Source organism: Halarchaeum acidiphilum MH1-52-1 (assembly GCF_000474235.1).
In the GTDB taxonomy this organism is placed as follows: Archaea; Halobacteriota; Halobacteria; order Halobacteriales; family Halobacteriaceae; genus Halarchaeum; species Halarchaeum acidiphilum.
Genome location: NZ_BATA01000010.1, coordinates 1 through 49,968, shown reverse-complemented (window position 1 = coordinate 49,968; position 49,968 = coordinate 1). Strand labels below are relative to the sequence as shown.

45 protein-coding genes, 3 tRNA genes and 3 pseudogenes are annotated in these 49,968 nt (G+C 70.4%); 31 read left to right on the top strand and 20 right to left on the bottom strand.

Annotated features, from left to right (window positions below; genetic code table 11):
* Positions 1-114 precede the first annotated feature (114 nt).
* Genes AOZ13_RS03225 through AOZ13_RS03205 form a run of 5 tightly spaced genes read left to right on the top strand, consistent with a single transcriptional unit; the run spans position 115 to position 3,622 of the window.
* Positions 115-942, top strand: a complete 828-nt coding sequence (locus AOZ13_RS03225; RefSeq protein WP_021779801.1) for a cytochrome c oxidase subunit 3 — start codon at positions 115-117, stop codon at positions 940-942.
* Positions 939-2,384 carry a heme o synthase gene (gene cyoE / locus AOZ13_RS03220; RefSeq protein WP_049933774.1) on the top strand — a complete coding sequence of 482 codons (1,446 nt, stop codon included), beginning with the start codon at positions 939-941 and terminating at the stop codon, positions 2,382-2,384. Before AOZ13_RS03225 ends, cyoE begins: the two co-directional genes overlap by 4 nt.
* 1 nt (position 2,385) lies before the next feature.
* Positions 2,386-3,090 (top strand): DUF7546 family protein, encoded by a 705-nt coding sequence (locus AOZ13_RS03215; RefSeq protein ID WP_021779799.1) that lies wholly within the window; start codon positions 2,386-2,388, stop codon positions 3,088-3,090.
* Positions 3,087-3,368 (top strand): hypothetical protein, encoded by a 282-nt coding sequence (locus tag AOZ13_RS03210; protein WP_020222239.1) that lies wholly within the window; start codon positions 3,087-3,089, stop codon positions 3,366-3,368. Before AOZ13_RS03215 ends, AOZ13_RS03210 begins: the two co-directional genes overlap by 4 nt.
* Positions 3,365-3,622 carry a hypothetical protein gene (locus tag AOZ13_RS03205; protein WP_020222240.1) on the top strand — a complete coding sequence of 86 codons (258 nt, stop codon included), beginning with the start codon at positions 3,365-3,367 and terminating at the stop codon, positions 3,620-3,622. The genes AOZ13_RS03210 and AOZ13_RS03205 overlap by 4 nt, the downstream gene beginning before the upstream one ends.
* Here the strand turns inward: AOZ13_RS03205 and AOZ13_RS03200 are convergent.
* Positions 3,616-4,764 carry a methionine synthase II (Cobalamin-independent) gene (locus tag AOZ13_RS03200; RefSeq protein WP_021779798.1) on the bottom strand — a complete coding sequence of 383 codons (1,149 nt, stop codon included), beginning with the start codon at positions 4,762-4,764 and terminating at the stop codon, positions 3,616-3,618. The two genes, AOZ13_RS03205 and AOZ13_RS03200, sit on opposite strands and share 7 nt — an antisense overlap.
* Before the next feature lie 111 nt (positions 4,765-4,875).
* Between AOZ13_RS03200 and AOZ13_RS03195 the strand changes: the two genes are divergently transcribed.
* The 6 genes from AOZ13_RS03195 (at position 4,876) to AOZ13_RS03170 (ending at position 10,111) form a co-directional block, all read left to right on the top strand.
* Positions 4,876-5,646 (top strand): GAF domain-containing protein, encoded by a 771-nt coding sequence (locus tag AOZ13_RS03195; RefSeq protein ID WP_020222242.1) that lies wholly within the window; start codon positions 4,876-4,878, stop codon positions 5,644-5,646.
* 276 nt (positions 5,647-5,922) lie between these two features.
* Positions 5,923-6,315, top strand: coding sequence for an ArsR/SmtB family transcription factor (locus AOZ13_RS03190; RefSeq protein WP_020222243.1), 393 nt, complete (start codon positions 5,923-5,925; stop codon positions 6,313-6,315).
* A 163-nt stretch (positions 6,316-6,478) separates the two neighbouring features.
* Positions 6,479-7,534, top strand: coding sequence for an ACR3 family arsenite efflux transporter (arsB, locus tag AOZ13_RS03185; RefSeq protein WP_020222312.1), 1,056 nt, complete (start codon positions 6,479-6,481; stop codon positions 7,532-7,534).
* Positions 7,535-7,780: 246 nt separating this feature from the next.
* On the top strand, positions 7,781-8,203 hold the full coding sequence (locus tag AOZ13_RS03180; protein WP_020222313.1) for an arsenate-mycothiol transferase ArsC: 423 nt from the start codon (positions 7,781-7,783) through the stop codon (positions 8,201-8,203).
* Between the two features lie 113 nt (positions 8,204-8,316).
* Positions 8,317-9,225: a serine/threonine-protein kinase RIO2 gene (locus tag AOZ13_RS03175; protein WP_020222314.1), complete on the top strand. Its 909-nt coding sequence runs from the start codon at positions 8,317-8,319 to the stop codon at positions 9,223-9,225.
* Positions 9,226-9,520: 295 nt separating this feature from the next.
* Entirely contained in the window at positions 9,521-10,111 is a 591-nt protein-coding gene (locus AOZ13_RS03170; protein WP_020222315.1) for a 50S ribosomal protein L15e, read from the top strand.
* A gap of 106 nt (positions 10,112-10,217) precedes the next feature.
* Here AOZ13_RS03170 and AOZ13_RS14155 read toward each other — a convergent pair whose 3' ends face one another.
* From AOZ13_RS14155 to AOZ13_RS03150, 4 genes are all read right to left on the bottom strand, one after another.
* Positions 10,218-11,945 (bottom strand): DNA mismatch repair protein, encoded by a 1,728-nt coding sequence (locus tag AOZ13_RS14155; protein WP_021779796.1) that lies wholly within the window; start codon positions 11,943-11,945, stop codon positions 10,218-10,220.
* A gap of 37 nt (positions 11,946-11,982) precedes the next feature.
* Positions 11,983-12,435: a GtrA family protein gene (locus tag AOZ13_RS03160; protein ID WP_021779795.1), complete on the bottom strand. Its 453-nt coding sequence runs from the start codon at positions 12,433-12,435 to the stop codon at positions 11,983-11,985.
* 147 nt (positions 12,436-12,582) lie between these two features.
* On the bottom strand, positions 12,583-14,733 hold the full coding sequence (gene katG / locus AOZ13_RS03155) for a catalase/peroxidase HPI (protein WP_021779794.1): 2,151 nt from the start codon (positions 14,731-14,733) through the stop codon (positions 12,583-12,585).
* Positions 14,734-14,965: 232 nt separating this feature from the next.
* The gene (locus AOZ13_RS03150) at positions 14,966-15,586 is read right to left on the bottom strand and encodes a DsbA family oxidoreductase (protein ID WP_020222020.1); all 621 of its coding nucleotides are present in this window, start codon (positions 15,584-15,586) and stop codon (positions 14,966-14,968) included.
* Between the two features lie 176 nt (positions 15,587-15,762).
* Between AOZ13_RS03150 and mutS (AOZ13_RS03145) the strand changes: the two are divergent.
* Positions 15,763-18,391 (top strand): annotated as a pseudogene (gene mutS, locus AOZ13_RS03145) (DNA mismatch repair protein MutS).
* Between the two features lie 133 nt (positions 18,392-18,524).
* Here the strand turns inward: mutS (AOZ13_RS03145) and nucS are convergent.
* On the bottom strand, positions 18,525-19,256 hold the full coding sequence (gene nucS / locus AOZ13_RS03140) for an endonuclease NucS (protein WP_021779790.1): 732 nt from the start codon (positions 19,254-19,256) through the stop codon (positions 18,525-18,527).
* 263 nt (positions 19,257-19,519) lie between these two features.
* Here nucS and nasA point away from each other — a divergent pair.
* The 10 genes and pseudogenes from nasA (at position 19,520) to AOZ13_RS03095 (ending at position 33,386) form a co-directional block, all read left to right on the top strand.
* Positions 19,520-21,578 (top strand): annotated as a pseudogene (nasA, locus tag AOZ13_RS03135) (assimilatory nitrate reductase NasA).
* A complete protein-coding gene (gene mobA, locus AOZ13_RS03130; protein ID WP_021779787.1) occupies positions 21,578-22,195 on the top strand; it encodes a molybdenum cofactor guanylyltransferase in 618 nt (205 codons plus the stop codon). The pseudogene nasA and the gene mobA overlap by 1 nt, the downstream one beginning before the upstream one ends.
* 51 nt (positions 22,196-22,246) lie before the next feature.
* Positions 22,247-22,366, top strand: coding sequence for a hypothetical protein (locus tag AOZ13_RS15610; RefSeq protein ID WP_020222414.1), 120 nt, complete (start codon positions 22,247-22,249; stop codon positions 22,364-22,366).
* Positions 22,363-23,253: an acetylglutamate/acetylaminoadipate kinase gene (locus AOZ13_RS03125; RefSeq protein ID WP_021779786.1), complete on the top strand. Its 891-nt coding sequence runs from the start codon at positions 22,363-22,365 to the stop codon at positions 23,251-23,253. Before AOZ13_RS15610 ends, AOZ13_RS03125 begins: the two co-directional genes overlap by 4 nt.
* A gap of 135 nt (positions 23,254-23,388) precedes the next feature.
* Positions 23,389-24,429 (top strand): AIR synthase family protein, encoded by a 1,041-nt coding sequence (locus AOZ13_RS03120; RefSeq protein ID WP_020222412.1) that lies wholly within the window; start codon positions 23,389-23,391, stop codon positions 24,427-24,429.
* Positions 24,430-24,888: 459 nt separating this feature from the next.
* Positions 24,889-27,564 carry a DNA mismatch repair protein MutS gene (gene mutS, locus AOZ13_RS03115; RefSeq protein WP_049933771.1) on the top strand — a complete coding sequence of 892 codons (2,676 nt, stop codon included), beginning with the start codon at positions 24,889-24,891 and terminating at the stop codon, positions 27,562-27,564.
* A gap of 58 nt (positions 27,565-27,622) precedes the next feature.
* Positions 27,623-29,590 carry a DNA mismatch repair endonuclease MutL gene (gene mutL, locus AOZ13_RS03110; RefSeq protein WP_021779783.1) on the top strand — a complete coding sequence of 656 codons (1,968 nt, stop codon included), beginning with the start codon at positions 27,623-27,625 and terminating at the stop codon, positions 29,588-29,590.
* 90 nt (positions 29,591-29,680) lie between these two features.
* Positions 29,681-30,634 carry a bifunctional 2-dehydro-3-deoxygluconokinase/2-dehydro-3-deoxygalactonokinase gene (gene kdgK1 / locus AOZ13_RS03105; protein ID WP_020222026.1) on the top strand — a complete coding sequence of 318 codons (954 nt, stop codon included), beginning with the start codon at positions 29,681-29,683 and terminating at the stop codon, positions 30,632-30,634.
* A gap of 113 nt (positions 30,635-30,747) precedes the next feature.
* Positions 30,748-31,953, top strand: coding sequence for a hypothetical protein (locus tag AOZ13_RS03100; RefSeq protein ID WP_044957848.1), 1,206 nt, complete (start codon positions 30,748-30,750; stop codon positions 31,951-31,953).
* Between the two features lie 38 nt (positions 31,954-31,991).
* Complete coding sequence (locus tag AOZ13_RS03095; RefSeq protein ID WP_020222028.1) at positions 31,992-33,386, top strand: dihydrolipoyl dehydrogenase family protein; 1,395 nt, start codon at positions 31,992-31,994, stop codon at positions 33,384-33,386.
* Between the two features lie 134 nt (positions 33,387-33,520).
* Here the strand turns inward: AOZ13_RS03095 and ubaA are convergent, their stop codons facing one another.
* The 4 genes from ubaA to AOZ13_RS03075 form a co-directional block, all read right to left on the bottom strand.
* Complete coding sequence (ubaA, locus tag AOZ13_RS03090) at positions 33,521-34,333, bottom strand: SAMP-activating enzyme E1 (RefSeq protein ID WP_020222029.1); 813 nt, start codon at positions 34,331-34,333, stop codon at positions 33,521-33,523.
* Positions 34,334-34,486: 153 nt separating this feature from the next.
* A complete protein-coding gene (locus AOZ13_RS03085) occupies positions 34,487-35,485 on the bottom strand; it encodes a PLP-dependent cysteine synthase family protein (RefSeq protein WP_021779782.1) in 999 nt (332 codons plus the stop codon).
* A gap of 52 nt (positions 35,486-35,537) precedes the next feature.
* Positions 35,538-35,646 (bottom strand) — tRNA-Ile (locus tag AOZ13_RS03080).
* A gap of 236 nt (positions 35,647-35,882) precedes the next feature.
* Positions 35,883-35,955: transfer RNA gene (locus AOZ13_RS03075), tRNA-Asn, on the bottom strand.
* Positions 35,956-36,056: 101 nt separating this feature from the next.
* On the opposite strand from AOZ13_RS03075, the gene cca reads away from it, so the two are divergent.
* Positions 36,057-37,421, top strand: a complete 1,365-nt coding sequence (cca, locus tag AOZ13_RS03070) for a CCA tRNA nucleotidyltransferase (protein WP_021779781.1) — start codon at positions 36,057-36,059, stop codon at positions 37,419-37,421.
* Here the strand turns inward: cca and AOZ13_RS03065 are convergent.
* Positions 37,400-38,413 (bottom strand): histone deacetylase family protein, encoded by a 1,014-nt coding sequence (locus AOZ13_RS03065; RefSeq protein ID WP_021779780.1) that lies wholly within the window; start codon positions 38,411-38,413, stop codon positions 37,400-37,402. The two genes, cca and AOZ13_RS03065, sit on opposite strands and share 22 nt — an antisense overlap.
* Positions 38,410-38,847 (bottom strand): histone, encoded by a 438-nt coding sequence (locus tag AOZ13_RS15400; protein WP_020221967.1) that lies wholly within the window; start codon positions 38,845-38,847, stop codon positions 38,410-38,412. Before AOZ13_RS15400 ends, AOZ13_RS03065 begins: the two co-directional genes overlap by 4 nt.
* Before the next feature lie 106 nt (positions 38,848-38,953).
* Between AOZ13_RS15400 and AOZ13_RS03055 the strand changes: the two genes are divergently transcribed.
* Positions 38,954-39,181, top strand: a complete 228-nt coding sequence (locus AOZ13_RS03055) for a hypothetical protein (protein ID WP_020221966.1) — start codon at positions 38,954-38,956, stop codon at positions 39,179-39,181.
* On the opposite strand, the gene AOZ13_RS03050 is transcribed toward AOZ13_RS03055, so the two are convergent.
* Positions 39,178-40,593 (bottom strand): single-stranded DNA binding protein, encoded by a 1,416-nt coding sequence (locus AOZ13_RS03050; RefSeq protein WP_020221965.1) that lies wholly within the window; start codon positions 40,591-40,593, stop codon positions 39,178-39,180. The genes AOZ13_RS03055 and AOZ13_RS03050 overlap by 4 nt on opposite strands.
* A 173-nt stretch (positions 40,594-40,766) precedes the next feature.
* Here AOZ13_RS03050 and AOZ13_RS03045 point away from each other — a divergent pair, with 173 nt between their 5' ends.
* The 3 genes from AOZ13_RS03045 (at position 40,767) to AOZ13_RS03035 (ending at position 42,483) form a co-directional block, all read left to right on the top strand.
* Complete coding sequence (locus AOZ13_RS03045; protein ID WP_020221964.1) at positions 40,767-41,321, top strand: hypothetical protein; 555 nt, start codon at positions 40,767-40,769, stop codon at positions 41,319-41,321.
* A 73-nt stretch (positions 41,322-41,394) separates the two neighbouring features.
* Positions 41,395-41,467, top strand: a tRNA-Arg gene (locus AOZ13_RS03040).
* Between the two features lie 431 nt (positions 41,468-41,898).
* Entirely contained in the window at positions 41,899-42,483 is a 585-nt protein-coding gene (locus tag AOZ13_RS03035) for a hypothetical protein (RefSeq protein ID WP_021779778.1), read from the top strand.
* Here the strand turns inward: AOZ13_RS03035 and AOZ13_RS03030 are convergent.
* The 5 genes from AOZ13_RS03030 to AOZ13_RS03010 all read right to left on the bottom strand — a co-directional run bounded on the left by AOZ13_RS03030 (position 42,480) and on the right by AOZ13_RS03010 (position 46,205).
* On the bottom strand, positions 42,480-42,710 hold the full coding sequence (locus AOZ13_RS03030; protein ID WP_021779777.1) for a hypothetical protein: 231 nt from the start codon (positions 42,708-42,710) through the stop codon (positions 42,480-42,482). The genes AOZ13_RS03035 and AOZ13_RS03030 overlap by 4 nt on opposite strands.
* A gap of 1 nt (position 42,711) precedes the next feature.
* Positions 42,712-43,596: a M48 family metallopeptidase gene (locus AOZ13_RS03025; RefSeq protein WP_020221727.1), complete on the bottom strand. Its 885-nt coding sequence runs from the start codon at positions 43,594-43,596 to the stop codon at positions 42,712-42,714.
* 139 nt (positions 43,597-43,735) lie between these two features.
* Positions 43,736-44,503 (bottom strand): NAD-dependent glucose-6-phosphate dehydrogenase Azf, encoded by a 768-nt coding sequence (gene azf / locus AOZ13_RS03020; protein ID WP_020221728.1) that lies wholly within the window; start codon positions 44,501-44,503, stop codon positions 43,736-43,738.
* Positions 44,504-44,547: 44 nt separating this feature from the next.
* Positions 44,548-45,330, bottom strand: coding sequence for a hypothetical protein (locus tag AOZ13_RS03015; protein ID WP_148286727.1), 783 nt, complete (start codon positions 45,328-45,330; stop codon positions 44,548-44,550).
* 65 nt (positions 45,331-45,395) lie between these two features.
* Entirely contained in the window at positions 45,396-46,205 is an 810-nt protein-coding gene (locus tag AOZ13_RS03010; protein WP_148294554.1) for a hypothetical protein, read from the bottom strand.
* 87 nt (positions 46,206-46,292) lie between these two features.
* On the opposite strand from AOZ13_RS03010, the gene AOZ13_RS03005 reads away from it, so the two are divergent.
* The gene (locus tag AOZ13_RS03005) at positions 46,293-46,637 is read left to right on the top strand and encodes a dihydroneopterin aldolase family protein (RefSeq protein ID WP_020221731.1); all 345 of its coding nucleotides are present in this window, start codon (positions 46,293-46,295) and stop codon (positions 46,635-46,637) included.
* A gap of 92 nt (positions 46,638-46,729) precedes the next feature.
* A complete protein-coding gene (locus AOZ13_RS03000; protein ID WP_020221732.1) occupies positions 46,730-47,161 on the top strand; it encodes a DUF5790 family protein in 432 nt (143 codons plus the stop codon).
* Positions 47,162-47,200: 39 nt separating this feature from the next.
* Here AOZ13_RS03000 and AOZ13_RS02995 read toward each other — a convergent pair whose 3' ends face one another.
* The gene (locus tag AOZ13_RS02995; protein WP_049933776.1) at positions 47,201-47,977 is read right to left on the bottom strand and encodes a creatininase family protein; all 777 of its coding nucleotides are present in this window, start codon (positions 47,975-47,977) and stop codon (positions 47,201-47,203) included.
* Positions 47,978-48,118: 141 nt separating this feature from the next.
* On the opposite strand from AOZ13_RS02995, the gene AOZ13_RS14390 reads away from it, so the two are divergent.
* On the top strand, positions 48,119-48,277 hold the full coding sequence (locus AOZ13_RS14390) for a DUF7563 family protein (protein ID WP_020221734.1): 159 nt from the start codon (positions 48,119-48,121) through the stop codon (positions 48,275-48,277).
* A gap of 114 nt (positions 48,278-48,391) precedes the next feature.
* Here AOZ13_RS14390 and AOZ13_RS02990 read toward each other — a convergent pair whose 3' ends face one another.
* Positions 48,392-48,925 (bottom strand): redoxin domain-containing protein, encoded by a 534-nt coding sequence (locus tag AOZ13_RS02990; RefSeq protein WP_020221735.1) that lies wholly within the window; start codon positions 48,923-48,925, stop codon positions 48,392-48,394.
* Between the two features lie 105 nt (positions 48,926-49,030).
* Here AOZ13_RS02990 and AOZ13_RS02985 point away from each other — a divergent pair.
* Positions 49,031-49,908: pseudogene (locus AOZ13_RS02985) on the top strand (deoxyribonuclease IV).
* Positions 49,909-49,968: the final 60 nt, after the last annotated feature.

The window sequence follows — 49,968 nt, the reverse complement described above, 5'->3', positions numbered from 1 at the left end:
AAGCGAGGGGCGACGGAGAAGTGAGCGCGAGCGATCAGAGTGAGCGAGACGTGAGCAGCGTCGCGCCGAGCGCGACGCCGTCGCCGGCCGCGAACGACACGGAGGTGCACGCCGATGTCTGAACCCGATACCGACACGACGGTCGAGGCGCTGAACGCCGAGGAGACGACCCGTGGCGCGGGCAAGGAGGGGTTCCCGCACGGAAGCCCCGCGCCGTTCGTTCTCGGCGCCGGCATCTTCGGGATCTGCTTCGGGTTCATCTACCCGATCGAGTGGATCGTCGGCGTCCCGGTCTTCGTCGCCGGTCTCTACCTCTGGCTCCGCGAGTACAGCGTCGGGGAGTACGAGGGGGGCGTGATCCCCGAGCAGAAACGCCAGCTCCTCGGCGTCCCGAGCAGCTACCTCGCCGGCCTGCTCGCCATCGTCTCCGAGGCGCTCCTCTTCGGCGGGGCGTTCATCGCGTGGTTCTTCCTCGCGGCGCAGCGCGGGCCGTTCCCGACCGCCGGCAGTCCCGCGCTCCACCCGCTGTTCGGCGGGCTGGAGGCGCTCGCGCTCGTCGTCGGGAGCGCCGTCCTCTACTGGACGCGTACGGGCGTCGGGGCGGGCGACCGCGGGCGGCTCTCGACCGGTCTCCCGGTCGCGTTCCTCGCGGGGATCGCGTACCTCGCCCTGACGGCCGTCGACTGGTCGTCCCTGCTCGCGGCGGGACTGACGCCGACCGCGGGCGCGTACGGCGCCGGCTACTACTTCGTCGCCGGCCTGCACGCCGTCCACGTCCTCGTCGGTCTCACGCTCGTCTCCCTCGTCGCCTATCGCTACCGGGCGCGCGGGCACTTCGACCGGCATCGCTTCACGATGGTGCGCGTCGCGGAGGCCTACTGGCACTTCCTCGCGGGCATCTCCGTCGTGATACTGCTGCTGATCTACGTTCCGACGTCATGAGCGAACGAAACGGGGTGGCGACGACGCTCGCGGCGGCGACGCTCGTCGGACTGTACGGCGTCGTCGTCGCCGGGACCGCCGACGCGGTCGCGAACGCCGAGGCGACGTGCACGACGTGGCCGACCTGCACGGGTCGCCTCCTGCCGTCCCTCCATCGGGGGTGGCGGTCGCTCCTCGCGTGGAGCCACCGCGCGGCCGTCCTCCTCGTCGCCGTCCTCCTCGTCGCGACGACCGTCGCCGCGCTCCGCGAACGCCGGTCGTTCCGTGCGGTCGCCGCGCTCGCCGTCGCCGCCGTCCTCTACCCCGGCGAGGTGGTCGTCGGGCGCGTCGTCTTCCGGACCGGGAGCGACGCGACGCTCCACTTCGCCCTCGCGGCCGTCATCGTCTTCGACGTGCTCGCCGCGCTCGTCTGGCTCCTCGACGCCGAACGGGCGGCCGAGACGCCGAGTCCCGCGAGCGCGCTCGGGGGCGCACCCGCGGTCGGTGGGACGCAACCGGATGCCACATCGACGCCGACGGATGCCACACCGACGCCGACGGACGCCACACCGACGCCGACGGACGTCACACCGGCGCCGTCGTCGTTCCCGCGGCTCCGCGCGTACGGCTCGCTGATGAAGCTGAAGCTCTCGTGGCTGCTCTGCCTCGTCGCCCTCGCCGCGATGGTGCTCGCGAGGGGCGCGAGCCTCGATCCCGTGACGGCCGCCGGAACGCTCCTCGGCGGCGTGCTCGCGGTCGGCGCGAGCGGGACGTTCAATCACGTCCTCGAACGCGGCCGGGACGCCGAGATGGCGCGCACCGCGGACCGCCCGCTCGCCACGCGGTCCGTCCCGGTTCGGAACGCCGTCGCGTTCGGCGTCGCGCTGCTCGTCCTCTCGGTCGCGACGTTCGTCGCGTTCGGGAACGCGCTCGCCGCCGCGCTCGGCGTCGGCGCGATCGCGTTCTACACCGTCGGCTACACGGTCGTGCTGAAGCCGAACACGACGTGGAACACGTTCGTCGGCGGCGCCGTCGGCGCCTTCCCCGCGCTCATCGGCTGGGCGGCCGTCACCGGCGACGTGGGGACGCCGGCGCTCGCGCTCGGCGCGGTCGTCCTCTGCTGGACGCCCGCGCACTTCCACAACCTCGCGCTCGCCTACCGCGAGGACTACGCGAACGCCGGGTATCCGATGCTCTCCGTCGTCCGCGGGCCCGCCGTGACGCGCCGGCGCGTCGTCTGGTTCCTCGGGCTGACGCTCCTCGCGACCGTCGCGTTCGCGGCGCTCACCCACCCCGGGGTCGGGTTCGCGCTCGCGACCACCGCCGCGACGGGCGTCTTCGCCGTCACCGTCCTCCGCCTGCACCGCGAGCGGACGGACGCCGCCGCGATGCGGTCGTTCCACGCCTCGAACGTCTTCCTCGCGACCGTGCTCTGCGCGGTCGTCCTCGGCGGGGTGGTCTGACGTGGCGACGTCCACCCCGCGCCGCCCGATGCCGGACGCGCTCGATTCGCGCGCCGCCCGCGTGCTCGGCCTGCTCGTGCTCTACGAGCTCGTCGGGAGCTACCTCTACTTCCGATATACGCCCGCGCAACCGACGCGGCTGCGCTACCTCGTCTATCCGTTCGTCTGGGTCAACGTCGGGCTGCTCGCCGCGCTCACCGTCCGGACGACGGCGGGGTCGCGGCGCCATCGGGCGCTCGCGCTCGCCGTCGCCGTCCCCTACACGCTCGCGGTGCTCTACGTCCCCGGCGTCCTGCAAGTGACGCTCCCGGGGATTCGGACGCTCCCCCCGAGCGCGCCGCACTGGGACCTCGTCTGGGCGGCGCCCGGCTGGGGTCCGCTGCTCACGTACGAGTCGTCGCTCGTCGTCGCCAACCTCGTCCCGTACAAGGTCGTCGGCTATCTCGCGCTCGGCTCCCTCGTCTACGCGAACGTCCTCCGCGTCTCGCGGGCGTCGCTCGGCGGCCTGCTCGGCCTCGTGACGTGCGTGAGCTGCGCGGCACCGCTGTTCGCGTCCGGCGTCGCGCTCCTCGGCGGTGGCGCGGGACTCGTCGCCGTCGCGACGCGCTACTCCGTCGATCTCGGGACGCTCGCGTTCCTCGTGAGCGTCGTCTTCCTCTACCGCGGCGCGAACGGCGCGTGGCCGCTCGCGGGAGGTGCGGAATGACCGTCATCGAGCGACGCCTCGAACCCATGTCGGAGCCTCGACGGCTCGTCTACGGCGCGCTCGTGCTCGTCGCGAGCATCGTCGTCAACCGCGCGGTCGGTCTCCACCTCGTGCTCTCGACGCTGCGCTTCGGCTCGGCGACGAGCGACGTGCTCGTCCTCGTCTTCGGACTGAGCTTCGTCACCGCCGTCGGCGGGCCGATGTGGTTCTGGATCGTCAGGCCGCTGTACAGCGCCTCGAACGTCGTCGTGAAACGGGAGAGCGGAGGATCGGGATGAGAGGGCGCGCGCTCACCGACGAGACGGGGCACGGCGCGCTCGTCGTGGTCGCGCTCGTCGCGCTCGGCGTCGTCGTCGCGGTCACGGGCGCGCTGGCCGAGGAGTCGCTACGCATCGTCGCGCTCTCGGCGTGCTACGTCGGCGGCGTCGGCGCCTTCTGGATCGGCTACTGGGCGCTTCGGCGGCGGGCGGCCGGCCGTCGCGAACGACTGCTCGAACGGGGCGACGGCCGAAGCGAGCGACCCGATCAGTAGAGGCGCTCGGTCGCGATCTCGGCGCCCTCGGCGAGGGCTTCGAGCTTCGCCCACGCGATCTCGGGGGAGACCATTCCGAGACCGGCCTGCGTGCCGAAGCCGCAGTCGGGCGCGGCGACGAGCGGCGTGTCGTCGTCGACGGCGTTCGCGACGCGCTCCAGTCGGTCCGCGATCGTCTTCGGGTGGTCGATGATGTTCGTCTTCACGTCGACGACGCCGGGGATGAGCGTCCAACCGTCCGGGACCGGCTCCTCGGCGAACGCGCGGTACTCGTGCTGGTGGCGCGGGTTCGCCTGCTCGACGCTGAGACCGGTGATGTCGGCCTCGTAGATGACGGGGAGCATGTCGACGAGATCGATGTCGAGGTGGCCGGGACCCTCGTAGCTCCCCCAGCAGGTGTGGAGGCGGACCTGCTCTTCGGGGACGTTCTCGAGGGCGCCGTTGAGCGCCTCGACGTGGCGCCGCGTCGCCTGCTTGATGTCGGAGAGCGGCGCGTCCTCGAACGCCTCCGTCTGGCCGGCGGTGAGGAGTTCGGGCGCGTCGATCTGGAGGGTGAAACCGGCGTCGGCGATGAGTTCGTACTCCTCCTGCATCGCGTCGGCGGCGTCAGCGAGGTAGTCGTCGTACTCGTCGTAGTAGTCGTTGACGTGCGTGGACGTGACGATGCTCGGCGACGCGGAGGTCATGAACGTGTCCTCGAAGGCGACGTCGAGGTCGTCGATCGCGGACTGGAACTCACCGATCTCCGCCTCGGCCTCCTCGTGGCCGGTGTACTCGAGCGGGCCGGTGACGACCGGGTGTTCGGTGAGGTCGATGACGTCCGTCCGGAACGTCTCGTCGGCGTACTCCGGGTAGTCCTGCAGGTCGGACCAGAGTTCCGTCTCACGCGTCCCGTCGATACCGCTGAGACGGTTCTTGACGTACCAGTTGAACGAGACGCGGGACTGTTCGCCGTTGTTGGCGACGTCGATCCCGACGTCCGCCTGCCGTTCGACGACGGTCCGCGTCGCCTCGCTCGTCGCGCGCTCCCACTCCTCCTGATCGACGTCCTCGCCCTCTTGCTTCTGCGTCAGGAGATCGAGGAGTTCGGGCGGTCGCGGGAGGCTGCCGATGTGCGTCGTGCCGATCTCGTCGTCCGTCATGATGTACACGGAGAATAATACCCAGACATAATATAACCAGCGGTATTCAGACGGGGGAGAGAAGATCGATAGCCGACAGGTTCTCAAGGGACACGAACGCTGTGATCAGTAGTGAGCGATGAGGGGGCACTCTCGGTCGTCCACGTGACGGCCGACACGGACGATCAGTCCGGTCTCACGTTGGGGGACGTGGACGGACTCGACGTGACGCGGACGCCGATCGACGAGATCGACGGCGCGCTCGACGGCGTCGACGCCGTGTTCGCCGACGCGGCCGTCGCCCGGAGCGAAGCGCTCGCCGCGCTGGTCCGGGAGACGGGGACCGCCTGCGTGGTCGCCGACGACGAGACCGACCGCGACGCCGCGGTGGAGACGCTCCGGACCGCCGTCGAGTCCGAGTGGGTCGGCTATCCCGTACCCGCGAACGAGCCCGCGCGCCTCGACGCGCTCGCGGCGCACGACTTCGGCGATTCGACGCTCCGCGCGCACCTCGAAGGGATGACGGCGACGGCCCGCGAGTGCGTCGACGCCGAGGTGGGATTCATCGGACTCATCGGGGAGCGAACCGAGACCGTCGTCACCGCGCAGGGAGTCGAGATGGACGAGCGCGCGCGCGATCGCACCGTCTGTGCGCACGGGATCACCGGAACCGGAACGCTGGTCGTCGCCGACCTCGCGGCGGACGCGCGCGGCGCGAGCGTCGGGCCGGGAATCGAGTTCTACGCCGGCGCGCCGGTGACCGCGGCGAACGGCGAACGCATCGGGATGCTCTGCGTCGCCGACGGGGACGGCGGGGGCTTCGACGCCGCCGACGAGCGCGCGCTCGAACGGCTGGCCGAACACACCTCGGACTACATCGATCGCTACGGACGAACGGAGTGAGCGGCCGTCCCCCGTCTCGCATCGACGCGCGAGACCGATCGCGTCCTGCGACTCGCGGCCGACGGTCGTTTCGAACCGCTTCGCGCGCGTTTCGAACAGCCGCGCACACCCGTCCTCGTGAGGCCGCGATCGACGACCCCGGAGACGTTCACCGCGACTGCGCGGCCGATTGCACGGGTATCGAGCGGTGAGAACCGTTCTCCGTGGCAGGGCCACCCTATCTGAACACCAATTCATACCGGAACCACTATCTGATACGCAGTTCAAGTAGTGTCGATGGCAACGACGACCGACCGAATCCGCCGGCTCCTCGCGGACCGGCTGGAGGACTGCTGCGACGCCGACGTCGAGCGGCGACTCGGCGAACTCGGCACCCTCGCCGACGACGCCTTCGGTGACGACGACGCGCGACCGATCTTCGCCGTCCTCGGCAACGAGACGCGCTATCGGCTCGCGCGTGCGCTCACCGTCAGCGGCGACGAACTCTGCGTCTGCGAGCTCGAATCGTTCGTCGACGTCAGCGAGAGCGCGGTCAGCCACGCGCTCGCCGACCTCGTCGACGCCGGTCTCGCCGCCCGTCGCAAGGACGGGAACTGGCGCTACTACACCGCGACGCCGCTCGCGAACGACCTCCTCTCGACGGCAGACGAGGGGGTGGGCGCGGAGTGAATCGCGCCAGAGTCACTCCGGCTGACTCACACTCGACCGGGTGGTCTCGCGTGAATCGCGCCAGAGTCACTCCGGCTAACTCACACTCGACCGGGTGGTCTCGCGTGAATCGCGCCAGATCCGCCCGCTGGCTGACTCACACTCGCCACCGGAGGTGGCTCGCGTGAGCGACGACCTCGGCGTCCTCGATCGCTACCTCACCGTCTGGATCGGGCTGGCGATGGTGCTCGGCGTCGCGCTCGGGCAGTTCGTCCCCGGCGTCGCGGACGCCCTCAACGCCGTCACGTGGCACGGCACCAGCCTCCCCATCGCTATCGGCCTGTTCGTGATGATCTTCCCGATCATGGCCGAGATCGACTACGGGCGCATCCCGCGCGTCACCCGCACCGCCCGAAAGGAGATCGGGCTGACGCTCGCGTTCAACTGGCTCGTCGCCCCCTTCCTCATGTACGGACTCGCCACGTTCTTCCTCGGCGGCTCCCCCGACCTCGTCACCGGCCTCATCATCGTCGGCATCGCACCCTGCATCGCGATGGTGCTCGTCTGGAACGAACTCGCGGCCGGCAATCAGGAGATGTGCGCCGTCTGCGTCGGCGTCAACTCCCTGTTACAGATCGTCCTCTTCGTCCCCTACGCCTTCCTCTTCCTCACCGTCCTCCGCGGGACGAGCGTGGACGTCTCGATGGGGCTGATCGCCCAGATGGTGCTCGTCTTCCTCGGTCTCCCCCTCGCGCTCGGCTATCTCACCCAACGGGTCGCCTTCCGCACCGTCGGCCGCGAGACCTACTACGGCCGAGTCATCCCGCGAATCGGACCGCTCGGCCTCCTCGGCCTGCTCTTCACCGTCGTCGTGATGTTCGCGCTGAAGGGCGACTACATCGTCTCCAACCCCGAACAGATCGTCCGCATCGCGATCCCGCTCCTCGTCTTCTTCGTCGCGCTCTGGGGGATCGCCTACGGCGTCAGCGCCCTGATCGGCTTCGACTACACCGAGAGCGTCAGCCTCGCGTTCACCGCCGCCTCCAACAACTTCGAACTCGCCATCGCCGTCGCCGTCGCCGTCTTCGGCATCGGCAGCAACGTCGCGCTCGCGACCGTCGTCGGTCCCCTCATCGAAGTGCCGGTGATGCTCGCGCTCGTCCGCGTCGCCCTCGCGACGAAGGGCCGACTCTTCGACACCGACGGCGATCGAACCGCCTTCACACCGACCGACGACTGACAGCCGTGACGAATGTGACAGAGACTGAGACACTCACCGCGGAATCGACCGAGACCACCCTCGCGCTCGTCTGCGTGCAGAACTGGGCGTCCCGGTCGCCTCGTACCGCTCGACGCTGCGGGCCGCTGGCTCTGCACGCACGCTCGGGGGTCGTCCGATGACGACCACCCTCGCGCTCGTCTGCGTGCAGAACAGCGTGAGACCGGCGGCCTCACTGGCTCTGCACGCGCGCTCGGGGGTCGTCCGATGACGACCACCCTCGCGCTCGTCTGCGTGCAGAACGCGGGCCGCTCCCAAATCGCGTACGCCTTCGCCGAACGCGAGCGGGCCGCGCGCGGCCTCGCGGACGAAATCGAACTCGTCACGGGCGGCACCGACCCGGCCGATCACGTCCACGAGGAGGTCGTCGCGGCGATGCGGGAGGTCGGCATCGACATCGCCGACCGCACGCCCCGCGAGGTGACGTTCGCGGAGATCCGGAGCGCGGACTACGTCATCACGATGGGGTGCTCCGCCGAGGACGTCTGTCCCGCCGGCTGGGCGGGCGAGAATCGCGACTGGGACTTGGAGGACCCCGACGGACAGACCCCCGAGGCCGTCGCGCGCATCCGCGACGAAATCGAGGCGCGCGTCGCGGACCTCTTCGACGAACTGGAAGCCCCCCGGTGACGGGACGAGACCCGTTTCGTCTCCCCTGCCGGTCGCTCGTCTCGTGCGTCGCCCGTCTCGTTCGTCACCCGTCTCGCGGGGCTTTTATCGCGTGCGACCCAACGTTCCCGTAGATGGTACGGAACGTCGCCGAGGACGTCGCGGCCCTCGAACAGGAGGACTTCAACCTCCTCTCGGGGGTCGAACACGGGATGCGCTTCTCGGAGTGGGTGGCGCGCGAGAAGCTCCCGGATTTCGCCCGACTCACCGCGGAGGAGGTGGACTACCGCCTCGATCGGGTGGAAGACCGGGGACTGGTCGAGCGTCAGACCATCCAGTACGAGGGATTCCGGCTCACCTTCGAGGGCTACGACGTCCTCGCGCTGAAGGCGTTCGCGGAGCGCGAGACCGTCAGCGGCTTCGGCGCGCCGCTCGGCGTCGGCAAGGAGAGCGACGTCTTCGAGGTGGAGTCGTACAAGCCGATGGCGCTCAAGTTCCACCGCGAGGGGTACACGAACTTCCGCGAGGTGCAAAAGGAGCGCGACTACACGAGCGACAACGACCACGTCTCGTGGTTCTACACGGCCCGCAAGGCCGCCGAACGCGAGCACGAGGCGCTCCACGCGCTCTACCCGGACGTGAACGTCCCGCGCCCGATCGATCAGAACCGTCACGCGATCGTGATGGAGAAGGTCGACGGCGTCGAACTCAACCGCGCGAAACTCGAAGCGGGCCAAGTCGTCGGCGTCCTCGATCTGATCCTGCGGGAGATCGCGACGGCCTACCGCGAGGGGTACGTCCACGCCGACATCAGCGAGTACAACGTCTTCGTCCGCGAGGACGGAATCGTCCTCTTCGACTGGCCCCAGTCCGTCCCCACCGACCACGAGAACGCCCGCGAGTTCCTCGGGCGCGACGTCCGCAACATCGTCTCCTACTTCCGGCGGAAATACCCGAACCCGACGCCCGACACCGACGACGACGCCATCGCGGACGCCGTCGCGGACGACGCGTTCACGAGCGTCCGCGACTACCCGGCGTAGCGCGCCCGCGGAGAACGCGTCCGCGCTCGACCGACTCCGGGATCTGTTCACGTCGCTCCACTGACGTCCGAGTCCCGATCCCCGCTGCACGCTCCCCGCTCCTCCCCCGCACCCGTCGTCGCGAGCGGCGGGACCGTGGCCGCGCGCGTTCCGAAGCCGTTAAAGCCGCCACGACGGTAGATGGGATAACTCGTCGGTGCGGGCCCGACGGGCACCCGCCGCGACGATCCCGTCGTGACGGGACGACATGTGGTGCGCGTCGCGCACTGAATCGCAAGCGCCCGCGGAACACACTATGGCACGAAGCTTCTACTCCCACATCAAGGACGCGTGGAAGCAGCCCGGCGAGGGCAAACTCGCCGAGCTGCAGTGGCAACGAAAGCAGGAGTGGCGCGATCAGGGCGCCATCGAGCGCGTCGAGCGCCCGACGCGCCTCGACAAGGCGCGCGAACTCGGCTACAAGGCCAAGCAGGGCGTCGTCGTCGCGCGCGTCTCCGTCCGCAAGGGTACCGCGCGCCAGCAGCGCCACAAGGCCGGTCGCCGCACGAAGCGACAGGGCGTCAACCGCATCGGTCGCGCGAAGAACCTCCAGCGCATCTCCGAGGAGCGCTCCTCGCGCAAGTACCGCAACCTCCGCGTGCTCAACTCCTACTGGGTCGGTGAGGACGGCTCGCAGAAGTGGTTCGAAGTGATCCTCCTCGATCCGGAGCACCCGGCCATCGTCAACGACGACGACCTCGGGTGGATCGCGAACGAGAGTCAGACGAACCGCGCGTTCCGCGGGCTTACCTCCGCCGGCCGCAAGGGCCGCGGTCTCCGCAAGCGCGGCAAGGGCACCGAGCACACCCGCCCCTCGAAGAACGGCGGGAAGCGCCGTAAGAAGTAGATCCGGTTTCGATTCCGGTTCCGGTTCCGGTTCTGATTCCGGTTCCGGTTCTCACCGGCTTCGTCTTTTCACGCCACGTAGCGGCGGCGCCGCGAAGCGTCGCGCGTCAGTCGTCGTCCTCGGCCGGCGTCTCCCCGCCGACGTCGTCGCGGAGCGTCGCGAAGGCCGCGCGCTCGGCGCCGTCCGCGTTCGCGACGAGGCGCTCGACGATGAACTCCGGCGTGCTGCGCCCGACGACGCCGAAGCGGGGCTGGTAGTCGACTTCGAGCGCGAGTTCGTCGGAGAGCCCCTCGGCGAAGATGCCGTCGACGCGCGCGACGCCGGGGAGGGGATCGAGGTCGTCCGCGAGGTGGGTGACGTAGACGCCGAGCGCGTCGCTGTCGGCGGTGAGCGAGACCAATCCGTGGAGGAGGTCGGCGGCGCTCCCGGGTTCGGTGATTGCCTCGAACTCGTCGACGAGCATGAGCGTCCGGCCGTCGCTCGCGAGCGGCGGGACGACGGAGCGCAGCGTCGTCTCCAGCACGCCCGCGTTGAAGCTCGCGTGGCGGCGGTGGAAGACGAGGCGATCGAAGTCGCCGACGAGCGCGCGCTCGGCGGGGACGGGCAGTCCCAGCGAGGCGAGCGTCGCCACTTCGGCGAGCGTTTCGAGGAGCGTCGTCTTCCCGCCGGAGTTCGCGCCCGTGAGCACGCTCACGCGGTCGCCCGCGGGCGGCCCCGCGAACTCGTGGTCGCCGAGGGCGTACGTCACGGACTGGACGGCGACGCCGTCGGCGAGGAGTCCGAGATTGCGCGCGCCGACGACGGCGAGCGCCGCGTCGTCCGTGTATTCGGGCCGCGTCAGGTCGGACGCGATGGCGAAGCGCGCGAGCGAGCAGGCGAAGGCGGCGTCCGGGACGGCGTCCGCGGCCCGCTCGACGTCGTCTTCGGCCGCCTCGACGGCCGCGTCGAGATCGGCGCGGACGGTGGCCTCGCGCTCGGCGGCGGCCTCGCGGCGCGCGTCGGCGAGCGAGCGAAGCGTCGTGCTCACGAAGTCGGCGGCATCGGTCGCCTCCGTCGCGGCGTGCTCCCGGACGGCGGCCGCCTCGACGCCCGTCGCTTCCGTGACGTGCTCGACGACGGCCTCGCGGAAGGCGTCCGGGCCGCGGAGGTCGCCCGCTCGAACGTCGTCGAGGACGGCGACGGCGTCCGTCGCGAGGCGCTCGACGGCCACCGCCTGCTCGCGGAGCGCGTCGAGGCGGTCGTCGTACCCCTCGGCGACCCCGTCGTCACCCTCTCGGTAGCGGAGGGCGGCCGCGGCGTCTCGAAGCGCGTCGGCATCGAGATCGGCGAACGCGGCGAACGTCCCGGTGTCGAGACCGGTCTCGATGAGCGCGAGCGCGGTCTCGACGGCGGCCAGATCGCCGGCCTCGCGGCTCTCGTGCTCCTCGAAGGCGGCGACGGCCGCGTCGCGTTCGGCGTCGCTCAACTCGGTCCACGTGGTGACGGCGGCCTCGACCTCGTCGAGTCGACGCTCGGCGGCCGCGTGCGTGTCGAGCGGTGCGAGGACGCGAATGCGGTCGCGTGCGCGTTCGGTGAGGGCGTGCGACGTGGCGACGTCGAGGACGCGGTCGTAGACGTCGCGCGCGTCGTCGGTCGCGAAGACGTCGGCGTCGCCGGCGTCGCTCGCGCGTCGGAGGACGCGGGTGGCGCGCCCCGCGGGAACGCCCGCGTCCACGAGCGCGGTGACGTCCGCGGACTCGATGGCGCGGATCGCGTCCGCTTCGCCGAGCGCGTCCGTCAGGAGCGCGGCGGTCTTCGGGCCGACGCCCCAGTAGTCCTGTAGGTCGCTCTCCATACGCGTCCCGTGGCTCGCGGGGCGAAAAACCGTTGCCCTACGTCGCCATCGCGTAACACTCGCTCCCGAGGAAGTTGCAGACGCCGCCGCCGGTCACGGCCGAGAGCGACGCGAGCCAGTAGGGGAACGCCAGCCACCGGAGGCCGGCGATGAGGACGACGGTGTAGACGACGTACCCGAGCGTGCAGACGCCGAGATAGCGGACGAAACGCTGCACGAGACGGTCGGTCGCGTCGAAGGTGTATCGGCTGTTGAGCGCGAACGTCCACGTGGCGCCGCCGAAGAACGCGACGAACGCCGCGGCGACGTACGGCGTGTCGCCGAGCAGGACGTAGAGGAGGGCGACGTTCAGGATCGCCCCCGAGAGACCGACGGCACCGAACTCGGTCGCGCGGACGGCGCGCTCGGGGCGGCAGAGTCGACCGACGCCGGCGCGTCTGGCGAGCGTTTCGAGCGCCGCCTCGACGCGGGCGAATGAGAGATCGATCACGACCGATTCGGGACGACAGTATCGGCGAGAGACGGAAAAGTGTTACCGCGGGAAGCGAGTTCGAACCGCGCCGAGGACGGCACGATCGCGGGGGAATCGGGGGGTCGGAGCGGTCGTCGGGGTCGTGTGCGACCCCGGTGTGTGGCGTCAGTCGAGGTCGAAGCGGTCGAGCGTCATGACCTTGCTCCACGCCTCGACGAAGTCCTCGACGAGCTTCTCCTCGCCGTCCGCGGCGCCGTAGACCTCAGCGACGGCGCGGAGCCGGGCGTTCGCACCGAAGATGAGATCGAGGCGGGTCGCCTTCCAGTCGACGTCGCCCGTCTCGCGGTCGCGAAGCTCGAAGACCTCCTCGTCATCGTCGACGGCCTCCCACTCGTGATCCATGCCGAGCAGGGCCTCGAAGAAGTCGTTGGTCAGCGTCTCCGGCTCGTCGGTGAGGACGCCGAGATCGGAGTCGTCGTAGTTCGCATCGAGGACGCGCATGCCGCCGACGAGCACCGTCAGCTCGGACGGGGTCAGGCTCAGCAGTTCGGCTCGATCGATCATCTGCTCCTCGGGCTTGCCGTCGTACTCGTCGGTGTCCCCGAGGTAGTTGCGGAACGCGTCCGCTTCGGGTTCGAGGACCTCGAAGGAGTCGACGTCGGTCTGCTCCTGCGTGGCGTCACGCCGGCCGGGCTCGAAGGGGACGTCGATGTCGTGGCCGGCGGCCGCGGCCGCCTGCTCGACGGCGACGTTGCCGCTGAGGACGATGAGGTCCGCGATGGAGACCTGTACTTCGTCGTGCTCGGCGTTGAACTCGGACTGGATCTCCTCGTAGGTCTCCAGCACGGAGTCGAGTTGCTCGGGCGCGTTGACCTCCCAGTTCCGCTGGGGTTCGAGGCGGACGCGAGCGCCGTTCGCGCCGCCGCGCTTGTCGCTGTGGCGGAACGTCGACGCCGAGGCCCACGCGGTCTCGACGCGCTCGGAGATGGTGAGGTCGGAGTCGATGATGGCCTCCTCGAGTTCGGCGATCTCGTCGACGCCGACGATCTCGTAGTCGGCCTCCGGGATCGGGTCCTGCCAGATCTTCGCCTCCTCGGCGACCTCGGGACCGCGGAAGCGCTCGGGCGGGCCCATGTCGCGGTGGATGAGCTTGTACCACGCCTGCGCGAACGCCTCTTGGAACTCGTTCGGATCGTCGTGGAACTCCTCGAGGATCTCGCGGAAGTCGTCGTCGTGCTTGAGGGCGATGTCCGTGGTGAACATCAGCGGGGTGACGTTCTCGTCGCGCTCGTGCGCGTCCGGAACGGTCTCCTCCAGATCCTCGCCCTTCGGCTGCCACTGCCACGCGCCGCCGGGACCCTTGTGGGGCTCCCACTCGTGCTCGAGCAGGTTGTTGAGGTAGCCCATGTCCCAGCGCGTCGGCGCGCTGGTCCACGGCCCTTCGAGTCCGCTGGTGATGGTGTCCGGACCCTTGCCCTCGCCGTAGTCGCTCTCCCAGCCGAGACCCTGCTCTTCCATTGGCGCGGCCTCGGGCTCCGGACCGAGGTGGTCGCCGTCGTCGGCACCGTGCGCCTTCCCGAAGGTGTGGCCGCCGGCGATGAGCGCGACCGTCTCCTTGTCGTTCATCGCCATGTGCGAGAAGGTGTCTCGGATGTTCGTCGCCGACGCCTCGACGTCCGGCTCGCCGTACGGGCCCTCGGGATTCACGTAGATGAGACCCATCACGGTGTTGCCGAGCGGGTGTTCGAGGTGGCCCTCGGTGTCGAAGCGGTCGGGGGACGTCGTCTCCCACTCCTCCTCGGGACCCCAGCCGACGGCCTCGTCGCCCTTGAAGTCGTCCACGCGGCCGCCCGCGAAGCCGACCGTCTCGAAGCCCATCGATTCGAGCGCGACGTTCCCGGTGAGGACGATGAGGTCGCCCCACGAGAGCGCGTCGCCGTACTTCTGCTTGACCGGCCAGAGCAGGCGGCGGGACTTGTCGATGTTGACGTTGTCCGGCCAGCTGTTGATGGGCGGGAGACGCTGTCGGCCGCCGGCCGCGCCGCCGCGGCCGTCCTTCGTCCGATAGGTGCCGGCGCTGTGCCACGCCATCCGGATGAACTGCGGGCCGTAGTGGCCGTAGTCGGCCGGCCACCAGTCCTTCGAGGTCGTCATGACCTCCTCGATGTCCGACTTCACCTCCTCGAGGTCGAGCGACTCGAACGCCTCGCCGTAGTCGAAGTCCTCGTCGTACGGACTGACGTCCCCGGCGTGCTCGTCGAGGAGTTCGACCTTCAGGTGGTCCGGCCACCACTCGTGATTGTCTCTGACCGTCATGTGCGTACGCGAATCATCACGCGTTGTGGGCATAAACATACCGATCGCTTTTCCAAACGACCGATGTTATTCCCATACTGCCGTGTCTTACTTTCCCTACCGAAAAGATTTGTTTCCGTATGATGTGTGTTTGTTCCGGCCACGCGTCGCCTCGGCGGCGACGGGATCCGTTCGCGGTCTCGCGACGGGGGGCGAAAACCCCGCGTATATCGGGTCTCAGCCCCGTCTCCCGCTACTGGCCCTCGACGAGCCGTCGGAGCTGTTCGGGCGGGACCGCACCGCGCGCCGCGTACCCCTCGTAGGCGAACGTCGGGACGCCCGTGATCCCCATCTCGTGGGCCTCGCTGAACGACGCCGTCACCTCCTCCCGGAGGGTCTCGTCGCTCACCGCGTCGCGGACCTCGTCGGCGTCGATCCCGACCTCGTCAGCGATCGCGGCGAGGACGTCGACGTCACCGATGTCGCGCTCGTCCTCCCAGAGGGCCTCGAAAAGGGCCTCGTCGAAGTCGAGCCACGTCTCGTAGTCGTACGCCGCCTTCACGTGGTAGGAGGCGACCTGCGCGTCGAGGGAGTCCACGTCGTCGCCCGCGAACGTCGTCGCCATCTCGTCCGCGCCGTACTCCTCTCGTAGGCGCTCGACGTTCTCGCGGGCCTGCTCGTAGTAGTCGTCATCGTGTCCGCTCTCGCGGACGACCTCTCCCTCCTCGTTTCGCTGATTCGAGCGGAGGTCGAAGGGGTGCCAGTCGATCTCCAGTTCCTCCTCGCGCGACGCCTGATACTCGGCGAGCGAGCGGCGCCCGAGGTAGCAGAACGGACAGACGTAGTCCGAGAAGACGGTGATGGTCTCGGCCATGAGCGAGAAAGGCGACGCGGCCGCAAGAGTACCACGGCACCGGCACGGAGACCGGGTAGTCGAGCGCGGATGGGTTGATACGGCGGCCGCGAAACGTGACCGTTTCGCGGGCCAGTCGGGCGACGTCGTCGCCCGACGCGATGGGTATTTCCGGGCCGGCGCGCTGAACTGTGGGTATGGACGCGGCTCTGGGACCACCGGCGGCGATGGCCGAGCATCGCGAGGAGCTGACGCCGATGATGGCCCAGTACCACGACCTCTGCGCGGAGTACGACGACTCGCTCGTGCTCTTTCAGGTCGGGGACTTCTACGAGCTCTTCTGCGAGGCGGCGGAGACGGCGGCGCGGATCCTCGAGATCACGCTGACGAAGCGCGAGGACTCGACGGGGAGCTACCCGATGGCGGGCATCCCCATCGACAGCGCGGCCTCCTACATCGAGGGCCTGCTGGAGGCCGGGTATCGCGTCGCGGTCGCCGATCAGGTCGAGGACCCGGACGAGGCGAGCGGCATCGTCGAGCGCTCGGTGACGCGCGTCGTGACGCCCGGGACGCTCACGGAGTCCGAACTCCTGCGCTCGGACGACAACAACTTCGTCGCGTCGCTGACCCGGGGGGACGACGGATACGGCATCGCGTTCCTCGACGTCTCGACGGGCGACTTCGTCGCCACCGGAACGGACGCCGAGGCGACGGTGCGCGACGAGATCGCGCGCTTCGATCCCGCGGAGGCCATCGTCGGGCCGGACGCGTCGGACGAACCCTTCGCGGACGACTGCATGGTCACCGAGCACGATCCCGGTGCGTTCGCGTTCGACGCGGCGCGCGAGCGCGTCGCCGACTACTTCGGCGCGCCGGACGCACACCTCGGCGGCGACGCCGAAGTGCGGGCCTGCGGGGCCTTACTCGCCTACGCGGAGTACACCCGCGGGGGCGAGGGCGACGACGACCGCCTCGACTACCTCACGCACCTGACGCGCTACGATCCCCGCGAGTACATGGTGCTCGACGGCGTGGCGCTGCGCTCGCTCGAACTCTTCGAGCGCCGGAGCGTCCACGGGAGCGAGGGCACGGCGCTGGTAGACGTCCTCGACGAGACGGCGTGCGCGCTCGGCGGCCGTCGACTGAAGGACTGGCTCCGTCGCCCGCTCGTCGACGCGACCGGATCGAGGCGCGCCACGACGCCGTCGGCGAACTCTCCGAGGATCCGCTCACTCGCGACGCCCTGCGGAGCGCTCTCGCGGACGTCTACGATCTCGAACGCCTCATCTCGAAGGTGTCGCGCCGGCGCGCGGACGCCCGCGACCTGCGCTCGCTGAAGGCGACGCTCGACGTCGTGCCGGACGTCGCGGCCGAGCTGTCCGAAGCGGAGAGCGACTTACTCTGCGATCTCCGCGGGCGCCTCGACGGTCTCGACGACGTGCGCGACTTGATCGAGAGCGCGATCCGCGAGAATCCCGAGCGCGAACTGACGGAGGGCGGCATCATCGCTGACGGCTACGACGAGACGCTCGACGACCTGCGCGACACGCGCCGCGAGGGCGAGCAGTGGATCGACGACCTCGAAGAGCAGGAGCGCGAGCGCACCGGCGTCGACTCGCTGAAGGTCGGGCGCAACTCCGTGCACGGCTACTACATCGAGGTGACGAACCCGAACCTCGATCGCGTCCCGCAGAACTACGAGCGCCGCCAGACGCTGAAGAACTCGGAGCGCTTCGTCACGCCCGAGCTGAAGGAGCGCGAGGAGGAGATCCTGAACGCGTCGGCGCGCGCGGACGACCTCGAACTCGACCTCTTCCGGGACGTCCGACGAGAAGTCGGCGAGGCCGCCGAACGCGTCCAGCGGGTCGCGGACGCGCTCGCGGCCGTGGACGCGCTCTGCTCGCTCGCGGACGTCGCGGCGCGATACGACTACTGCCGGCCCGTGGTGGGCGCCGACGGCTTCGAGATCGAGGGCGGGCGTCACCCCGTCGTCGAGCGGACCGAGGAGTCGTTCGTGCCGAACGACCTCTCGCTCACCCGGGGGACACCGCTCGCGGTCGTGACGGGACCGAACATGAGCGGGAAGAGCACGTACATGCGCCAAGCGGCGCTCGCGGCGGTGCTCGCTCAACTCGGGAGCTTCGTGCCGGCGCGCTCGGCGCGCGTGCCGCTCGTCGATCGGGTGTTCACGCGCGTCGGCGCGAGCGACGACATCGCGGGCGGGCGTTCGACGTTCATGGTCGAGATGACCGAACTCGCGGACATCCTGCGCGACGCCACGGAGGACTCGCTCGTCGTCCTCGACGAGGTCGGCCGGGGGACGAGCACCGCGGACGGCTACGCGATCGCGCAGGCCGTCACCGAGCGCCTGCACGACGGCGTGGGCGCGTACACGCTGTTCGCGACGCACCACCACGACCTGACGGCCGTCGCTGACGACCTCTCGGGCGCGCGAAACCTCCACTTCCGCGCGGCGCGCGAGGGCGACGACGTGACGTTCGTCCACGAGGTGGCCGAGGGCGCCGCGAGCGCCTCCTACGGCATCGAAGTGGCGAAGCAGGCCGGTGTGCCGCCCGGCGTCGTCGATCGGGCGCGCGACGTCGTCGCCGAGCGCGCGGCGAACGCGGACGCGAGGACGCGATCGACATCGACACGAGCGCGAGTGGAGGCGAAGACACGCCGACGGACGCGAGCGCCACCGCGGACGGCGGGAGCGCCGAAGCGGGCGCGGACGTGCTCGGCGAGTTAGCGGATCTGAACCTCGCGGAGATGACGCCGATCGAGGCGCTGACGACGCTGAATCGCCTCCAGCGAGAGATCCACTAGTCGGGGAGCAGGGCGGGAACGACGCGTTCGAGGGCGAGCCGTCGATCCGCGACGAGCGTCCGCGTGACGACGGCCGCGTGACGGCGAGCGGCCTAGACGGCGATCTGCCGGCGCTGAAGCCACGCGGCCGCGGTCATTCTCGTGGGGGTTCGAGGCTCACGAACTCGTGGCCGTCGCGGGCGAGCACGCGGCGGGTCCGCGGGGTGCACGAGGGCGCGACGAGGACGCCGCGGACGTCGGCGTCGGCGTGCAGGTCGCGTTCGAGGGCGTCGACGTATCTGGCCAACTGGCTCGCGGCGTCGGGACCGGCGCGGCCCTTCTTCAGTTCGACGGCGACCGGGCGGCCGTCGCGGTCGCGTCCGAAGACGTCGATCGGGCCGGCGGACGTGTCGCGCTCCGTCGCGAGCGCGCGAAAGCCGTCCTCGACGAGCGCGGGATCGGCGAGGACGCGCTCTTTGAGGTCGGCTTCGGTCCCCGAGACCTCGACGTCCGCGTCGCGTTTCTCGACCGGCATGGCGCTCGCGCGAGCGATGGACTCGAAGGCCACGACGAGTTCCTCGTCGGGCGACTCGCGCGTCGCGACGAGCCGAACGGCCTCGTCGTCGCGCTCGATGTCGACGCCGTCGGCGGCGAGACGGTTCTGCGGCGTCGGGCCGTCGGCGGCGTGGACGAGGAGGGTCAGGTCGGGTTTGAGCGCGACGAGGCGGTCGGCGGGTCCGGCGTGCGAGCGCGTCCGGCCGTCGTAGGCGAGATGACAGCGGCCGAGGAGCGTGCAGAACGCCCGCCGATCGCGAGCGTCGCGGACGAACGCCGCGGCCTCGGCGAGCGCGGGATCGACGAGCGCATGACGGGCGGTATCGGACACGTCACCACTTCGGCGTCCGACTCACAAAAGCGTCGCGCGCCGCGCTGGAATGCCGCACGGAGGGGGATCACAGACCACCATTCACGACATCTCGTTCTCGACCTCCATTTTCCGAACGAACGTCAACGAGTAAATTGATATACGGAAAACCCTAGGGTACTACCAATGAGAAAGAGGACGAACGTTTCGATGAGCGGCGGGAGTTCGATCGATGCGGCGCTGGCGGGTGGGCGGCCGTGACGGGCTGGGTGCCGACGACGTGTATGCGGTGTGCGGTCGGGTGCGGACACCTCCAGCGCGGCGCGGACCTCGGCCACGGCGTCGATTCGGTCCGCGGGAACGCGGAGCACCCGACGAACCGCGGGCTGGCGTGTCAGCGCGGCGTGAGCGAGACGTCCGATCCGGAGGGGACATTCCTCACGCGCCCGCTCGTCCGCCGCGACGGCGAGCTCGTGCCGACGACGTGGGACGTCGCGCTCGGGAAGGTCACGGAGCGGCTGCGGACGGCGCGCGAGCGCGATCCCGATTCGGTCGCGGTGCTCGGGAGCGGCCAGCAGACCAACGAGGCGGCGTACGCGCTTGGGAAGGCCGCGCGCGGCGCCATCGGGACCCGCTACTACGACGCGAACACGACGCTCTGCATGGCCTCGGCGGTGACCGCGTACTACGACGCGTTCGGGAGCGACGCGCCCCCGTGCAGCTACGAGGACATCCCCGAGGCCGGGAGCCACGTCGTCTGGGGGGCGAACCCGGCGGTCGCGCACCCCGTGCTCTTCCGGTGGGTGACGGACAGCGCGCGCGACGGCGAGCTGATCGTCGTCGATCCCGTGGCGACGGAGAGCGCCGAGGCCGCGGACGTCCACGTCCAGCCCGATCCGGGCGCGGATCTGACGCTCGCCCGCGCGGTGCTCGCGCACGTCGTCGAGACCGGTCGCGTGGACGAGGCGTTCGTCGAGGCGCACACGGCGGGCTTCGACGACGCGTGCGACGACCTCCCGGGCGTCGATGCGGCCTGCGAGACGGCGGGCGTCGAGCGCGCGGACGTCGAGGCGCTCGCGTCCGCGCTCGACGCGAAGACTCTCCTCTACTGGGGGATGGGGGTCAATCAGAGCACGCGCGGGACGGCGACGTCGGGCGCCTGATCGATCTCTGCCTCGCGACCGGCAATCTGGGCGCGGGGTCGGGACCGTTCTCGCTGACGGGACAGGCGAACTCGATGGGTACGCGGGTCTGCTCGTCGAAGGGGGGATGGCCGGGCATGCGCGACTTCGGCGATCCGGCCGCCCGCTCGCGCGTCGCGGAGGCGTGGGGGATCGACGTCGATCGGCTCCCGGACGATTCGGGGCCGGGTCCGGTCGGACTGATCGAGGACGTCGGCGACCCCGTCGAGGTGCTGTGGTCGGTGGCGACGAATCCGGCCGCGGGGCTGCCGGACGCCGACGGGGCCGCGGAGAAGCTGGACGGGGTCTTCCTCGTCGCGCAGGACGCCTTCCACACGGAGACCGTCGAGTACGCGGACGTCGTCCTCCCGGCGGCGACGTGGGGCGAGAGCGAGGGGACGACGACGAACATGGAGCGCGCGGTCTCGCGGGTGCGCTCGGTGACGGATCTCCCACCGGGCGTCCGCACCGACCTCGATCTCATCGCGACGGTCGCCAACGGCGTCCGTCCGGACACCTTCGAGCGCCACCCCGACCCCGAGGACGTCTTCGACGAGATGGCGGCACTGACGGCCGGGACGCCCGCGGACCTCTCGGGACTCTCCTACGACCGCCTCGACGAGCGGGGCGCGGTGCGCTGGCCGGCGCCGGACCCCGAGACGTCGATCGACTACCGCTACGCGGACGGCGACGGGTGGACGTTCGAGACCGCGGACGGGCGGGCGCACTTCTCGGCGGGCGCGCCCGACGACGACCTCCCGGAGCGACGAGCGAGGCGTACCCGCTCACGCTCACCACGGGGCGGGAGAGCGACGGCTACAACACGGGCGTGCGCTCGCGCGGCGGCGAGATGGCCGTCCCGACAGTACGGGTGAACCCCGCGGACGCGTCGGACGGGGACCGCGTGGCGGTCGAGACCCGCCGCGGGTCGGCGGCCGCGGTCGTCGCGACCGATCCGGCCGTTCCCGCGGGCGTCGCGTGGCTCTCCATCCACCACCCGGCGACGAACCGCCTCACGCTCCCGGCGGTCGACCCGCGCTCCGACGAACCGAACTACAAGCAGTGCGCCGCGCGTCTCGTCCCGCGCGCGGAGGCCGCGGAAGCGGCCGAAACCGGCCGGGCGGACGCGAGCGCGGACACCGCGGGGGAGGCCTCGGACTGATGCGGATCGGCGTGCTGGTCGCGGGCGGACGCTCGACGCGCTTCGGGCCGGCGGAGAAGGCGCTCGCGACAGTCGGCGGCCAGCCAATGCTTCGAGCGGTCGCGACGGCGCTCGCGCCGCACGTCGACGGACTCATCGTGAACTGCCGACGGGAGCAGCGAGCGTCGTTCTCGGCGGCGCTTGCCGGCGTCGTGCCGGAGGCGCGCTTCGAGACGGATCCCTCGCCGGACGCGGGACCGGTCACGGGCGCGCTGACCGCACTCCGGACGACGACGGCCGATCACGCGCTCGTCGTGGCGTGCGATCAGCCGTTCCTCGACGCGGGGGTGATCGCGTCGCTGTTCGAGGCGGCGGACGAGCGCGGCGCGGTCGCACGCGCGAACGGGCGGCTGGAGCCGTTCGGCGGCGTCTACGGCGTCGAGTCGGCGAAGGAGGCCTTCGAGACCGTCGTCTCGCGCGGCGGCGGATCGATGCACGAGGCCGTCTCCTTCCTCGCGCCCGAGATCGTCGCGATGAAGCGCGCCGGACCGTTCCTGAGCGTCGACACGCCGGACGACCTCGCGGCGGCGCGCCGGGGCGCCCCGCGACGGACGGAGGCACGCGCACGCGGCGAGTGACCGGAACAGCGGCGCGGGAGAGCTAAGTAGCCCCTGTGTGAAGCGGGGGGTATGTCGGAGTGCCCCGAATGCGGTGCGGAGCTGGATCTACACGAGTCAGTCGAGGTCGGCGAGATCGTCGACTCGCGGATCCGACCGGGTCACGCGGACCACGCGAGGTGGTCCGCGTGACGGTCGTCGTCAAGATCGGCGGCGCGAAGGCGGTCGACCCGGAGGGCGCGCTCGCGGACGTCGCGGCGCTCGCGGACGAGGGGGTCGAACGGCGTTCGACCGGAAACGCGAGCGGCGACGAGCCGCGAGCAGGCGAGGACGTCGTCGTCGTCCACGGCGGCTCGACGATGGTCGACGAGATCCTAGAGCGCCTCGGCATCGACCCGGAGTACGTGGAGACCCCGGGCGGCGTCGTCGGGCGCTTCACGGACGAGGCGACGATGGAGGCGTTCGAGATGGCGATGCCGGGCGTCGTGAACACCGATCTCGTCGCCGGCCTGCAGAATCAGGGCGTGGACGCGGTCGGTCTCTCCGGCGTCGACGGCGGACTCCTGAAGGGGCCGCGCAAGTCCGCGGTGCGCGTCGTCGAGGATGGAAAGAAGAAGATCAAGCGCGGCGATCACTCGGGGACCATCGAGGCGGTCAACGGCGACCTCTTGACCCGTCTCCTCGACGGCGGCTACACGCCCGTCGCGTCCGTGCCGATGCTCGGCGTCGAGGACGACGGCTCGTACACGCCCGTCAACAGCGACGCCGACCGATCCGCGGCGGCGGTCGCGGGCGCCCTCGACGCCGACCTCGTGCTCCTCACGGACACGAAGGGGGTGTATCGCGACCCCGAGGACTCCGAGACGCTCATCGAGCGCGTGACGACGCCCGACGAGTACGACGCCCTCCAGACGGCCGCGGAGGGGTTCATGCGGCGGAAGGTGATGGCCGCGGAGGAGGCCCTGCGCGGCGGGGCGCCCTCGGTCGTCGTCGCGGACGCGAACGCCGACGAGCCGATCCGCTCGGCGCTCCACGGCGCGGGTACGACCATCGAGCGCGACGCGCTCCCCGAGGAGTAGCGCTCCCCCGAGAGGAGGGCGCTCCCCTGAGAGGAGAGGGGCCCGACGGGGCGATCGCGGACGCGAACGGCGATAGTCGGGGACGACGCGAGCGAAAACGTAGACGCTAACCGCCCGGGCGCCGGTCCCTCCGGTATGGACTCCGGCAAGGTCGGGCGCGCGTTCTTCGACGAACACATCTACCCGCGCCTCGGCGCCGACCGGGCGGACGTCCGCCTCGGCCCGACGCACGGCGCGGACTTCGGCGTCATCGCCGTCGGCGCTCGCACGCTCGCGCTCGCGACCGATCCCGTCTTCGTCCTGCGCGAACTCGGCGCGGAGCGCGCGGCGTGGTTCGCCTTCCACATCGCCGCGAGCGACGCCGCCCTCTCGGGGATCCCGCCGAGCCACCTCAGTCTCACGCTGAACCTCCCGCCGGACACGACGAAGGAGTATTTCGGGCGCCTCTGGGAGGTCTTCGACCGCGAGGCGCGCGATCTCGGCATCGCGATCACGACGGGCCACACCGGCACCTACGCGGGCTGTGCGTGGCCGACCGTCGGCGCGGCGACGACGCTCGCGGTCGGCGACCCCGACGACCTCGTCATGCCGACGGGCGCCGAACCCGGCGATCGGCTCGTCTGCACGAAGGGACCGGCGATCGAGACGACGGGGATCTTGAGCGTGCTCTACGGGGACGCGCTCGCCCTCGATCCCGAGACCGTCGACGCGGGCAAAGCCCGTTTCGCGGAGGCGTCCCCGGTCCGGGACGCGCTGACGGCCGCAGCCGCCGGGCCGGTGACGGCGATGCACGACGCGACCGAGCGCGGCATCGATAACGCGCTGCACGAACTCGCCGCGGCGTCCGACGTGCGACTCGCGGCGGACCGCGAGCGTTTCCCGATCGGTGACGGCGTTCTGGAGGTGTGCGACGCCTTCGACGTCGATCCGTGGACGGCGTCGAGCGAGGGAACGGTCCTCCTGACGGTGCGTCCCGGCGGGGTGGACGACGTGCTGGACGCGCTCGCGGCCGAGGGCATCCGCGCCGCGGGGGTCGGGTCGGTGCGTGAGGGGGCGGGCGTGACGATGGACGGCCGCGAGTTGGCGAGACCGACGAGCGACCCGCTCTGGGACGCCTACGAGCGCGGGAAGGATCGGTACGGCGTGCAGACGGAGTGGGAGACGGCGTCGGAGTGAGCGGAGAGGGAACGGAACGGGGACGGAGGCGTCGCTGAGCGAGTGAGCGCGGAAGAAGCGGTGCGACGCGGCCCGTCACACCTCGGTCGTATCTATTGCTTGTGACGAGAACAACTTAAAAGACGGCGGGGTACTTCGGGAGGACGCCGACGGCGAGCGTCACGACGCCGGCGAGGAGCGGCGTGGCGATCCACGGCGCGTGAAGGGCGTCGAGGACGAGGGTCCCGACGGCGAGCGGGAAAAAGGTAGCAGGAGCGCGATGATGACCGAGAGAACGGAACGACCGCTCTGCGATCGGCGTCGGTCGCCCGAGAAGACCGGGCGACCCTGCTCGTATCTACTACTTGTGACGAGAGACACTTAAAGGACGCCGGGCGCGTCGAGGCGGTGCGTTCTTACTCGCCGGCGGCTACGTTCCGGCATGATCGAGACGCCGACGCGAATCCGGGGTGTAGCGTCGTGACCGGTATCGTGGAGGAGTTCCTCGCGCTGAAGGAGGAGTCGGACGCGGACGTCCTCGCGATGCAGGTCGGGGACTTCTACGAGTTCTTCGCGGACGACGCCCGGCTCGTCGCGGACGAACTCGACTTGAAGGTCTCCGAGAAGTCGAGTCACGGCTCGTCGTACCCGATGGCGGGCGTGCCCCTGAGCGAACTGACGCCGTACCTGAAGTCGCTCGTGGAGCGCGGCTACACGGTCGCGGTCGCGGAGCAGCGCGGGGAGGACGACACGACGCGCGAGATCGCGCGGACGGCGACGCCGGGCACCCTCTTGGAGGCGACGGGGGCGGAGGCGCGATACCTCGTCGCGGTCGTGCGCGACGGCGACGCGTACGGGCTCGCGGCGGTCGACGTGACGACGGGGGCGTTCCGCGTGACGGAGGTCGGAGAGGAGCGGACGGCGCTCGCCGAACTCGGGCGGTTCGCGCCCGAGGAAGTGCTTCCGGGACCGACGCTGCGGGGCGACGACGGCTTCTGCGACGCGGTACGCGACGACGCGGACGCGACGCTGAGCGTCCACGGCACGGAGGCGTTCGCGCCCGGGAAGGCGACGCACGCGGTCCGCGAGCAGTTCGGCGAGGGCGCGCTTGACGCCGTCGGCGTCGAACCCGAGGGACCGGGCGCGCGAGCGGCGGGCGCGGCGCTCGACTACGTCGCGGAGACGGGCGTCGGCGTGCTCTCGTCGCTAACGCGGGTCCAGCCCTATCGCGCGGACGACCACGTCGCGCTCGATCCGACGACGCGGCGCAACCTCGAACTGACGAGCACGATGCGGGGCGATAGGGAGGGATCGCTCGCGGCGACGCTCGACCACACCGTGACGTCGATGGGGGCGCGGCGCTTGGAGGCGTGGCTCGTCCGCCCGCTCCAGCGGCGCGCGGAACTCGAACGCCGACACGACTGCGTCGCCGCTCTCGCGAACGACGCCCTCGAACGCGACGCGGTGCGTGAGACGCTGGACGGCGCGGCGGACCTCGAACGCCTCGCGGCGCGGTGCTCGTCCGGGAGCGCCGACCCCGCGGCGTTGCGGCGCGTCGTCGACACCCTCGAACGACTGCCGGCGCTCCGCGAGCGCGTGACGTCGTCGCCGGCGCTCGCTGACTCGCCGCTCGGTGACGTGCTCGCGCGGGTGGACGCCGAGGCCGCGGCCGACCTCCGCGAGACCGTGGACGACGCGCTCGCGGACGATCCCGGCGGCGAGACCGGCATCTTCGCGCGCGGGTACGACGCCGACCTCGACGAACTCGCGGCCGAACACGACGACCTCGTCGCGTGGTTCGACACGCTCGAAGAGCGCGTCAAAGCGGAGAGCGACCTCTCGCGCGCGACGGTGGATCGGAACAAGACGGACGGCTACTACCTGCAAGTGGGGCACTCGCAGACCGATCGCGTCCCCGACGACTACCGCGAGGTGAAGACGCTGAAGAACTCGAAGCGCTACCGGAGCGCCGAACTCGACGAGAAGGAGCGCGCGCTGTTCCGCGTGGAGGAGGAGCGGGCGGTGCGCGAGCGCGCGCTGTTCGAGGGGCTGCGCGACGAGGTGGCGTCGCACGCGTCGCTGTTACAGGACGCGGGGCGGGCGCTCGCGGAACTCGACGCGCTGGCGAGCTTCGCGGCGCACGCGAGCGCGAACCGCTGGACGCGCCCCGAGCTGCGCGACGACAGGGCGCTCGACGTCGCGGCGGGGCGCCACCCGGTCGTCGAGCAGACGGTGGAGTTCGTGCCGAACGACGCGCGCTTCGGCGACGGACGGCGGTTCCTCGTCGTGACGGGTCCGAACATGAGCGGGAAGAGCACGTACATGCGCCAGACGGCGCTGATCGTCCTGCTCGCGCAATCGGGGAGCTTCGTGCCCGCCGAGTCGGCCGAACTCGGCCTCGTCGATGGCATCTACACGCGCGTCGGCGCGCTCGACGAACTCGCGCAGGGGCGCTCGACGTTCATGGTGGAGATGCAGGAGCTGAGCAACATCCTGCACTCCGCCACCGAGGACTCGCTCGTCGTCCTCGACGAAGTCGGGCGCGGGACGGCGAGCGACGACGGCATCAGCATCGCGTGGGCGGCGACGGAGTACCTCCACAACGAGGTGCGCGCGAAGACGCTCTTCGCGACACACTACCACGAGCTGACGGATCTCGCAGAACGCCTAGAGGGCGTGCAGAACGTCCACGTGGAGGTGGACGACGAGCGCGACGGCGAGGACGTGACGTTCCTCCGGACGGTCGCTGACGGCCCCGCGGACCGCTCGTACGGCATCCACGTCGCCGATCTCGCGGGCGTCCCCGATCCCGTCGTGTCGCGCTCGCGCGACGTGCTCGAACGCCTCCGCGCGGACGAGGCCGTCGACGTCCGCGGCGGCTCGGGCGGGAGCGAACAGGTCGTCTTCGACCTCGGGAGCGGCGAGCTACGCGCGGGCGCGGCCGGTAGAGACGACGCGGACGGCGACGGCGCGGACGGCGACGACGCGAGTGGCGGCGACGACGCGAACGGCGGGCGCGCGGACGACGACAGCGACGACGCGCTCGATTCCGAGACCGAGGCCGTCCTCGACGAACTCCGGGAGACCGACGTGAACAACTCCTCGCCGCTCGACCTGCTCCAGCGCGTCAACGAGTGGCAAAAGCGATTGGACTGAGCGTCGGGGCGCCCCACGTGAGCGCCGGATTGATGTGGCCGTGCGATCATCCACGGTCATGAGCGGCGAGGGCGACGGGACGGGAACGGAGATCCGCGAACTCGACGCGGCGACGGTCGATCGGATCGCGGCGGGCGAGGTCGTCGAGCGGCCCGCATCGGTCGTGAAGGAACTCGTCGAGAACGCCCTCGACGCGGACGCCTCGCGGATCGAGGTCGAGGCGTCGGGCGACGGGACAGAGGGGCTGGTCGTGCGCGACGACGGCGTCGGGATGACGCGCGCGGACGCGGAGGCGGCGATCCGCCAGCACACGACGTCGAAGATCCGCGACGCCGAGGACCTCGCACGTATCGGAACGCTCGGCTTCCGCGGCGAGGCGCTGCACACGATCGCCGCGGTGTCGCGGGTGACGCTGACGACGAAGCCGCGTGCCGGCGGCCGCGCGACCGAGGTACGAGTCGCCGGTGGGGACGTCGAGTCGGTCGGGCCAGCGGGACGCGCGCCGGGGACGACGGTCGCAGTCCGCGATCTCTTCTACAACACGCCGGCGCGACGGGAGTTCCTGAACGCCGAGAGCACCGAGTTCGGCCACGTCAACCGCGCGGTGTCGCGCTACGCGCTCGCGAACCCGGACGTCGCGGTGTCGCTCGCGCACGACGGCTCGGAGACGTTCGCGACGCCGGGCGACGGCGACGTGCGCTCGGCCCTCCTCGCCGTCTACGGCCGCGACGTGGCGGAGTCGATGATCGCGGTGGACGCCGACCCCGAGGGACCGCTCGATCGCGTCCGCGGGTACGTGAGCCATCCGGAGACGACGCGCTCGACGCGCGAGTACCTCGCGACGTACGTCAACGGCCGCTACGTCAGCGACGGACTCCTCCGCGAGGCGATCGTCGAGGCCTACGGGACGCAGCTCGCCGCCGATCGCTTCCCGTTCGCCGTCCTCGACGTCGAGCTTCCCCCTGCCGGGGTCGATGCGAACGTCCACCCGCGAAAAATGGAGGTGCGTTTCGAAGCGGAAGCCGGCGTCAGCGAGGCCGTGACGGACGCGGTACGGGACGCCCTCCGCGAGCACGGGCTCGTGCGCTCGCGCGCCCCACGCGGGGAGTCGCGGCCGACGGACGCCGCGATCGCGCCCGAACGGGGGACGGGGGTCGAGCGCGCGGCGGGGGACGATGCAGACGGGGACGTGACGGCATCGCGAACGAGCACGTCGAACGCGCGGACGTCGGGATCGGCACCGAGTGCGACGAGAACGGCCGACGGGTCGTCGCGGCAGACGGCGTCACGCGGTGGACGGACGAGAGCCGGTGGCGGCGCGGACGCGAGCGCGAGCGACGGGTCGCAGACGACGGCGGGCGCGACGCGGAACGCGCGACTTCCCGGAACGGACGGGCCGGAGGACGCGCCCGAGCGCGAGCACCTGCCGTCGCTGCGCGTCCTCGGCCAACTGCACGACACGTACGTCGTCGCGGAGACCGACGACGGCCTCGTCCTGATCGATCAGCACGCCGCGGACGAGCGGGTGCGCTACGAGGCGCTGCACGAGGAACTCGACGGGACGCCGGACTCGCAGGCGCTCGTGACGCCCGCGGAGGTGTCGCTGACGGCGGCGGAGGCGGCGGCCTTCGAGGCGGCGCTCCCCGCCCTCCGTGACGCGGGATTCGAGGCCGAGTTGGACGACCGGACGGCGATCGTGACGGCCGTTCCAGCGGTGTTCGGGACGGCACTCGACGCCGAACTCGTCCGGGACGTCCTCGCGTCCGCGACGGACGCGGCGGCGGCCGACGACGTCCTCGACGCCGCGGACGCCCTGCTCGCGGATATGGCGTGCAAGCCCGCGATCACGGGCAACACCTCGCTCCCGGAGGGCGACGTGACGGCCCTGCTCGACCGCCTCGACGACTGCGAGAACCCGTGGGCGTGCCCGCACGGCCGACCGGTCGTCGTCGAACTCGACGGGACCGAACTCGACGCGCGCTTCGAGCGGGACTATCCCGGTCATCAGGACCGCGCACCGGAGTGATCGCGGGCGTCGAGGACGTCGACACCGTCGCGACGGTACCGCCGCGACGAATCCCGGCCCTTCATTTCGGTCGACGGCATCCCCCGTGATATGAGCGATCTCGTGACGTTCGGCGAGACGATGCTGCGCCTCAGCCCGCCCGGACAGGAGCGCATCGAGCGCGCGACCGAACTGGCGTTCCGCGCGGCGGGCGCGGAGAGCAACGTCGCGGTGAACGCCGGCCGCCTCGGTCTCGACACCGCGTGGCTCTCGAAGCTCCCCGACAGCGCGCTCGGCCGGAAGGTGACGGCGTCCGTCGAATCCGAGGGCGCCGAAGCGGACGTCGTCTGGAGCGACGAGGGCCGGCAGGGCACCTACTACATCGAGCAGGCCTCGACGCCGCGCACGACGAACGTGATCTACGATCGCGCGGACGCCGCGGTGACGACGGCGACGCCGGCCGAACTGCCGACCGACCGGATCGAGACCGCGGACGCGTTCTACACGTCCGGCATCACGCCCGCGCTCTCCGAGACGCTCGTGGAGACGACGGGGGATCTCCTCTCGCTTGCGCGCGACGCGGGAACGACCACCGTCTTCGACGTGAACTACCGCTCGAAGCTCTGGACGCCCGAGGAGGCCCGACCCGTCCTCGAATCGCTCTTCCCCGACATCGACGTGCTCGTGACCGCGGTACGCGACGCCCGGAACGTGCTCGGACTGGAGGGCGACGCCGAGCGGGTGGCGCGCGACCTCGCTGAGGAGTGGGGATTCGAGACGGTGGTCGTGACGCGCGGCGCGAAGGGCGCGCTCGCGTGGCACGCCGGCGACGTGGTCGAGCAACCGGCGTTCGAAGCCGACACGCACGACGCGGTCGGGACGGGCGACGCCTTCGTCGGCGGCTTTCTCGCGCGACGCCTGCAGGGCGACGGCGTCCCCGCCGCGCTGGAGTACGCGGCGGCCGTCGCGGCGCTCAAGCGTACGATCCCCGGCGACACGGCGCTCGTCACTCCCGCGGAGGTCGAGGGCGTCTTGAATCGCTCCGACGACGGCATCGCGCGCTAGCGGCCCCCCCCGCCCGAAAGGGCGGCATTCTCTCCCCCACGGAAGGGGTGGTGTCATCGGGCCACGCGATGGCCGAAACGGTTTTTCAGCCGACTGCTGGAATACGGAATCGTATGCGTCGACAGGCCGTAGTCGCCTCGACAGTGGCATTGCTCCTCGTCGCCGGTTCGGCGCCGGCGTCGGCGGCGTCCGGCGAGTCGCACGCCTACGCCGGTGCGAACGTCACGTTCGACCTGCAAGGCTCGGCCGTGACGGACTACAGCGTGGGCGGCGAGACGATCGTCCAGAGCGTCGGGGTCCAGTCGGTCTCGAAGGCCGGTGGTGGCGGTGGTGGCGGTGGTGGCGGTGGCCTCCTCGGTGCGAACGGGAGAGCCGATCTCTCGGCGGCGGCGAACCTCTCGCTCGCCGGCCTCTCGCTCGGCGCGACGACGGAAACGTCCGCGGCAGTTCGGGCCGACAGCGGCGCGACGCTCACCGCGCACGACGACGACAACGGCGTCCTCGTCATCGATTCCGGGAGCGACACGCAGGTCGTCGTCGCCAACCTCACCGGGGGCGCGTCCGCGGCGGACGACGGCGACTCGCAGGTGCAGGTGACGACCGATGACGGAACGAAGGCGACCTTCATCGCCGTCGGGAACGCGAGCGTCACCGTCACTAACGACGGGGACGTCTCCGGACGCGTCGGTCCGAACGGATCGGTCGTCCTGCGCTCCTACCCCGACGGGAAGGACGATGCGGACGAGCACGCGGAAGACCTCATCGCGTCCGGGCGGGCCGCCGCCGAGGTGTACGCCGGCGCGGCCGCCGACGCGAGCGGCGACCTCCGGACGAGCGTCGTGACGTACGCGGACGACGTGACGATGTCCGCGGAGCGGGCCGGCGAGTCGACGGTGAACGTCACCGCGGACCGTGCGTCCCACACCGGGACGATCGTCGTCACGACCGTCTCCGAGGCCGCCGTGGGTTCAACCGATGACCTGCACGTGACGGTGAGCGGCGGGACGGCCGTCGAGGCCTCCTCCTACGGCGACCTCCGGTCGGCAGTCGGGAGCGACCACTCCGCGTACCTCGTGAAGCAGCACGCGCACGAGAGCGGGACCGCCTTCGTCGCGTTCAACCACTTCTCCGAGCGCACCGCGTCCGTGAGCGGTGCGAGTGCCGCGAACGACGGAGGGTCGGACGACGGCGACGCCGCGGACGGCGGTGACTCCGGAAGCGAGACGACGTCGGGCGGCTCCAGCCCCGGCTTCGGCGTCGTAACGCTCGCCGGCGCGCTCGTCGCGCTCGCGGCCGTGCTGCTCGCGCGGCGAGACTGACCCGCGTCTTTTCCTCCCGGCGCCGCGTAGGCGTTCGCATGCACGCCATCGTCATCGGCGCGTATGGCAGCGCGGGCGTCGCCGCCGCGGAAGTGCTCGCGGACGCCGACGTCGACGTCACGCTCGTCGACGACGGCGAACCGGGCGGCGGGCTCTGCATTCTCAGAGGGTGTATGCCCTCGAAGGAAGTGTTGAGCGCCGCCCAACACCGCGTTCAGGGTCGCGTGGATCCGCGGCTCGACGGCGACGTGTCGGTCGATCTCGAACGCGTCGTCGCGCGCAAGGACGACCACACGGCCGAGTTCGCGCGCCACCGCCGCGACGCCGTCCACGATCTCGCCGAGCGAGAGAACGTGACCTTCCGCCACGAGACGGCGCGGTTCGCGGACGACGGCGTCGTCGTGATCGGTGACGAGCGCTGTGAACCCGACTACGTCGTCGTCGCGACCGGCTCGACACCGCGAACGCCGGATCTCCCCGGGATCGACACGGTGGACTCGATGGGATCCGTGGACGTCCTCGACGCGACCGCGTTCGCGGACTCCGGTGTCGTGCTCGGCTTCGGTGCCGTCGGTCTCGAACTCGTCCCGTACCTCGCGGAGGCCGGCGAGATGGACCTCACGGTGATCGAGCACGACGCGCGGCCGCTCGATCGCGCGGCGCCCGAGATCGGCGACGGGATCGTCGAGTGCTACCGCGAGGCGTTCGGCGTCGAGGTGCTGACGAACGCCGAAGAGCAACGCGTCGAGGCGCGCGAGGACGGCGGCGTGCGCCTGACGATCGAGCGCGACGGCGCGGAGGAAGTCGTCGAGGCAGATCAGTTGTTCTGTTTCACCGGCCGCGCGCCGACCGTCGAGGGCCTCGGCTTCGAGCACACTCGGATCGACCCCGGCGAGGGATGGATCGACCCGGGGACGCTCCGGGCGCGCGACGACCCGTCGGTGTTCGCGGCGGGCGACGTCGTGGGCGAGCGGCTGCTCCTCCACACCGCGAAGGAGGAGGGGCAGGTCGCGGCCCGCAACGTCCTCGCGGACTGGCGCGGTGAGGACCTAGAGACCTACGATCCGACCACGCATCACGTCATCTTCGCCGCGGCCGGCGTCTACCCGTACATCACTGTCGGCATGACTCTCGGGGAGGCCGAGGACGCCGGCCGCGACGTCGTGACGGCGTCACGCGAGGCGAGCGACGACGGCGTCTTCCGAACGAAGAACGCCGCTCGCGGACGGGCGAAGCTCGTCGTCGATGCGAGCGACGGGACCGTGCTCGGCTACCACGGCTGGCACTACGAGGCGGACGTGATGGCGAAGACGATGCAGGTGATCGTCGAGACCGGGATGGACGTCCGCGACGTCCCCGACCGAGCGTTCCACCCGACGACGCCGGAGATCATCGACGGGCTGGTGCGCGAGGCGGCCGCGGAACTGGAATAGCGGGGCTAACAGGCGGCTGGCTAGGGGTAGCGGGACCGCACGCGGGTCGCCGCCGATTTCGCAGGGCGCGCGCGGGGCGGGCGATCAGGGCACGCCCCGGGGTGTGCGCGGCTTCGCGGTTGAACGTTCGTCTCTCAGGCGACCGTACAGCCACCCGAATACTCGACGTCCTCGACGGTGTCGATGGCGGGGTCGTCGCCGCACACCGGACAGTCGGGGTTCGCGGCGATCGGCACCTCCTCGAAGCCGACGTCCGCGGCGTCGTAGTGGAGCATCCTCCCCGTCAAGAGGTCGCCAGTCCCGAGGATCGACTTCACGGCCTCGGTGGCCTGCAAGCACCCGACGGTCCCGGGGAGCACGCCCAAGACGCCCGCGGTCGCGCAGTCGGGGACGGTCCCCTCCTCGGGGGCTTCGGGGAAGACGCACCGATAGCAGGGACCGTCGGGCGTGACGGTGATCGCCTGCCCCTCGAATCGGTAGATCGCGCCGTGGCTGAACGGCACGCCCGCGAGCACGCAGGCGTCGTTGACGAGGTAGCGCGTCCCGAAGTTGTCCGTGCAGTCGACGACGAAGTCCCGATCGGCGAGCAGGTCGGCGGCGTTCTCGCGCGTGAGGCGAACCTCGTGGCCCTCGAAGTCGATATCGGGGTTCAAGTCCTCGACGTAGCGTCGAGCGGAATCGACTTTGGGCGTGCCGACGTCCGCGTCGCGGTGGATGATCTGTCGCTGGAGGTTCGAGCGTTCCACGGCGTCGTCGTCGACGACGGCGAGGTGACCGACGCCCGCGGCCGCGAGGTACTCGATGACGGGCGAGCCGAGACCGCCCGCGCCGACCACGAGGACGTCGGCGTCGAGCAGCGCGGCCTGCCCCTCGGGACCGACGTCGTCCATGATGATGTGCCGGGAGTACCGGTCGAGCTGAGTGGGATCGAGGTTGAGACCGGCCATACGCGTGCATGGGCGGGGAGGGCCTAACGGGTGTCGGTGGCGGCGACTGCGCGGGCGGTCGAGAGTCGCGACGGCGGCCGCGACGGCGGCGAACGGCCCGGCGGGCGCGCTCGTCCGCTCGGATCACATGCCGTCCGCTGAAACCCCCGCGTGCTACACGTAGTCGTTCCAGAGTGGGATATCCGCGTACCGATCGCCTCGGTCCGGGAACGGCACGACCACGACGTCGTCGGCGTCGAGGTCGCCCCGATCGGCGAGGCGCGTCACGGCCGCGAGCGCGCCCCCCGAGGAGGCGCCGACGAGGAACTCGCCGTCCACGCGGAGGTGCGCGTCGACGGTGTCGCGGTCGTACTGCCCGGTCGCGTGGATCACGGGGTCGCGTGCGGCGTACCGCTCGCGGAGACACCGCGCCTCGTAGTAGGCGTCCGCGGTCGGCACCGAGAGCACGTCGTCGAGTTCGTCGCGCGCGTAGACGCCGGGATCGTGGTAGCGCGACCCGCAGACGTATTTGAGGCCGTCGATGCCGTGACGCGGCTCCGCGGGCTCGTAGCCGACGACGGTGACGTCGCCGCGCTCGCGAAGCGCGCGCCCGACGCCCGTGACCGTCCCGCCGGATCCCGCGCCCGCGACGAAGTGCGTGACGCGCCCGTTCGTCTGCGCGTGGATCTCCGGCCCGGTCGTACGCTCGTGGACCGCCGGGTTCGCCGGATTCCCGTACTGATTGGGCATGTACGCGCCCCGCGCGGCGACGCGCCGGTCCGCGAGATCGAGCATCGTCTCGTAATCCTCAGCGTACGTCACGCTCCCGCCCGCCGCCCGGATCGCCTCGGCCTTCTGAGCGGGCGCTTCCTCCGGCATCACGATCTCGACGTCGTAGCCGCGCGCGACGCCGAGACGTGCCAGCGCCGTCCCCGTGTTCCCCGACGAAGGCTCGACAACGAGCGTCCCGTCGTCGAGTTCGCCGTCCGCCGCCGCGGCGTCCAGCATCGAGCGCGCGATGCGAGTCTTCACCGAACCGCCGCCGTACGGCTGGGCGTGGAGGTTGTACCACTCCGGCTTCGCGTACACCTCGCAGGCGACCTCGGGGTGGTCGATCTCGAAGAGCGGCGTCTCCCCGATGTGCGACTCGTCGATGGGTGGCGCATCCGCCATCGACGGGAGTTGGTGAGCGCGAGTAGTAAAGGAACGGGCCAGCGAAGGCGAGTGGGCCCTGGCGGATTTGAACCACCGATCACCCGGTGTCCCACAGCCGGACGTATTGTCACTGGGCTGGTATGAGCCGGGGGCTGTAAACCAGACTGAGCTAAGGGCCCTCGTCTCCGGATATCTGTCGCGTCGTCTTTAGCGTGTCGGGTTCCACGAAGGAGGAACGAGATGCGTTTCTGACTGAGCGTCCGTCCGTCACAAAAGAACGCCGTATGCAGGACACGTCGTGTCCTGCATGCGCACGAGGCGCTTCGCGTCTCGTGAAGCGACGAACGAGGAGAGGAGCGCCATCATCAGAAACGCGGAGCGTTCCTGATCGGCCGTAAATTCCCTCCAGAACTCACGCCGCCACCAGGGCTCGAACCTGGGACAACCTGGGTAACAACCAGGTGCTCTACCAACTGAGCTATGGCGGCTTGCTCGCACTCCATCGTAGCGGCGTCGTTCAAATATGGCTTTCGTTTTCCCCCGGCGCGACCACCGACGGTTTTTGAAGCGCGGCGGGCGTAACGCCGCCATGACCGAGACGGAAGCCGTGTTGGCGGCGGTCCGGGAGCGCGTGGATCCGACGGCCGCGGAGCGCGAGCGCCTGTCGACGGCGGCCGAGCGACTCGTGGAGCGCGCGGAGGACGCGCTCGCCGCGCGCGATCTCGACGCGGACGTCGTTCGCGTGGGGAGCACGGCTCGCGGGACGTGGGTCCGCGGCGACCGCGACATCGACGTCTTCGTGCGCTTCTCGCCGTCGCTCGACCGCGAGGAGCTGGAGACGTCCGGTCTCGCGGTCGGGAACGCCGTCCTCCCGGACGGTCACGAGGAGTACGCCGAACACCCCTACGTGAAGGGGGAGTTCGAGGGCTACGACGTCGATCTCGTGCCCTGCTACGCCGTCGAGTCGGCGCGGGACATCCAGTCGGCGGTCGATCGCACGCCGTTCCACACCGAATACCTCGAAGTGCGCCTCGACGACGAGCTCGCGGCCGACGTCCGGCTCTGCAAGCAGTTCCTCAAGGGGATCGGCGCGTACGGCTCGGATCTGAAGACGGAGGGGTTCTCGGGCTACCTCACGGAACTCCTCGTCCTCGAATACGGCGGATTCGAGGCGTTGCTGGAGGCGGCGGCGACGGAGTGGCATCCGCCGGTGACGCTCGATCCGGAGGACCACGCCGACGCGTCGTTCGACGACCCGCTCGTCGTCATCGATCCGACCGATCCCGAGCGGAACGTCGCGGCCGTGGTCTCCGCGGCGAACGTCGCGCGCCTCCAGCACTACGCGCGACGCTTCCGCGAGGACCCCCGCGAGAGCTACTTCTTCTCCTCGCCGCGCGAGCCGCTGACGGCCGAAGCGGTCAGGGAGGCGTTCGCCGACCGCGGGACGCGCGCGCTCGCCGTCCGCTTCGGCGACGACTCGCTCCTCGATCTCGTCGAGGATCAGCGCTACCCCCAGTTACGCCGATCGCTCGACGGTCTCGTCCGCGGGCTGGAGAAACGCGGCTTCGAGGTGCTGCGCGCCGCGACGTGGGCCGACGAGACGGCCGTCCTCTTCTGCGAGCTCTCGGTCGCGGAACTCCCGGGAATCGAGCGCCACCGCGGCCCGCCCGTCCACGTCGGCGAGCACGCCGAGGGGTTCTACCGGAAGTACGCGGACGACGCGGACGTCTACGGGCCGTACATCGACGGGGAGCGCTACGTCGTCGAGCGCGAGCGGTCGGTGACGAGCGCGGCGGCGTTCGCCGAGGAGGAGTTGGAGTCTGTCGCGCTCGGACACGCGGTCGAGCGGCTCGTCGAGACCGGGGAGTACGCGGTGCTCGCGGACGCGGACGTCTGCGTGCTCGCCGAGGAGTTCGGAGAGGAACTCGCGGCCTACTTCGAACCGAGACCGTGAGCGTCGCGGAGGTCGGCGAGGACGTCTTCGGCGTCGTCCATGGCGTCCCCGTCCGGTCCCTCCGGGACGAGACCGTCGAAGACCTCGTGGACTATGCCGACGCCCTCCGAGAGCGTGTCGAGGCTATACCCGCCTTCGAGGACGAAGCCGAGGTCGGCGCCACAGCGGTCAGCGAGATCGCGCACCCGCGTCGTGAGCGTGCCATACCCATCAGTAGAGACGTGCATCCGCGAGATGGGGTCGTGGCGGTGGGCGTCGAAGCCCGCGCTCACGAGGACGAGGTCGGGATCGAAGGACTCGATCGCGGGCGCGAACGCCTCGTCGAAGAGGAGGCAGTAGTCGGCGTCGCCGGCGCCCGCGGGGAGCGGCGCGTTCATCGTCGTCCCCTCACCGCCGCCCTCACCGATCTCCTCGATCTCGCCCGTGCCCGGGTAGAGACCGTCCTCGTGGATCGAGCCGTAGAAGACGTCGTCCCGGCCGTAGAAGATGTCCTGCGTGCCGTTGCCGTGGTGGACGTCCCAGTCGAAGACCGCGACGCGCTCGACGTCGCGCGTATCGAGTGCGTGCTGGCTCGCGACCGCCGCGTTGTTCAGGAAGCAAAAGCCCATGGCGTCGTCCGCGACGGCGTGATGCCCCGGCGGTCGGCCGAGCGAGAACGGCGTCGTGCGGCCGTCGTCGCCGTCGAGAGCGGCGTCGGCCACCCACATCGCTAAGCCCGCGGAGGCGAGCGCGGCGCGCCACGTCGCTTCGACGGCGACGGTGTCCGGGTCCCAGCTACCGCCACCGTCCGCACAGAACTCGCGGATCTCCTCGACGTAGTCCGCGTCGTGGACGGCGCGCGCGTCGTCCTCGATCGCCGGATCGGCGGTGACGTACTCGACGCCGTGGCGCTTCTGGAGGGCGCGCTCGATCGCGCGGATGCGATCCGGGTTCTCCGGGTGGCGAACGCCGGGATCGTGTTCTTCGCAGACGTCGCTGACGCCGAACTTCATTCCACGAGCTCGAAGTACGTCTCGACGTCTTCTGCCTGCACGGTGCGACGCCCGGCGTGGCGCGCGAGGGTCGCCGCACCGGAAGCGGCGTCCGCGGCGAACGTCTCGAGGCGCGCGGCGAGCGCGACACGAGCGTCCGCCGACACGCGGTACTCGTCCGGGATATCGAGGCGTGCGATGCGATCGACGGGCGCGACCGGGAGCGTCAGCGTATCGCGAGCGGGTGCGTCCGCGGCGTCGAGGCCGAAGTCCTCGACCATCAGGGTCTTGCGACCCGCGTCGGTCGCGTGCTCGGCGGCCTCCCGCGCGAGTTCCGCACCGCGGCGCTGGATGCGGCGGGCGAGTTCCTCCGCGGCGTCCGCGCTCACGCGGAGGTCGCCGGCTTCACGCCGGATCGCCGTGTCCACCGGCGCGAACGGGAGCTCGACACTCATACCGAGAAACGGGCGTGTACGACCCTTAACGTTTTCCGTCCCGGGTCGTGCGACGGCGGCCGCCACCACGCACTCGTGGGTGGCGGTGCTCCGTTCCCGACGGTCTGTGACTGACAATCCCCAGCGGGCACCGGCGGAAGACATCGCGGATCGGGAAGTCGACGCGAACGAGCGCGAAGCCGAGGACGCCGTCGGAGACCGACGCGCGGCCGCAGAGGAGTACCGCGAGGAGCGAATCAAGGAGGAGCGAAAGCACGAGGGCGAAGCCCGCTACCAGACCGCAACGGAGGAGGCGAACCCGGACGACTACCGGGACGACGAGGACTGGGACTAGCGGACTTCCTCGGCGTCGAGGCGGTCGTCGCGCAGCGTCCCGCGGACGGTCACGGTCTGGCCGAGCGTGACGTCCGCATTCGTCTCGACGCTCATCGTCTCCGTGCCGTCGTCGAGGATGACCGGATCGCGCGCCTGCACGACCGTCCCCGTGAACTCGACGTCCTCAGTGTCGGTCCCCGAGTCCGCGGCGGTGGTGTCCGTATGCCCGGACGCCGACTCCGGAGCGGTACCGTCCGCGTACGCGTCAAGCCCGGTCCTCTCGTCCGCACTCGACTCGGACTCCTCGACGGACGTCGTCGCGCCGTCCGCGAGTTCGACGACGCTCGCGCGCCACCCCGCGGAGGCCTCGATGTCGTCCTGCCAGCCGTCCTGAATCTCGACGTCCGTGAATAGCACCTCGTCGCCCGGCCCGATGTCGCGGTCTGCCTTCTCGCCCCAGAGCGCGACCCGGATGTCCCCGGAGTCGTCCTGCAGGCGGACGTTACGCACCTGCCCCTCGCTGCCGTCGTCGCGCTCGAACGTCCGCTTCTCGTCCACCGAGCGGATCACGCCCGCGATGTCCGCGACGTCGTCCATCTCGAGGTCGCCGATCGGCGTCGACTCCGGGACGAACTCGACGTCGTCGTCGACGGCCTCGACGGTCCCTTGGTTCCCGACGTGAAGCTCGATCGAGCCGTCGCGCTCGCGAACGTAGCCGTCGATGATCTCGACGACGTCGCCCGGTTCAAACGTCTCGACCGCCTCGGTTCCGTCGTCCCAGAGCGTCACCGTGACGCGGCCCGTCTCGTCGCCGAGCGAGAGGTTCGCCACGCGGCCCTGCGAGCCGTCGTCGCGATCGAACGTCCGAACGGCGTCCGTATCGAGGATCTCGCCCACGAGCGTGACGTCAGAGAGTCCCACCGAGAGGTCCTCGACGCGGTAGGCGTCCTGAATCTGGACGTCGACGTCGGTGTCCGGGTCGGGTTCGACGCGGTCGGCGCTCACCTCGACGCCGTTGTAGCCGTCCTTCGGCCGGCCGGCGACGCGGATGACGTCGCCGACCTGCAGTTCCGCCGCGGCGTTCGCGGCCTGCTCGTCCCACAGCGAGACGCGGACCGTCCCGCTCTCGTCCGCGACATCGACGTTGAGAACGCGGCCGTCCTCGGTGTCCTCCTCGTCGCGCTCGAACGTCCGAAGCTCGCCGACGGAGACGGCCTTCCCGACGAACTTCGCGTCGTCCATCTCGGGAGTGACGTCCGCGATGCCGTTCACCTCCCCGTCCTGCAGTTCGTGCGCGAGGAGCATGGCGGCCGTCTCGTCGTCCGCCAGCCCACCCATCTGCTCGACCTTCTCCGCGACGGCCTCGCGGAACTCGTCGAGGGAGACCTCGTCGGTCTCGAGGTCGGCGTACGTATCCTCTATCGCACCCATGATAATCGTAGTTCAGCCCAAGGTAGGCCCGCGCATAAGCGTTGTCCTTGCCCGTTTCCGGGCCGCTGTCGGTCTCTCATCGACAGTACGTGGGCGATCCATCCGTCTTGAACCTCCCGACGCCCCCGGGCGCAGGCGAACGGTGATACGTCGCGCCCGCCAACGGTGACGCGATGGACCCGCGACACCGACCCGGTCTCGCAGCGATCGGTCTCGCCGTCGTCATCCTCGCGCTCGCCGCCTCGTTCGCGTTCGTCGGCCACTCCGCGAACGCCGCCGGGACGAGCGAGACGCACGCGGTGGCCGACGGCGGCGACACGACCGCGACGAGGGCCGGACGGACAGTGAGCGGCGGGAGCGCGAGCGGCGACGCATCCGACGCCGGCGAGCACGACACCGACCCGTTCGCGCTCGCCGTCCGGAACGTGAGCGCCTGCGGGAGCACCTGTCGCGACGTCAGCGTCGCGCTCACCAACACCGGCCACCGAACCGCGCGGGACGTCCGCGTCGACGTCACCATCACCACGGCCGGCGACCGGATCTGGCACGACGAGCGGACCGTCGGCCTCCTTCACCGGAACGAAACCGTCACGCGAACCGAGGCGATCGACCTCGGCTACGTCGCCGCCGCGAGCGTGCAGGCGAACGGCGGGACCATCACCGTCCGCGCGACCGTGAACTCCAGTCTCGGGACCGACGTCATCACCCGCCAGCGCGACGTCGCGTGACGCGCGCGACCACCACCCACGGCGGCGGTCGAATCGTAACCGCTTTACGCACCCTGCGGCTACGAATGAGTGAGTCCGGATAGGGTAGTGGACTATCCTCTTGGCTTGCGGAGCCAGGGACCGGCGTTCAAATCGCCGTCCGGACGATACATTTCCGAGGACCAACCCGGCGAGCGACGCGTCGCGTCTGCTCGCCGGTCCGTCCGCGGTTATGCGGACCGGCGGCGATTTGAGCACGCGAGGCGAGCGAAGCGAAGTCTCGCCCTGTTCAAATCGCCGTCCGGACGTTCCTTCGCTTCGCTACGCGACGAGCCGAAGGCTCGTCGCTTCGTTCAGTCACGTCCGGACTCCGGAGGACACGACGTGCCCTCCGTGCCTCCGGCTCTCGCCGGAGACTCCGCGAGACGCGAAGCGTCTCGCTTGCCCACGCGCGCCGACGGCGCGCGTGGACGCCGTCCGGACGCCTCGCGTAGTCGGCCTCGACTCCGGATTCGCGTAGTCGGCCTCAGCGTGGTCGTTCGACCTCTCGTTCGCCACGTGACGCCACGCCTTTCTCCGCGCGACGTGAAACTAGAGTATGGACGAGAGTGTGCGCGCCGGCGTCGCGGCGTTCGATAGCGGCGAGTACGCCGCCGCGCGCGACGTCTGGCGCGAGGCGGGCGGAGACATCGCCGACGATCTCGGCGACGCCGCGGCCGTGATCGTTCGCGGTCGCGCCGCGTCGGTCGACGGTCTCGCGGCGGACGTGCGGGCGGCGGGCGAGGCGCTGTCGGGGTTCGACGGGAAACGGGGGGTGAGTGTCGCGGATCTCCGCGGATACCTCGAAACCGCCGCGGACGATCCCGCGGTGCTGGAGCGCCGCCGACCACCGGCGCTCACCGTCGACGGCGAGCCGATAGCGCTCGATGATCTCGCCATCGAGGAGGTGTTCGCGCTCGCGCCGGCGCTCGCGGACGCGGTCGGCGGCGAGCGCGAGCGCATCGAGAAGGCCGTCGAATACGCGCGTGCGGATCTCGACGAATCGGGAACGAGCGCGTTCGTGACGCTGTGCTACGACGTCGTGACGGATCCCGAAGCGCGACCGATCGCGTATCAGCGGCTCGTCGAGCGCGTGGATCGCCGCGAGACACGCGAGACGGACGTCGAAGGGTTGTTCGGTTAGGGTTCGGGGAGGAGGAGGTACGCGGCGACGGCGAGGCAGGCGGCACCGAGCGCGCGGACGAGCCACGTCGCGCGGGACGACGCCAGCCCGTCGTCACCGTACTGGCCCGTCCGATCGGAGGTCGTCGCGCCGAGCGCGCTCAGGCGGAGGACGACCGTCGGACGGACGAGACAGAGCACGCCGAGCGCGGCACCGAGACCGATCGCGAGCGCGGTGCGCGGCTCCACGTTACTCGCGGAGGCGCTCGATGCGCTTCTCGACGGGCGGGTGCGTGGCGACGAGCCGCGTGAAGATGGAGCGCTCGTCGTCGTCGAAGATGCAGAGCGCGCCGACCTGATCGGTGACGCCCGCGCTCGACTGCCCGCGACCGCGACCGCGGCCCGAGGCGGGACCGGACTGGCCACGGCCGCGGCGCTGGCTGGTGGTCGTCCCGGCGCTCGGATTCTCGTTGCCGCGCTGGATCTTCTCCAGCGCGCGGGCGAGCGGTTCGCCGCTGCCGACGTACCGCTTGGCGTCGGCGTCCGCGACGTACTCGCGATAGCGGCTGATCGCGAGGACGAACAGCATCACGACGAACTGGACGACGCTCCCGACGACCATCGAGAGGAAGAAGTCGGCGAGGTCGTTGTCGCCGGAGAGGAGGACGAGCCACTGCGCGGCGATACCGACGATGGAGGCGATCCCCTGCCCGACGACCATCGTGACGACGTCGCGGTTCTTCACGTGCGAGAGCTCGTGCGCGAGAACGCCCTCGAGTTCGTCGCCGTCGAGGGTGCTCGCGAGTTCGTTCGAGACGACGACGGTGCTCGCGCCCTTGCGGCCGACGGCGAAGGCGTTCGGCACGCCCATGTCCGCGACCATCAGCTGGGGTTTCTCGATGCCCATGTCGGTGGCGAGCGATTCGACGCGGCGGTGGACGTCCGCCCACCGGCCCGATTCGGGCATCTCCTCGGCGCCGACGGAGCGCAACGCCGACCACTTGCCGATCTTGTACTGGACGCCGACGAGCGCGACGCTCCCGAGGAGCACGAGGACGAGCGGAACGCCCATGGCGTACGCGACGGCGGCGACGACGACGTAGAACGCGAAGAGAATCGCGCCCACGACCGCCATCCGGAGTTTCAATCCGGTATATCTCATGGACGTGGCTATGGGGTCTATATCGGATAAGTCGGGTGGTCGCGTCTCGGGATCGGAGACATCAGAAGAGCGTCGAGACAGGGAGCGGAACTCCGGCGGAGGGACAGGGCGCTCAGACGTCGTCTTTCGGTTCGCCCTGATTCGTGTACTCCGCGGAGTTGTCCTGCGGCTCGTAGCCGAGGACGTCCTTCGCGCGTTCGAGCGAGTAGTATTTCCGGTCGTTGTCGCTGATGCCGTAGACGATCTCGTAGCCGTAGTCGGCTTCGATGCAGCGCTCGAAGAGGTGCGCGCAGTCCCGATACGAGAGCCACATCGCCTGCCCGCGCTCGTAGTCGATCGGCGGATGACCCTTCGTGAGGTTGCCGATGCGGACGCAGGCGACCGAGAGACCGCGCTCGTCGTGGTAATACCTCCCCAGCGTCTCGCCGGCGGCCTTCGAGACGCCGTAGAGGTTGCTGGGTCGGGGGAGTTCGGTGCCGTCGAGGCGGTAGTCGTCGTGTGCGCGGTAGAGTTCGGGCTTGCGGTCGGTCTCGTAGTGGCCGACGGCGTGGTTCGAGGAGGCGAAGACGACGCGGTCGACGCCGGTCTCGACGGCGGCCTCGTAGACGGTCTGCGTGCCGTCGATGTTGTTCCGGAGGACGGAGTCCCACGGCGCATCGGGGCGCGGGTCGCCGGCGAGGTGGACGACCGTGTCCACGTCCGCCATGGCGTCGCGGACGGTCTCGTCGTCGGTGACGTCGCCGATGACGAACTCGTGGTCAGTCTCCTCGGCGGGCGGGTCGCGATCGAACAGCCGCCACTCGTACGCGTCGCCGATACCACCCAGTACCGCCTGCCCGACGCGTCCCTCCGCGCCCGTGAGGAGAACCCGTTCGTCCATTCGAGTCGGAATGGGGCGGCGAGGATAAAGTAAGACGCGGTTCGTCAGGCGTCCACGACCGTCGCGCGGGGGGAGCCAGCGTCACCGTCATCGTCGCCGTCGCCCGTCTCGGCGGCGTCGCTACCGTCGTCCGCGCCGCGGAGTTGGCGGTAGCACGCGGCGAGGAGCGCCTGCAGGAAGACCGCCCAGACGGCACCGAGGAGGGCGGTGAGCACCCAGCCGGCGACGGTCGCCATGGGGAGGAACACGCCGATTATCCCGGCGATAACGCCGTAGACGACGGCGGGGACGAGGAGGGCGACGAGGAGCCGCCAGCGGTGGCCCGTCGCGAGGTCCCACGAGGACTGCATCGCGGTGAACGCGGTCTCGTCCTCGACGACGACGTAGATGGGGACGAACGCGAGCCCGAGCGCGAGGTAGATGCCCGGGATCACGAGGAGGACGAACCCGATCGTCACGAGGATCCCGACGACGATCGAGGCGACGATCCACCAGCCGAACGCGGGACCGATGCGGCGCGTGAAGAACGCCGCGGGGACGCGGTCGGTGACGTCGCTCACCATCGAGCGGACGACGACGAGCCCGAGGTAGACGACGAGGAGGTAGCTGATGAGACCGAGTACGGCGTTGACCAGCGTTCCGAACGGGAGGAGGATCGGCGTGACGGCCGACGGCGGGACGCGCGTCGCGCCGGCCGCGCTCATGTTCGTCATGAACAGCGTGGCGAGCAACTGGAGGACGAAGAACGCGCCCGCGAGCGTCAGCCCGGCCCGCGTGAGGGTCCGGCCGACGGCCGTTTCGAGCGCGTCACCGATGTTCAGGGACATTTCCATCCGGGGATTCAGTATCGCGTTCCTTGATTCTTCCCCCCAGAACGGGCGCCGAGGGGGTCTCAGAGGTCCTGTTCGGCTGTCGGCTGCGGCGTGACGGACCCGTCGTCCGAGTCGGCGGGGCCGTCAGTCGCGCCGTCGTCGCCTGCGTCGTCCGCGACGAGCTGGTGGTAGCAGGCGGCGGTCACGGCGACGTTCAGCACGGTGAAGTAGGCGGAGAGGAGCGCGTTGACGAGGGAGTAGACGGCCGAGAACATCCCGAAGGCGAGGCCGACGGCGTTGACGACGGTTCCGGTGACGACGACGAAGGCGAGACCGATGGCGAACAGGCGTAGACGGTTCCCGCGCGTGAGCCGCCAGGACGCCTTCAGCGCGGTGACGACGCCGTCGTCCTCGGCGGCGATCCGGAGGGGGGCGAACCAGAACGCGACGGCGAGGAAGACGAAGACGACCCACCCGAGGACGGGAACGACGTTGACGAACGCGACGACGAACGTGACGACGCCCAGCGCGAGGAGGTGGCCGAACGCGCCGAGCGCGCGGTGCGTGAAGAGGTCTGTCGTGACGTGCGCGGCGTCGTCGACGAACGCCCGGTAGAGCGCGGCGACGACGAAGACGTAGCCGAGCGCGAGCACGACCGCGAGGAGGGCGGCGACGCCCGATCCGATCGGGAGCGCGGGGCCAGTCCGTGAGAGGGCGACGGTGGAGGGCAATCGCCCCCGATAGCGATGGAGGTAGTTCACCGCGACGGTCGGGACGAACGAGCCGAGGAGACCCTGGAAGACGAACTGGACGGCGACGAAGGCGAGCGCGACGCGCGTCACGCTGCGCCGGAGGCCGTCTTCGAGGGCGGCGCCGATGTTCAGGGTCATGACGATAGCTCGTTTCCCGACGCTCATCGTTCTTGTCCCGCGCGGCGCGATGACAACGTCCTTGGATCGCGCGAGCGTACTCCACGCATGGTCAGCGACGCCGAGGAGGCGGCTTTCGAGGTCGGCATCAAGTTCGGGGCGCTCTACCACCAGTTCGCGGGGACGCCGGTCAGCCCTGCGAGCGCGGGCAGTCTCGAAACCGCCATCGAAGAGTCGATCGAGAATCAGCCTCACTGCGTCGGCGTGACCGTGGACGTCCTCGAGGACCGGCTCGCCGCCGCGCTCGCGGACTCGCCCGCCGACTACACGGAGCTGACGGGCGAGTTCATGGAGGTCGAAGTCGTCGTCGACTACGAGGGGGTCGAGGCGGTCGCGCGGATGGCGATGCGCGACGGCTACCCGTTGATGGAACTCGTCGAGACCGAGGGGTAGGCGGGACCGAGCGAACGCGAGGGGCGGCGGAGCGGTGCGGCGAGCGCGTTTCGGGGTGGACTTTTAAAATACGGGGGTGCGTAGCACGCCCCATGAGTCAATCGGGGTTGGACGACGAGGAGCTGTTCGGCGAGGCGGCGACGGAGATCCGCGCGGACGTCGAGGATCACCTCGCGTCGGCGCGCGACGCGCTCCCGGAGGCATCGGCTGTATGGGATGTCGAGGCGGACAACACGCTCGGCGTGCTGAACGGCCTGCGGACCGCGCTCGCCGTCGACGAAGTGCAGGACCACCTGCGCGACGCGAAGAAGTGGTACACCATCGGTGAGCGCGCGGACGCCTTCGAGGACGCCGCGGATCTGGAGAACGAGATCGAGGCGATCGAGGACGTCCTCGACGACCTCGAAGACGTGAGCGACGCGGTGGGCGACCTCGCCTCCGCGATTCCCGAGCTTCGCGGGGAGCTAGAGGAGATCCACGCGGAGGGCGACGAAGGGGAGGTGGACGAAGACGACGACGCGTAGGCGGAGAAGGCGACGACGACGAGGGCGAGGAGGCGGGACTTAGCGGTGTGGCACCGGATCGTGCTCGCGCGCGACGACCGCGTCCGCGAGGTCGCAGAGCGACTCGGTGGCGAGCGAGAGCAGTTCCGCGCCGCGCTCGGCGGTGTCCTCGCCGGGGTCGCCGACGACGCCGTTCTCGCTGAACTCGGCGGAATCGTGCGCGAGATTGACGCTCGACACCCACTCCCCCCAGCGCTCGCTTCCGCTCTCGCGCGCGTCGGCGACGCGGTCCTCGCGGACGAGATCGGGGTCGGCGTGGCGGAGGAACGCGGTTTCGAGGGGACCGGCGTGGCCCATGTCCGAGGAGTGATCGCCGACGGCCTCGAACCACGTGAACGGGACGGCGTAGGCGTCGTCGTGGCGGCTGATCGTCGCGGCGGCCTCGCCGAGCGCGGGGACGTTCCCGCCGTGGCCGTTGACGAGGACGACGTCCGTCCAGCCGTGGTGGGCGAGCGAGGCGACGACGTCCCGGACGTAGGCCCGGAAGGTGTCGGGGGCGACCCAGAGCGTGCCGGTGAACTGCCGGTGCTCCTCGGAGATCCCGATCGAAACGGTGGGCGCGACGACCGCGGTGCCGCGATACGCGTCGGCGGCGCGCTCGGCGACGGTCTCGGCCGTGAACGCGTCGGTTCCGAGCGGGGCGTGCGGGCCGTGCTGTTCGGTGCTACCGACCGGGAGGAAGGCGACGTCGACGTCGGCGGCGTCGGCGTCGGTCCACGTGCGTCCGCGAGGCGCATACGCCCGTCGACGGACGCGTACGACTTGTAGTCCGGGGATCGATCGATCGCGAGTGTGTTCCGGTGCGAGGGACTCCGGGAATGGGGGGCGTGGGACGTCCACGACGCATTCGTATCTATTTTCGTATAGGTGGGAGGCCAGTATAACTAAGATGGATAACGTTCTACCGGCGTAGTAAGTATGCCGGACTGCCAGAACTGTGGGTCCTTCGTGACCGACGCGTACGCACGGGTGTTCACACCGGACGGCCACAACGCCCCGCGCGTCTGTCCGAACTGCGAAGACAAGATCCGGGACGGTGCCGAAGTCCGCGAAGCGCGTTCGACGCGACGTACTTGAAGTGCTATGGGGCGGGTGTCGCGCGGACGGGATGAGCCCGCACGTCGACCGTGCGGCCGCACCTCACCCGTTCTTTAGGTAAGCCTAAAACGGTAAAAGCGTTTCGCCGTTCCGTCACTCGAAGCCGAAGGTCTCCTCGTCCGCGCTCCCGTCGAACGCGTCCTCGATCGCCGCGCGGATCTCGTCGAGCGGCGGTTGATCGCGCGACGGGTCGAGCGGGTGCTCGCCGATCCACCGATAGCGGATCGTCCGGTCCGTATCGAGGAGGAAGACAGACCGCTTCGGACGGCGGAAGACCCCGAAGGCCCGGTAGCCGACGCCGAACGCCCGCGTCAGTTCGAGGTCGCGGTCGGCGTACAGGGGGAAGTCGAGGTCGAGGTAGTCGATGAACTTCCGGTGGGTCGTCACGCGGGAGGGCGAGACGCCGACGACCCGCACGCGGTCGTCGTTCGCGAACCAGCCGTAGTCGCGAAACGAACACCACTCCGATACGCAGTCCGGGCTGAAATCGTTCGCGTAGAACGCGAGGAGCGTCGGGCGCTCGGCGGTCAGCGACGAGAGCGCGACGTCCGCGACGGACCCATCCGATCGGACGAGCGTGGCCGTCAGGTCGGGGGCGGCGTCGCCCACCGCGAGCGCTTCGCTCATGGTTGCGTGCAGGGGTTCATGTGGCAAGTGCGTTCTGCCCGTGCGGGCCGGACCGCCGGACCGGACTCCGAAGCCCCTTTGCTCGCCGATGCCCTCCTCTCGGCCATGACCTTCCACGTCGGCGCGCACGTCTCCATCGCGGGCTCGAAGACCTCGGGCGACCCCGACACCCCGCCCGGCGACGGCATCGAGAACGCCGTCTGGCGACAGCGCAACGTCGGGGGGAACTGCGGGCAGGTGTTCACGCACTCCCCGCAGGTCTGGCAGTCCCCGAACGTCGGCGATGATGAGGCCGCGGCGTTCCGCGAGGCCAGCAATGAGCACGACGTCGGCCCGTGGGTCATCCACACCTCCTACCTCGTCAACCTCTGCACGCCCAAGGACGACCTCCGCGAGAAGTCTCGGACGGCGATGCAGGAGGAGGTGGACGCCGCCGCGAAACTCGGCATCCCCTACGTGAACGTCCATCTCGGCGCGCACACCGGCGCGGGCGTCGAGCAGGGCTTGGAGAACGCGGCGTCCGTCATCGACTCCCTCGACGTCCCCGACGACGTCACCATCCTCATCGAGAGCGACGCGGGGAGCGGCACGAAACTCGGCGGCGACTTCGAGCACCTCGCGACCGTCCTCGACCTCGCCGAGACCGACCTCGACATCTGCCTCGACACCGCCCACGCGTTCGCCGCGGGCTACGATCTCTCCACCCCGCAGGCGTCGCCGACACCCTCGACGAACTCGACGACGTCGTCGGTCTGGAGCACCTCCAGTACGTCCACCTCAACGACTCGAAGCACGAGTGCGACACGAACAAGGACGAGCACGCGCACATCGGCGACGGCTACATCGGCGATGACGGTTTCGAGGCGTTCCTCACCCACGACGCGATCCGCGACGTCCCACTCGCGCTCGAGACGCCGACGGAGGACGGGCGCTCGTACGCGTGGAACATCGAGCACGTGCGAGAGTTGCGTCACGCCGAGTAGCACGAGGCGTGGCGATACGGCGAGCGCGAGCGAAGCGAGACGCGTGACGACGAGCAGTAG

Bases quoted from the DNA above. Each gene is read 5' to 3' on its own strand.
- mobA (WP_021779787.1), top strand. From the start codon at position 21,578: ATGCGGATCGGCGTGCTGGTCGCGGGCGGACGCTCGACGCGCTTCGGG.
- AOZ13_RS03225 (WP_021779801.1), top strand. From the start codon at position 115: ATGTCTGAACCCGATACCGACACGACGGTCGAGGCGCTGAACGCCGAG.
- AOZ13_RS03205 (WP_020222240.1), top strand. From the start codon at position 3,365: ATGAGAGGGCGCGCGCTCACCGACGAGACGGGGCACGGCGCGCTCGTC.
- AOZ13_RS03200 (WP_021779798.1), bottom strand. From the start codon at position 4,764: ATGACGGACGACGAGATCGGCACGACGCACATCGGCAGCCTCCCGCGA.
- AOZ13_RS03210 (WP_020222239.1), top strand. From the start codon at position 3,087: ATGACCGTCATCGAGCGACGCCTCGAACCCATGTCGGAGCCTCGACGG.
- AOZ13_RS03025 (WP_020221727.1), bottom strand. From the start codon at position 43,596: ATGGCGGTCGTGGGCGCGATTCTCTTCGCGTTCTACGTCGTCGTCGCC.
- kdgK1 (WP_020222026.1), top strand. From the start codon at position 29,681: ATGAGCGATCTCGTGACGTTCGGCGAGACGATGCTGCGCCTCAGCCCG.
- AOZ13_RS03150 (WP_020222020.1), bottom strand. From the start codon at position 15,586: ATGGCCGAGACCATCACCGTCTTCTCGGACTACGTCTGTCCGTTCTGC.
- katG (WP_021779794.1), bottom strand. From the start codon at position 14,733: ATGACGGTCAGAGACAATCACGAGTGGTGGCCGGACCACCTGAAGGTC.
- AOZ13_RS03180 (WP_020222313.1), top strand. From the start codon at position 7,781: ATGACGACCACCCTCGCGCTCGTCTGCGTGCAGAACGCGGGCCGCTCC.
- AOZ13_RS02990 (WP_020221735.1), bottom strand. From the start codon at position 48,925: ATGAGCGAAGCGCTCGCGGTGGGCGACGCCGCCCCCGACCTGACGGCC.
- mutL (WP_021779783.1), top strand. From the start codon at position 27,623: ATGAGCGGCGAGGGCGACGGGACGGGAACGGAGATCCGCGAACTCGAC.
- AOZ13_RS03045 (WP_020221964.1), top strand. From the start codon at position 40,767: ATGGACCCGCGACACCGACCCGGTCTCGCAGCGATCGGTCTCGCCGTC.
- cca (WP_021779781.1), top strand. From the start codon at position 36,057: ATGACCGAGACGGAAGCCGTGTTGGCGGCGGTCCGGGAGCGCGTGGAT.
- ubaA (WP_020222029.1), bottom strand. From the start codon at position 34,333: ATGGCCGGTCTCAACCTCGATCCCACTCAGCTCGACCGGTACTCCCGG.
- AOZ13_RS03175 (WP_020222314.1), top strand. From the start codon at position 8,317: ATGGTACGGAACGTCGCCGAGGACGTCGCGGCCCTCGAACAGGAGGAC.
- AOZ13_RS03010 (WP_148294554.1), bottom strand. From the start codon at position 46,205: ATGACCCTGAACATCGGCGCCGCCCTCGAAGACGGCCTCCGGCGCAGC.
- AOZ13_RS03000 (WP_020221732.1), top strand. From the start codon at position 46,730: ATGAGTCAATCGGGGTTGGACGACGAGGAGCTGTTCGGCGAGGCGGCG.
- AOZ13_RS03035 (WP_021779778.1), top strand. From the start codon at position 41,899: ATGGACGAGAGTGTGCGCGCCGGCGTCGCGGCGTTCGATAGCGGCGAG.
- azf (WP_020221728.1), bottom strand. From the start codon at position 44,503: ATGGACGAACGGGTTCTCCTCACGGGCGCGGAGGGACGCGTCGGGCAG.
- AOZ13_RS14390 (WP_020221734.1), top strand. From the start codon at position 48,119: ATGCCGGACTGCCAGAACTGTGGGTCCTTCGTGACCGACGCGTACGCA.
- AOZ13_RS15400 (WP_020221967.1), bottom strand. From the start codon at position 38,847: ATGAGTGTCGAGCTCCCGTTCGCGCCGGTGGACACGGCGATCCGGCGT.
- AOZ13_RS03120 (WP_020222412.1), top strand. From the start codon at position 23,389: ATGGACTCCGGCAAGGTCGGGCGCGCGTTCTTCGACGAACACATCTAC.
- AOZ13_RS03065 (WP_021779780.1), bottom strand. From the start codon at position 38,413: ATGAAGTTCGGCGTCAGCGACGTCTGCGAAGAACACGATCCCGGCGTT.
- AOZ13_RS03015 (WP_148286727.1), bottom strand. From the start codon at position 45,330: ATGTCCCTGAACATCGGTGACGCGCTCGAAACGGCCGTCGGCCGGACC.
- AOZ13_RS14155 (WP_021779796.1), bottom strand. From the start codon at position 11,945: ATGGAGAGCGACCTACAGGACTACTGGGGCGTCGGCCCGAAGACCGCC.
- AOZ13_RS03170 (WP_020222315.1), top strand. From the start codon at position 9,521: ATGGCACGAAGCTTCTACTCCCACATCAAGGACGCGTGGAAGCAGCCC.
- AOZ13_RS15610 (WP_020222414.1), top strand. From the start codon at position 22,247: ATGTCGGAGTGCCCCGAATGCGGTGCGGAGCTGGATCTACACGAGTCA.
- AOZ13_RS03085 (WP_021779782.1), bottom strand. From the start codon at position 35,485: ATGGCGGATGCGCCACCCATCGACGAGTCGCACATCGGGGAGACGCCG.
- AOZ13_RS03050 (WP_020221965.1), bottom strand. From the start codon at position 40,593: ATGGGTGCGATAGAGGATACGTACGCCGACCTCGAGACCGACGAGGTC.
- cyoE (WP_049933774.1), top strand. From the start codon at position 939: ATGAGCGAACGAAACGGGGTGGCGACGACGCTCGCGGCGGCGACGCTC.
- AOZ13_RS03100 (WP_044957848.1), top strand. From the start codon at position 30,748: ATGCGTCGACAGGCCGTAGTCGCCTCGACAGTGGCATTGCTCCTCGTC.
- AOZ13_RS03095 (WP_020222028.1), top strand. From the start codon at position 31,992: ATGCACGCCATCGTCATCGGCGCGTATGGCAGCGCGGGCGTCGCCGCC.
- AOZ13_RS03005 (WP_020221731.1), top strand. From the start codon at position 46,293: ATGGTCAGCGACGCCGAGGAGGCGGCTTTCGAGGTCGGCATCAAGTTC.
- AOZ13_RS03190 (WP_020222243.1), top strand. From the start codon at position 5,923: ATGGCAACGACGACCGACCGAATCCGCCGGCTCCTCGCGGACCGGCTG.